Raw genomic sequence first — 54,528 nt, forward strand, 5'->3', positions numbered from 1 at the left:
TCCCCCTTTATCGCGACATGATTCTCACCGTTTTGCGCATGGCTCAAGACGACCGTAACCGCTGGAACGCCAAAATCACCCTGCAGGCGATCCGTGAGCTGGATAACGCCTTCCGTGTACTGGAACAATTCAAGGACCGGCGCAAGGTGACCGTGTTCGGCTCGGCCCGCACCCCCGTCGAAAGCCCGCTATATGCCTTGGCGCGGGAAGTCGGCGCGATGCTGGCACAGTCAGACTTGATGGTGATCACCGGCGGCGGCGGCGGCATCATGGCGGCAGCGCACGAAGGCGCAGGCCTGGAACACAGCCTCGGTTTCAATATCACCCTGCCGTTTGAACAGCACGCCAACCCCACCATCGATGGCACCGATAACCTGTTGTCATTCCACTTCTTCTTCACCCGCAAGCTGTTCTTCGTCAAGGAAGCGAACGCGTTGGTGCTCTGTCCGGGAGGCTTCGGCACCTTGGACGAAGCGCTGGAAGTATTGACGCTGATCCAGACCGGCAAGAGCCCACTGGTACCGGTGGTGCTGCTGGATGCACCGGGGGGCGGGTTCTGGCAAGGCGCCTTGGACTTTATCCGCAGCCAGCTGGAAGCCAATCGCTACATCCTGCCCACCGACCTTAAATTGGTGCGCCTGGTGTACAGCGCCGAAGAAGCAGTAGAAGAGATCAACCGGTTCTATGCCAACTTCCACTCCACGCGCTGGCTGAAACGCGAGTTTGTGGTGCGCATGAATCATCCGCTGAGTGATCGTGCACTGGCCCACTTGCAGAGCGAATTTGCCAGCCTGCGCCTGAGTGGTGAGTTCCAGCAGCTTGCCTACACGGGCGAAGACCACGACGAGCCGAGGTTCAGCCATTTGACACGGCTGGTGTTCAACTTCAATGGACGGGATCAAGGCCGGCTGCGGGAGTTGGTGGACTACATCAACTTGCCGGAGAACTGGGCACCGGCCCAGGGTAAGACCCAACAGCGGGTGGAGCCGGAGACGGCTTGATTTTTGAGCAAAAAAAAAGGCCCACTATTTTCATAGTGGGCCTTTTTGGTGTTCTTGGTATAGCAACTGCTGTGCAGCCCTGCCGCCTTTAACCGATGAGATGAGAACGGGTCATCTGTAGTGAGCGGGCTTGCCCCGCGCTGGGTGGCGAAGCCGCCCCAAATCCAGGCACCTCGTTTTTCCTGAAATACCGTGGCGTCCTTGTTGGGGCTGCTGCGCAGCCCAGCGCGGGGCAAGCCCGCTCACTACAACAGCTCGTCCATATCTCGGCCGCTTAATAAGCGGCTGATCATTTCCATCGGAAACCCGCGATAACTCAGGAAACGCCCCTGCTTCGCACGCTCTTTGGCATCAACCGGCAGATGCCCGGAGAACTTACGCCGCCAGGTGTCTTCCAACTGCGCCTGCCAACTGATACCGCACTCACGCAGGGCGAGGTCAATATCAGCACGTTGCAAGCCACGCTGGCCCAACTCTTCGCGAATTCGCGCAGGGCCGTAACCAGAACGGGCTCGATAAGAAATAAAGCTTTCTAGGTAACGGGATTCGGAAAGCAGCCCCTCTTCCGTCAAACGGTCAAGGGTGGTTTCGATCATCTCAGGTTCTGCGCCGCGCTGACGCAGTTTACGCGTCAGCTCGACTCGACCATGCTCGCGGCGAGCGAGCAGGTCCATTGCAGTGCGCCGAACGGCGACGAGTGTATCCAGTACAACAGTCATCGTTTGCTTCAGATGTCAGTGTCGGCTTCTTCCATCTCGTCAACCGGTTCGCGGTTGGCGGCAGCTTTCACGTCAGGCGCTGCAGACAGCAGCTTGTCGCGGATCTGCTTCTCAAGCGTGGCTGCGATATCCGGGTTATCCGCCAGGAACTTGGCCGAGTTGGCCTTACCCTGACCGATCTTGCTGCCGTTGTAGGCATACCAGGCACCGGACTTCTCGACGAAGCCGTGCAGCACGCCCAGGTCGATCATCTCGCCGTTCAGGTAGATACCCTTGCCGTAGAGAATCTGGAACTCAGCCTGACGGAATGGCGGAGCCACCTTGTTCTTCACGACTTTAACGCGGGTTTCGCTACCGACAACCTCGTCACCTTCCTTCACCGCGCCAGTACGACGGATATCCAGACGGACCGAAGCGTAGAACTTCAGCGCGTTACCACCGGTGGTGGTTTCCGGGCTGCCGAACATCACGCCGATCTTCATACGGATCTGGTTGATGAAGATCACCAGGCAGTTCGCGTTCTTGATGTTACCGGTGATTTTACGCAGCGCCTGGGACATCAGACGGGCTTGCAGGCCCACGTGCATGTCGCCCATTTCGCCTTCGATTTCAGCCTTGGGTACCAGGGCCGCCACGGAGTCGACCACAATCACGTCGATGGCGTTGGAGCGCACCAGCATGTCGGTGATTTCCAGGGCCTGCTCACCGGTGTCCGGCTGGGAAACCAGCAGGTCGTCAACGTTGACGCCCAGTTTGCCGGCGTATTCAGGGTCCAGGGCGTGCTCGGCGTCGACGAACGCGCAGGTAGCGCCCATTTTTTGCGCCTGGGCAATCACCGACAGAGTCAGGGTGGTTTTACCGGAAGATTCAGGACCGTAGATTTCAACGATACGACCTTTTGGCAGACCGCCAATGCCGAGCGCGATGTCCAGACCCAGAGAGCCAGTGGAAATAGCCGGGATCGCCTGACGGTCGTGATCGCCCATACGCATTACGGCACCCTTGCCGAATTGACGTTCGATCTGACCCAGGGCCGCAGCCAAGGCTTTCTTCTTGTTGTCGTCCATTAAAGTCCTCACGTAATCAATAAGGCCTGGCGGCCAACACCTGTATAAGTAGACAGTATTGTTCCACAAAGATCCGAGATCGCCTACCCCTGATTTTCTATTTCTGCTGCAGCTCGTCGCATCAAGCCCTCCAGCGCGGCCTTTACCGTCTGTCGGCGGACCTCATCCCGGTTACCGGGGAAGTGCGCCAGCTCGCTCGTTACTTCATCGCCCACACCGAACGCCAGCCACACCGTGCCCACCGGCTTGTCCGGCGAGCCGCCATCCGGCCCCGCCACCCCGCTGACCGCCACCGCAAAGCGCGCCAGGCTTTTTTCCTGGGCACCCCGGACCATCGCCTCCACCACTTCCTGGCTGACGGCGCCAACCTTGCGGAACAGTGCTTCCGGCACATTCAACTGCCGGGTCTTCTGTCGATTGGAATAAGTGACATAACCCGCCTCGAACCAGGCCGAACTGCCCGGTATCCGCGTGATGGCTTCGGCGATGCCGCCACCGGTGCAGGACTCGGCGGTGGTGACGTGGGCATTGAGCAACTGCAAGCGGCGGCCCAGTTCAGCAGCCAGTTGAGTGATTTCCTTCACGGTCGTCTCCAGGGATGGGCGAGGGGTTCGCCTACCCTACAGGAGCCCATCGGCCATGCAAGTTACAGCGTGCATCAAGAAACTACCGGGCGACGGCCTGCACATACGCCTGACAGGCACGCAAGGCAATCAGGGCGTTATCACCGTCGTCGGTGATGCCAATAATTCTTTGAGCATGCGCTGGGTCAAGTCGGGCTCGCGGGGCTGCATGAACCACGCCGCCGGAGGTGGCGGTGGCCGGCATTGTGCAACCGTTGGCGGGGTCGCTGGCGTCGAGAAGGACTGACAACCGCACATCAGCAGTGGCCAGGCGGTCACGCAGAGCAGTCTGGTTGCGTTGGGCATCGCTTAACTCCCGGGTGTGTTGTTGGTCGCTGGCGTTGAGTTGTTGCTCCAGGGCCAGACGTTGCTCCTGCGCCATCATTAACTGGTGCGCAGCGGCCTGGCTTTGCTGGTTGAGCGCACTGGCATGCAGCTCCTCCTGATGCTCAAGCTGCTCACCGTAGCGCCAAGCCTGCACTTGCCATACGACCAGCATCAGCAGGCAGACGCCGGTCAGGCGCACGATAGTCAAGTAATGCATAACACCGCCTTCGCCCGCGCCCACAATTGCAGGCGGTCCTCCATGCCGTTGACCCCGCCATTGATGCGCCGGGTGATGGTGTCGAAGAGGTCTTTGTCGGCCAGCTCGTTCAAACCGTTGCTTTGCCAGAACCAGGCAGCGGATTCACACGCCCATTGGGGCTGCTCCAGCAGTTCAGGTTGTTGCAGCAGTCGATCATCGCCAAACAGTGCCTGGCTGCACGCCAGGTAATTGCGCCGGCCGGTAATCTGGATCAGGCCCCGCCCACGATACTTCTGGCCATCGCCATCCGCTTCGGGCGTGTTACCCAAACGGGCGGCCAGGGAGCCGGTGTCGTATTTGCTCAGGTATTGGTCGCTGCCCAGTTCGCGAACGTAGCGCAGTTGCGCGGACTCGTGGCCGATTTGCGCGAGAAACGCAGCGACGCGTTTGGGGCTGGCGATCTCAAATCTGGCGATGGCGGTGTTCAGCCCGGACAAAAAAAGGCCCGCTCTTGAGCGGGCTGCGGGCAACACTTGAATAAGCTGCGAAAGTGTTATCGACACTGACATGCGCTCGACTCTTCGGAAAATGTTTGAAATAGGTCGGCCCCGCAGCACTCCAGTTCAGAGCGAAGGGTGTGACGGAGCAGAAAAAGAAAAGGTCTCGATCAAATTCAAGGCATTGAAACGGTTGCAAGGCTTCCTCGCATTAAAAGGGTCGCCCACACAGGCACGACCCTTTTGTTACCCCCGTTGATGACACGGGGCGATCAGAACTCCCAACCGATATGACCATAGGTCGGGTACGGATCTGTGCCGTTATGCTCTGGGCTCGCGTTGTTGGGGTAGTAGATTTTCCGTCGACGGATTGTCGGCGTGTACCCAAAGCGAGCCCAAACAGGAACTTCCTGTACGACTGCCAAGCTGCCATTTGGCTGCAACCGCAGAGTTGCGCCCGGATTGCCGCCAGTGCCCGAATTCCAGAGCGGAACATTATTCGCCGCATACACCACAAAATTGCCATCCGCCTGGAACACCGCACGGACCGCGCCCTTGTTCTGGGTATAACTGGCCCATCGAACGCTCCAGTTCGGACCGTAGTTCACAACGTTCCCGTCACCCTGGAAGATCAATGCACCATCACCGGCGAAGTACGGGACGCCCATAACCAACTCCGTTGGACCACCAAAAAGGAATGCGGTACCACCCGGATCAAGCGGAATAGACGGAGTGCCGTTCCAGATGGCTCGAGAGTCGACAATCACGATGTTTCCATCGTCCTGAACTTGCAGAAAGTTTCGGTACGCGGCAGCACCAACGCTGTCAGGCGGGGTGCTGTTTACTGTACTCCAAATGCGAACATGCACATGGTCCGACAGAACCCCAGACTCGAACACGTAGAACGAGTTCGGTACCTTTGCGACCGGGTTCGATAAGGTGCTGGAGTATGGAGTGTTGGAATCGGCAACCCATACGGCAGTGCCGTTGTCATAGAGCACCAAGTTCATATCGGTCTGAAGGATCAGTTTGAAGCGCTTATTTGGCGACTCCAAATACTGGCCTGGGCTCATTGAGTTACGAGGAGGTAGCACCGGGCTGCCGTTGTTTGTGAATTGAACGCGAGGTGGTCCTTCTGGTCCTGCCATTTTTGTCACCTATTGAGTCGAATGATTAGTCGCGGAGAAATCCGCTGTCATGTCGCTCAATGGCGATCGCTCAAGGCTCGAGGCCTTCACATGATTCAACGTCCCACATCGGACACACTTGATCTGGAGCTCTGTAACCCCACCCACACGGGCGAGAAGTCTTTTGCAGTGACCGCACCTGAATTCTTTCAACATCTGCAAATTCCTTTTGCTGGCATCCCCCGTCCATGGGCGGCAAACCCGCGCGAAAGTACACGGGTGAAAGGCGTCAATGGCTCGGCCTACTCTGCGGCAGACAACCCACTCGCATTGATCGTGCATCGATAGCTGTCTTTGCGCTTGCCACTGGCGGTCACGGTATTGATCGACCAACGCCCCTGCATGAAGCCTGGCCACGATTCATCCAACAGCAACAGACCTTCAGCAGCGAACAACGGGTTTCCGGGGCAAATCACATCGATCTGCATCCCTTCGCGGCCCACCCGGCGCATTTCACCCTCGGCGGCAGCACGGGCTTCCGCTTCATTCTGGTAACGCTGCACGACCTGTTTGAAAGGCTCGATACCGACCCGCACGACGCGCTTTTGACCGGCCGATGCATCCCACCATGAGGCTTGTGCACCGGAGTATTTGGCGCGGCTGCCCTCAGTAAACTTGGCGCTGATAAACGCGCGCTCGCCCGGACGATTGTCGCGTGTGAGCGACAGTCGCACGTCCGGCAGGGCCTTGCCCGACAGCGAGGTGAGTTGCCCTTTTCGGCCCAGCACGTAGAGTTCGTCGACCGGTTTGGCGACTGCGTCGAAACGTTTGGCCAACCTCGTCAGGAAGGCCATGTCACTTTCGTTGGTCTGGTCAATGTGGGTGATCTGTTGGCCCTCAAGGTCTGTCGCCACCCGTGGTGAATAACCGTAGCGCACCGTCAATTGGCGGAACAATGCACCCAATGTAATCGGCCCGTGACTGGCGGTACGTCGTTGTTTAAACCCGTCTTGGTCAAACGGTGCCGCCGTGGCCTCCAGCACCAGGCGCATCGGAAACAGCGACGGCGTGCGCTTAGTGATCTTGAACTGCCCCTTGTCCACCAGGCCGGACTCCAGGTAGCCCACGCGCAAGCCGATTTTCCCTCCCAGGTCGGGTAACCCCTCAAGCCCCTCTATATCGAGGGTCAACTTGAGATGATCCGAGACGAAACCGGCCGCATCGGTATGCTCCCACTCCAATAGTCGTTCATTGAGCAGCGCGGCATTGGCCCCGTAGATCTCCACCACCGGCGTATATCCAAGTGTCATGGTCGCTCCTTAATCCCAGGCCGAGATTGGCTTCGTCGCGACGGGTTGCCTGCCCAGTTCAGGCACGATCACACTGATACCTGCCGGCAATACTGCACCCTGCTCAGCCAACGTCGGATTCAACAGCCACAGCATTTCCTCGGCGGCATCGTCACAGCGACCGAGCTCGCGATACAGCAGCAGGTTCACCGAATCACCGGCAATACTTCGAACCCTACGCATTGACGAACTCCTCCAGTACCAGCGACCAATGAATGACCATCGCAGTGCCATCGTCGATCACATTGGATTGTTTTTCGGTCACCGACTTGATGGTCCACAGCCCCCAACTGAGACCCACGCCATCAACCAAAGGCAACGGCGCACGAAGGGCTTGCAGTACGCGTAGCTCATCCAGCCGAGTCATACCCGTTGCACGTGCGGCCTTGCCGCCGAAGGTCAGCGTTTCGAGCCCCTGGCCAACCTGGCTGGACTTGGGTTTACCGGCAACGATAGGCAGCCCTACCCAGCCGCCAGTGCTGGCGCGGTCCAGGGTGTCGTAGGCGAACCCACGGGACAGCCCGAAAATAAACGTGCCCAATGCCATCTGTTGTCGCATCACACCCCTCCAATATCGGTCAGTGCCGCATCACGTCGCGACCCCAGCAAGTCATTCATCGACAGCGGTGAAAATTGCGCTTCGATTTGTTGCACCACCAACTCTGCCAACTGTTGATGGCTGGCCGGTTCTGGCGCATTGATGGTGATTTGCGGGGCAAAGTTGATTTGACGGTTATCGGCTTGAGCGCTGTTCAGGTTTTTGCTGACGTCTGCGGGCGCAGGCAATCGATCACTTGGCCCAAACAATTTGTCCCCCAGCCAACTCCCCGCTTCACTGCCCAGCAAGCCTCCAATCGCACCGCCGACCGCCGTTCCGACACCGGGGAAAATCATCGTGCCAATGGCCGCACCGGCAGACGCTCCCGCCCAGGCGCCACCGGCAGTGCTGAGCCCGGCGCCGACGGCTTTAGCGTCACCGTTGCGCACGCCCTGGACCACGTCGATGGCAGTGTCGACATACTTCAGTGGGCCAAGGCGGCGGGCGGCGGCCGACTCGAGACGCGCCAGGGTGCCGATGGCGGAACCGGCAGACGCGCCCATCAATGCGCCACCGGCAGTACCGAGGCCGGCGCCGATGGCTTTAGCGCCACCGTTGCGTATGCCCTGCGCCCCATCGATGGCGGTATCGACAACCTTCAGCGGGCCGAGGCGACCGGCTGTGGCCGATTCCGGTTTGGCTAATGCGTCCAACAGCCTGGTCACCTGGCCATTGGCTGCGCGATGGGCTGTGGGGCGTGCCGTCGAGGGTGCTGCGTAGGAGGCAAACGTGTTGCCCGGCAGACGGGTCGAGCCCTGGCTCGCCAGTTTGCTGTCGAGCGCACGCAACGGCTGGCCCATGACATTGAGCGGCTGCGAGACCGGCGCTGAGAGGCCAGTAAGTTGTGACTTGAGATCGGCCCGCTTTCTGACGACGCTGGTTTTGATCGACCGTGAGGTTGCCTGGCGGGTCTTGTAACGCTTGCCGCGTGGCCCCTTCGCATTAGCCTTGGCGCTTGGTTTGCCTTTGCCGCTGTCCTTGTCCCTGGCGGTTTCGCCGACACGTTCAGGCAACTGAGCGGTCGCTGAATCCAGCGGGCCACGGATCCCGGCAGGCAGAGCCCCCGTACAGCAGCACTCCTTGCCTGCGTTACTGCCCTTGCCCTTATCGTCCTTCTTGAGCCACTTGGCAGCGGTTGGAAACTTGTCAGCCACGGCATCAAGCGCCTTGTCCGAAACCCGTTCCTTGGCTTTATCCCACAAGCTGGTGAGCAGTTCTTTGCCGACAAACTTACCGGCATCCGTTGCGCCTTGCAGGCCTTTGTCCACCCAGGAGGTCGAAGCCGGAGCGGGTTCTTTCGGCTGACTTTTGGCCGGCTCGCCACTGACCTCAACCGTCTTGGTTGCCAGCGTATTACCGGTAATGAACAACGTGCGGGTGAGCGTTTCCAACGCCTCGCGCAGCTGCACTTGCTCCAACGTCAAAGCGTTGATATCCACGCTGACGGTCACCAGCGCCGAGGCGAGCACCGACTGCGGATCCTGTTGTGGCCGCGATGCCGCATCCAGGCTTGCTGGCGCTGCAAGGCTGGCGGAAAACGGTGCCAGCACACTGCCAAGGTCCGCGTCGTCAAGCAGCCAGCGTTTGTCTTCCTGGGCGAGCCTCATCCCAGATTGAGTCTCTTGCATCCCGCTTACTCCTGTTTAACGCCAAGGCGGGTGATCGCGATGTCGTAGCGGCGCAATGCTTTGCCGGCGTCCCAGTCGAGGATCTCCGCCTCATTGACCGAATAGATCAGCGGCACCACATCGAGGATCACTTCGATGTCGCGCTCCGAAAGAAGTCCGCCGGTTGATTTAAAAAATCGTCGATACGCTCCTGCAGTTCCGTCCAGTCGGGCACGGTCAGGTTGGCAAGATCCGGGATCATCAGGCCGGTGCAATGAGCGGTGATGAACTCGGCGCGCTCTTTGTTGGTGGCGAGTTTTTTCATCACTTTGGTGGCGCGTAGCGCCGGCATTTCCAGCGCCAGCTCAGTCAGGGAGCGCCCTGCGGCATCGAGTGGCAACAGCAGATGGACGGGCTGGTCGTGGCTGGCTTTTTCGGGCGTTTTCAAGAAGAACGACGCAGGCTGCGTCGACATTTCGTGTACGTACTGCGCAATGCTTACGTAGTCCGGACGCTTGAGTTGGTCCAGTTCTTTTTCCGACAGGCCGGTGGCGAGTTTCGCCAGTTCGAAGAACTGGTCGTCCTCATCATCACCGGCCCGGGCCAGCGCGTCTTTTTGCGCGGCGTAGAACAGTGGCTTGAGTTGAATCTGCTCGATCGTCGCGCCGGTGTCGGCAGTGATCGGCGAGAGCAGCAGGTGCAAGGGTGGCATCCAGGCCATGGGGCTATTCCTTGGTGAAGTAGGGGGCGAGCAGGCCCGCCCCTTTGGGTTTAAGGCATCAGCACGGCGCGGCGGGCGTCGCCGAGAATGTCGACGCCGTTGAGCACGAACTTCTGGGTGCGTACGTCGATGTCGATCACCGGGATGCCGTTTTCCAGGCGGTTGTAGGTGCGGCAGGACAGTTCCAGGGTGGTGGTGGGCTTCTCACCCATTTTCAGCGCAGTCTCGGCCAGGCTTTTCAGCTTGCCGCCGACGGTGTGATAGGTGAAGTAAGTCTTGCCATCCTGATCCTGGCCGGCTTCGCGCACGTTCAGCAGAATGTCGTCGCCCAGGCGCACACCCAGGGCCAGCATGACTTCCGGGCCTGCACCTTGCAGCTCCAACGTGGCGTTGAGCACTTTGGCGCTCTTGGCCATTTCCTCGGCGATGAATCGCCCGCCGGTCATAGGCTCCATATCGAAATCAATCTTCGGCGGCGTGAAGGAGTTGACCGTCGCGGACAACGGCAGGCCTTGAAGGGTGGCCGCAATGGCCTGTCTTACACGGTTGGTAAACATTAGAGAACGTCCTCCAGGAACTGCTCGATGATTTCATCGCGGGCGTTGAGTTGATAAATCATGTGTTCGTTCGGCGCGTAGCGGCCGTAGTCGATGACGATGAACCAGGTGCCGTTCTTGTACTTCTCGACACTGTTGAGTTCCGGGTGCAGGTAAACGCTGCCGCCAGGGATGGTTTCGTCGGCGACCAGGGTCTGCAGCCAGTCGTTGATGCGCTTGACCTCCTGGTCCATGAAGGACTTGGTGAGGTTCTTGGCCATGGCTTTCTGGCCGGCCTTGACCAGCTTGCGGCTGATGGCATCTTCCAGGCCGACGTAGCTGATGAACTTGCCGGTAATGGAACGGTTACCCAGCAGCGAGAAACCGCCGAGGATAGTGCGGGCGTAGTAGCTCACGCCGTAACGGTTGAGCAGGTCGCCTTCGGTGGAGGTATCGAGGATGTTGTACTCGACCACGCGGGAAACGTCTTCGGCGAAGGTCACCTGGTTACCCGGGCTTTCCCATTGCTTGACCTTGGCCAATGCGGCAATGGCCAGGGACGATGGCGACAGGAACACGTTTTTCTTCGCGGCCTTGGAGTACACCGACGGCATGTTGTGTACCAGCAGGCAACGGTCGAAGCCGAGGTCGGCACCGCCCAGTTCGCCGCTATAGGTCACTTGGTCGGCGACGGACGCATCCTTGCCATCCAGCACCACGCGGGCCTTGATGCGTTTGCCGAAGGCGGCGAACTCACCAGCCACGGCCTTGGTGCCGGTAAAGCCAGGCGCGCCGATGATGGTCAGGTCTTCCGGCACGCTGCTCAGGGCCGCCAGGCCCAGCTTGCGACCGGTGATGGGGTCGTTGCCGCCGATCACATTGTTGACGGTGTCGGCCGGGGTTGCGCCCTCCTCCACGATCACCACATAGACCGGCACCTTCACCACCTTGAGGATCTGGTACACCGCGTGAAACAACGTGCCCGACTCAGTACCGGTAGGGTCCAGCAGCGCCTGAGTGGTAAAGCTGTTGATACGGAACGGGGCGTTTTTCGGGATCGACGCATGGGCGTTCGGCGCGGTGCCGACCAGACCGATAACGTTATCGCCCAGGCCACCCATGGCCTCGGGGGATTCGGTGGCATTCACGGTGATGCCGTTATGCTCGAAGTTCAAAACCTCAGCCATGATTAGTCAGCCTTCTTGGGGGTGGAGTTAAGGACGCTGGTCAATTCCAGTCGGCCGGCGGTGCGCAGGGCGGATGCTTCGACGTCGAGCAGTTCCAACTCCTCGCCGACGGTGGACCAATGGCCACCTCCGGTGGGGAACGGGATGAGGACGGTGTAGGTTTGGCGGTTGTGCATAAGTGGAATTCTCCGGGTGAGAAACGCCAAAGCCCCTACGGAGAGGGGCTTTGGGCGGGCGTAAAAAAACCGCTTTCGCGGTGGGTTATTTCAGGAAGGTTGGCGACTCTGGCCATACAACTTTATAAGGGTCCCCTGAGCCTTGCGGAACATCACGCAATGCCTGCCGATAGAGCGATACCTCACTACGCTGGGTATCCGTGAGCGAGTTGTCTAAAGACAGCATTGCCTCGGTAGACGCCAACAGTTGTTGGCGCAAGGTGCGAATGGATGCCCACTCGGCAAGGGCAATAGACTCAGGATTGGGTTTATATTGAAAGCCCACGTCAATTATTTCGTCCAATTAGAATTCCACCTTATCAGTAAGCGACAGTTTCGATTTAAGACTTCCTACGGCAAACAGACCACCGATGCCTACTTGCATGGTGTCAACACGAATGGTGGTCACATAGATACTTGGAAACTTCAAACGCATGATCACGTTGCCATTTGTATCGGTGTAAATCCCTGGAGACATGTTCCCGAAAACAGCTTTATTCAAGACAGCACGCTGAGGTGAATAGCAATAACCTACAATAGTTTCGTCCACGATACTAGCGCTGCCGTAGCTATAGCCACGAATGTTGAACCAGAACATTTGATCGTGAGTATTGATATTCACAGGTAGTTTAAAGTGCATATAAACGTTTTCTGACGTTCCGAGATCAACGTCAGAGAAACCGCCGGATGCGCCGGTATTTTGTGGACCACCAGTGCCCCAGACGCCACCTTGAAAGACGTTGAGCTGAACTGAACCGGAAGCGCCAACAACACCCACCATGTCTTTTTTACTGCGAAACTCATCAAACTCTGCACGGGCCGCATCCATGCGGCTGTCGATTTGGGAGATTTTCCCATTGACCGCAGTCGTCAAACTATCTGTTGCAGTGACCAAATCACCAATTTTCTGCTCAATACCCATACTGAACCTCTGAACTATCAAAATGCCAAGAATTACTCATGCAAAACAACTCTTTTGAATTATCGCTGCGCCTTACGCTCCAGCGCCATCACACGAAATAACACGCCTAAATGCCTAACCATGTTATTAACGTTAGCGGTGGCAACAGTCGCCAGCTCTTCAGCCATTAACAAATTAAGACTGTTACCGCCCACCACAATCGTCACGCTATCCGCCGGCAACGGCGAAATATCCAGCGTGAACTTTTGCAGCACCCGCGCCGCCGCCGCTTTATACGTCAGCAACTTCCCCGCCACCGAATACACCGCCAGCAAGGTCCCGCTGGCGAGGTAGAAACCGAACTCGCCAATTTCATACTCGGCCTCGCCATCGAACAGCGCGGCCATCCTGAGTTGGCGGTCGCCGAGGTCTTCGTAATCGACGATGGCAACCCGCTGACGCTCGTCCCGCAAGGCCACTTCCGTGCCGTCCGGGTTGTAGCGGCCGGTGCCGGCGCCGATGTGGGTGATTTCGCCTTTCAGGCCCTGGTTCTTTGCCTGCAGCACTTCATCCAAACCTTTGGAGGTGAAGCGCACCAGGCGCGTAATGTCATCTGTCATGGCTGCGCCCTGAGGTCGTAGTCGTTAATGGTGTAGTGCTGGGCAATCCCAGTACTGTTAAGCCGGGCGGCTAGCCCGAGTTCCGGCAGTACGCCTTCAAGCTGCAACTCACCATCACTCAAGGGTATGTGGGCTGCGCTGTTGAAGGAGACGGCACCGTGTAGCTTCACTTCGGGCAGCGCACCGGGCTGGCTGTCCTCGCCGATACTCAAGCCAGGATCTGCGGCAGCGGCGAGGCGCAAACCTGCTGCGGTTTCATGCACGATGGTGATCGTCGCCCGATCCCGCTCACTCTGCGCCGCATTGATGCGGCGGATCAGCCGGTTATGGTCACCGCTGGACCAACTGCGCCCGATGATCGCCTGGACGTCGAAGGTGTAAGGCACACCCAGCGGGCGCTGTTGATACCAGGCGCTGATGTTGGGGGTGAAACCCAGCGACTCCACCGCGTAGCTCAACGCCTTGGGCGTGCCCGCCTGGCGTTGGATCTGCCAGGACAGGGCCACGGTGAGGCGCTTTTCGGTTTCGCTGGCGTCGGCATCCCACTCACTGACGCCACGGTCGGCCGCCAGGTAGGGCAAGAATTGGGTGGGGGTTTGCAGCGGGTTCATCAACGCCGGAAACGGCGGCATGACCCGGTCGAGCAACTGTCCAAACCCCAGGTCCAAGGCTTTTTCCAGCGGTGAACTGTTGACCGGCAACAGGCTTGCTTTGGGTTCATCACTCATAGCGTGCGCACCTCCACCTCAACCCCCGTGCAATACGGGGCCTGGAACGCGGTGCTGATAATCGGCTGCAAGGGTTCGAGGATTTGCAGTTGCGCCGCGCCCGCACTGTGGATCGCGTAGTCGATCCAGCTCGGGTCCACCCGCCCTTCCAGGCGATGGCAGGAGTCTGCATAGGTTTGCAGCAGTTTCTGGGCGGCGACTTGGGTGAGCCCGGAGTCAGGGCCTGCATTGATCTTGGCCACCACACGAATTTTGTAGGGTTGAATCTGTGCGCCCTGCACGCTGACCAGGTCTGTCTCCGGTCGTACATCGGGCCGTGCGAAATGGCGTCGCACACCGTCAAGCAGATCGGCGGATGGCGTGCCGTCACCTTCCCGCGCAAGCACCGTGACCATCACTTCGCCCGGCGCGGTGCGGCGGGCGTTGCCGTCCTTGACCTGGGCGGCATAGCCGTCCGGGTCGAAGGTGTAGCTGACGGTCACCACGCCCGGCGTCGCACTTTGCACCTTCACCGCAGGACGTTCGCCCAGGGTGAAGACCTCGCGGCGATACTGCATCCGCGACCCCGCCGCAGGCGCGTGGGGTGCCAGGTAGTAGCGCAGGCGGGCGTCGTCGTCGCTTTCCAGGGTCGGCGGCACCGGCGGGAAAGCCGCCGGATCGCCTGGGTCGAGCACTTGGCGTTCCAGGCCCATGTCGGCCAGGCGGGCATCCAGGTTGCTGCCGGTGGCCCACCACGCCAACATCTGCTTGATGCGGGCGTTGTATTTGCGCTCGTGGGTCTGCAGGCGCACGCAAAAAGCTTCCAGGGCCAGGGTCAGCAGCTCGCTTTCGTTGTCGAGGCTGACCTTGAGCTTGGCCGCGCTTTGCGGCGCTCGGGTGGCGACATAGTCGACGACAAACGCCTTGAATTCGGCCAGCAGCGGCTCGAACTCATCCACCGCAATAATGGCCGGCTCCGCCAGTTGGTTCTGGCCTGGGATCAGCATGCTCATGTCACGACCTCGAAGGTTTGTTGGCGGTTTTTCCAGGTGCCGGCGAACCGCAGCAGCAGGCCGGCGCCCTGGCGGGTGGCGACGATGACCTGGGGTTGAAAGTCGCCAATGCCGTTCTGGGTGTTGTAGAACGCCTGGGCAGCATGGCTTTGCGCGAGGATCAGCAAGTCATCGCCGAGGTTCTGGCCCAGCAGTTGCGGGATCATCGAGCCGTACAGCGGGCGCTTCTGACGAGTGCCCAGGGGAGTGGTCAGCGCTCGGGTGGCGCGCTGCACGAATTGCAGCCAGTCATCGACGGCTGCCCCGGTGTTGCGATCGATGCCGATCATGGGATGTCCTTATCACGGGCTGATGACCCGACCTTGGTGGTCCACCAGCGGGCCGCTGAAGTGCGCGCCGCCGGCATCCAGCACCAGGCGGGTACCACCGATTTGCAGGATGATGCCTTGGGCGTTGAGGGTCAGGCCGGCAGCGCCGACCTTGACGTCGACTTGCTCGCGCGAACCGCTGAACATGGTGGGGCCGTTGACCCAGTTGAAGGTGTGGCTGGCGTCGTCGTAATCGCTTTGGGTGCCGTCTTGATGGCGCCGCCGGGTCAATGTCGCCAGGCTCGACACCGGCGGGAAGCGATCACTGTTCAAACCGAACAAGGCCACGGACTGCCCGCCACCTTCGCCGCCGCCATAGTTGAACAACAGGCATTGTTCGCCCACGGACGGGATGCGGGTCTCGGTCTGCGCGCCGGCACTGGGGTTGAAAAAGCGGATCGCCGGAGTGAGCAACTCACCGTGGCTGACCTTGCAGGTATGACTGGCAGCGTCGACCTCCTGGCACACGCCGATGCGACAGAAGCTTTCGGCGCGACGATAAAGGTCTTCGAGCTGGCCTTCCATTTCCGCCAGGCGCTCGACAATCGGCCCCAGTTGCATGCGTAACAGTGCGTCGAACATGGGCTACTCCGACAGGGGTTTGTATTGAGCGGGGTCGTCGATGTTCGTGACGTCCCAGGTGCAGGCAAACAGCGGCTGGCCCGTGGGATCGTTGAGCAACGCAGGCCCGATATAGAGGGTTTGGGTGAAGGAAACCGTCCAGGCGTCGTAGTCCGTCCCGGCGCTAGCCCGCGGCGTGGGAGCGGCGACGATAGTCGTCGGCAGATCACACTGTGGCTGGGGCAGGCCCCAGCGGTTATCCAGCACCAAATCCATGAGTTGGCTGGCCAGGTCGCAAGCGTCAAACGGCAAGGCGCCTGGCGCGACCATGGCCTTGAGCGAAATCGCCAAGGCGTGCGCCTTGCGCCCTTCGCGGGAGCGGATGCCCGGGCCGTTGCCCTCGACCGTGATCATCACACCGGTTTCGCCCTCCGAGCCCTGGAAGTCCTGATGACTGCCGACTTTCATGTTTGGGAACGCCGCGTGCAGCGCCGCGCCGATGGCCAGGGGCAGTTGAGATGGCTTTTCAATAAGCGTCATTTAAGTAGCGTCCTTGCAGCGGTTACTGCGGGTCCTGGCGGGAACTTTCATTGATCCCGATGCGCTTGGCTGCCCACCGTTCATAAAGGCCGATGGCAACATCGGCACCGGCCATGGCGGTCAAGCACCCAATGGCGCCGGCGGTCCAGATCGACATGCCGGCGGCGTAGCACAGCATCAGCGCCGAAACCCCGCACACCATGCAGGCTCCAGAGCGCAAGGCGAGCCGGCGGATCAGCGACCATCCGCGAGCCCCCTCCTTGTCTGCCCGCCACATTTCGCCGGATACCCCGCCGATCACTGCCAATACGATGACCAGCCAGATAGGCATTTCCGCTAACGCTTGTTGTTCATTTGTCATGTCACGCCTCCTGGCTGAGCACTCAATAGTCCGTTTTTCATTTACACATGCTTCGATAGGTAGGCATTCCAAAAAGCCCGGTCGCCCGGGCTTTTCAGTAATGATGTCCTCGAACTTTCGGCGCTACTGGCGCGGTACGGTTCTTTCCTCAATGTTTTTCCGACCACGATCCCTGTCTGCCGGATAACTGCTTCTGGTGCTTTACGCTGCACACCCGGGTCAGTTGCCAACCCTCTGAACCGTTATTAGGCCGGTTCATCGCTGCCTGTTTTGTGCTTCCTGTCAAGAAAGCCGGTTGAAACTAAAGAGCGTCGGCATCCTTGCCGGTGTTGCCTGGCATCCCTGCCATCGCTTCGATGGCGTCCTTGCCGATGTTGCGTGCCTTCCTTGTCTTCCCTGGCAGCATCCTTGCCGCCTCCACCAAGCCTTGTTGGCTGGCTTGAGATAAAGAATATGCATGTATGCATATACAGTCAATGCGTAAATGCATTTATTTTTACACTGAAATGCGCACATGCATTTTCGGCCTTATGGACAAAGGGTTTGGCGATTTTCTACGGGCGAAAAAAAAGCCCGCACAATGGCGGGCTTTGTCTTACGTATGAGGGTTAACGGGCGTACATGCCCCACCAGAACACATGACCGAGGATGCTGATCTGCTCATCCTGGATATCCTGGAAGCTGTAGTCCTCGTCCGGGTGCTCATCACGGTTGAAACTGCGCAGGCGAATCCCGGAAGGCAGGCGGTAGAGCTGCTTCACACGCAACTGGCCATTGTGATTGATGGCATACAGGTCGCCATCGACGATATCGCCAATGCCACTCTTGCCCGCATTCACCCCCACCGTGGCGCCGTCGCGCAGCACCGGCAACATGCTGTTGCCACGTACCGTCACACACTTGGCCTGGTCGAACTGCACACCGTTATGTCGCAGGCTGCGCTTGCCGAAACGCAGGCTGGCCTTCTCGCTTTCCTCGATGACGAATCTTCCTGATCCAGCAGCCAATTCAACCTCGCGCAGAAAGGGGATCGACACCTCGTCATCATTAACGGGCGTGTCGTCATCCCACAGGCTTATGTCCTTGAGTTCCGAATGCATCGGGTCGCGCCCTTCATCCCGCTGCGCACCCACTGCCGCGCGCCCGCGCAGGTAATCGGTGCCCACGCGAAAGTACTCGGCGATGCGGGAAATGTGCTTGTCCGACGGGTCAACGATCTTGCCGCTGAGGATCCGGGACAACGTGGATTGAGGCACGCCGGTACGCCGGTGAAGCTCCGTAGGGGAGATCCGGTCACGGTCCAGCAGCTCTCTTAAGACGATAGAAACGTTGCGTTTTTGCATAGCGCGGATATTGACGGGAGTTTTGAGGGTTGGCAAATGCTAATTTGCATATTTTATGCATTTTCCCTGCCTTCTCCCTGCCCACTTATGACCTGCGAAGCGCCAACCTCGCGTGTTAACCTTGCGGCCATTGCAAAATCAGCCGGGCCAGTGCCCCATCTTTGCCCCACCACTTTCAACGAACTTGCCAACTATCTGATGAGTAAAAACACTTCCGATCTGTCCTCCCACACCCCGATGATGCAGCAGTATGGGCTGAAGGAGTGGATAGGTCATGTTTTGCACGGCTTACAGCGATTCACTGTCTAAAACTTTACGTCCAGACGTCTAGTGTTTGAACCAGTAAAACGGTGATATGTGGAGTAAGTTTTAGACAGATTCTTGAGTGTTGTGCGCCACGTTATGTGGCTCAAGAAAACGTGGCGCACACATCTCCAGTCCGCCTCATGCCAGCATCTTCAGCGCGTGTTCGTACAGCACCTAGCGGTCTGCGACCCCATTCATACCGACGCTCTGAGCCTGAATTCGCTTACCATTTTTGTAAGTGAGATTAGCCAAGAACTTATTTTTCGACGCGTCTCCCCCGATGGGGACATCTGCGAGACGCAACGTCTGTGCTCTAATTTGACGCCAAGAGCAAACTTCCAAGCTCGACTCACACCCTAGAAGAAACATCAATTCGCTATGACGTATGCATGATTCTAATAAAAATACGCCAGCTCAGCCTGCTATCCTTAATAAATTGTGATGCGATCAAACTAATGGCTGATTAAGAGTTCTTGTAATCACGTTTATCAATGTAGGCATATCAAATGGCTTCACCAAGACCTCGGTCTGGTCAGGTAAGCGTTGTTTTAAATCGATGCCGGCGTAACCAGAAATAAGTAAAACTGGCAGACTGGGGTACCATATTTTGCACTGATGCGCCAATTCACAGCCGTCCATATGACTACTCAAGCCGATATCGCTGATCATTAACTGGAATTGCTCCCTACTGCTCTGTAGATATTTCAAGGCTGAAGCGCCATCGCTGGCAACGATAACCTCATAACCTAACTGCATCAGCCACATTGCAATGGTTTCACTCACCTCTGGTTCATCGTCAACTAGTAGTATTCGTAACCTGTGTTGCTCATCTTTGGATAGGTGATGAATGCTGTAAGTAGGGGTCTCATGCACTGGGTCCGGCTCTGAATCAGAATGGTCGAGAGGTAACCACAATAGTGCCCGCGTACCGATTCCGGGAACGCTTTCCAAAGAGATACTGCCACCTGACTGATGGGCAAACCCATAAACCTGTGACAGACCAAGCCCTGTCCCCGCCCCAACAGGTTTTGTAGTAAAAAAGGGCTCAAATACGTGCGTGAGCTGTTCTGACGAAATACCAATGCCTTGATCAAGTACTTCAATAAGCGCATAGCCTGGGTGCAACTCATCAATATCAAGGTCGATGGGCACCTTCAGCGCTTTAGACGCTTTCACCTCGATCAATCCCCCTCTAGGGCTAGCATCCCGTGCATTGACCAGCAAATTAAGGAGCGCGGCCTCAAATTGCGCGATATCTACATGGATATGAGGAAGATCGGGAGATACCTGCAATTTTACGTTGATATGGTGCCCAGCCGTAGGGCGTAAGAGACTGACGATGCCTGGTAGTCGGCTCGCAAGATTAAATGCGCATGGAGCAAGTGGTGATCGACGCGAAAAAGCTAGCAGTCGGTGAGTAATCTTGGCTGCTCGCTGAACCAGCTCATTAGCGCGTCTTGCACGCTCAGGCACTGCCGAGCAACGTTTCGTCTCGGCGAGATTTGAAATAAGTTCGAGAGATACACCGATCCCCTGGAGGACATTGTTGAAGTCATGCGCTATACCAGCACTGAGTTCGCCAATTGCAGCCATCTTGCTCTTGTGCAGCGATTCAGCCTCCAAGCATTTCCGAGCGGTGATGTCAGCAACCACACCGCACACGCGCAAAGGTGTGCCGTCCTCGGAAAATTCTGTGCGCCCAAGCGGTGAAACCCAATGAATAGAGCCATCTGGCCAGCGCACGCGAAATTCGCACCTCATTTCGCCTATGGTTCGTGCTTGCTCGAAGGCATCGGTGAGGATATGGCGATCCTCTTCAATCACGTGCTTCAGGGCAATTTCAAGCCCCCAACGTGGCTGGAGTTCGCTGTAACCAAAAATTTGATCGTGACGAAGAGACCTTAGCACTTCTTGGTCGCGTTCGAGGTCGAGCATCCAAACGCCCAAATCTGCACTCGTTAGAGCAAGCTGGAGTAATTGGGGCGGAAGGTTTTCCATGATGATGTCTCATCTTATAAGAGCAAGCCATAACCCAAGATTGGGGCCAACGAAGCAACACATACAGACCAGATAAAAGCCGAATCGTTTTTGCGTTTCGAACCATCAGGGATAAATTGACCAAAATCCGAGCGTAAAGGCTCATCAAGTGGGGCCAGGCGTGAAACAGGGGGAGGGAGTGCATGGATTAAAGATCCGCGCGCCCCTTAGGAGAAGCCGCCCAGCTACATCAGATGAAAAGCAAAGGCCAACATCCTTTGGCGCGCATAGGCGTACCTACCCGGCTTTCGAGCCTAATGACAGCGACAGATTCATCATTGTCACAGCAGCAAGTGAGCAGAGTGTGTTCGTCATCCAGGACTGACGCACCGTGAGACTGACACCTGACCTAGCCCTGGAATGTTTCGACCTGGCGAACCTCAAAGCGCGCCGAGTACATAAAGCAGCACCAAGGCGAAACGTTGGAGAAATTCGAATGGTTCAAGGTCGATACAGCCGTGGGCAAAGTACGGAGCAATGGGCCTTAGCTCATTAAACCGATCGCTTAGGGCTATGAAAAAAACCACATCACGAATGTCACAGCGGCAATCCAGCCGAACGTGAGCAGAAAAGAGAGGCCAACAAGCAGCTTATCCATGTTGCCCTTTCTAAAGATCGATGAACGCCTGCGAATACGCCTAAACAGAGTAGTTCAGTCGCATCATGGTGCAATTTCTTCTACATACACCTGGCACGTGCGCAACGCAATCACAGCATTATCCTGGTAGTCAGTGATGGATAAAACTCTTTGAACATGCCCAGGACCAAACTCGGGTCGACGAGCTGTACGAACGCCGACGTTGCCGCGTAGAGGCCCGCCAAGGCAAAACAAAGCACTACCTAGCCCATAGGGGATTCCCCTATGCGACGGGGCATTGATTTAATACACTTTTTCAAGACATATTCACGAATTATTAATCCTACGGTATGAGCAAAGATGCCACTTACCACATCCAACCAAAAGCTCTTCGTAGCCCTCGATGGGCATGCCGCAACTCTCGAATCGACCACCCTGGAAATAATCGAAGTCGCCAAACGGATCAACGATGCAGGCTTTTCCGGTGACGCCATGTCGCTTATGGAAGCCAGCAGAACCTTGAGAGGGCAATACGAGAGCATCATCGAAATCGCAGATGAGGTTCAAGATGGCCTAATTTTCCGGAGGGATCTATGATTTTCACAGAGCTCAGCTACCGGATGCGCCGCAACCTGATGCCGTAGTACTGAAAAACCTGGGTCGTAGGAGGTCAGCGATGGGCCACTCTGCCGAGTATCAAACTGAGCTGTACATCAAACAGCTGGAGCAGGTGGCCCAGACCCTTTTCGACCAAGGCATGGGCTTCAAAAACGGCGGTCACGACGAGTTAGCCAGATCGGCTTTCGAGCAATCAGCTCAATTGAACCGCGTAATAGTCGACCTTCGGAAGATCATGGAGAAGCGGGCATGGCTTTAAAAAAAACCAACCAGCAGCTTCGCCGCGACCTGAAAGAGGCGGCAGCCCTGCTCAAGTGGTCAGGCGTCGATCTATTTGGGGTCGCAAAGCGGCTACTCGCCGCCGGCGATCAAATCACTGCAGACGAGCTAATGATGATTGCGCTGAGCTATCAGGAGATAGAGGACAAGCTGGCGGGGTATGCGGAAGAGGTGAAGGCGGGAAGCATAAGCAGAACGTAACCCGAGCTGTACGGCTAAGAAAGTTACGTATTTAAATTTAGCTCAGGGATAGTGCGGCTATGTCGGACCAAGTAACAGCTGTCGAAATTGTTCGCCAAAGCCATCAGGGAATATCAATAAAGCCTTTCATTATTCGTGCTAACGATGGTGGAACCTACTTCGTAAAAGGGCTTTCTAAATCTGGCGGTCCGGCGCTGATATCGGAGTTGCTCTGCGCAGAACTGGGAAAAACTCTCGGTTTGCCTATTCCTCCATGGAAAAAGATGGTCGTACCTCAAGACTTGATCGACTTCAGCGTGGTTCCCAACGTCTCCGATCTGGAGGGAGGATTAGCCTTCGCATCGCAAGCGGTCGAAAGCGCTGTAGATTTCAACATTGCCCATTTGAAATCCACCCCTCGGGACCTGATGAGGAAGGTTCTACTTTTTGATTGGTGGGTACAAAATGGAGGCAGGATTCTCGGCCCAATGGGTGGGAACGTGAACTTAATATTGGACAGTCGTGGCGAGCTAGCCGTCATCGATCACAACCTGGCATTTCATAAGTCCTTCAATCCCGAAGAATTTCTTGAAGAGCACGTGTTCTGCGAGTGCCGTAAAGATTTTAGGGATTACCTCGTTCGTCAGGAATACACTGATTTCCTGAGCAAGGCGTTGTCGAACTGGGATACGATCATCAGCTTTTTGACCGAAGATTGGCTATATAGGGATGCAGACCTCATCGACCTGACCGAGCCAACGCTAGCAAGCCGGCTGGAAATTCTGCAGATGTTCAAGGAAGAGCGATTCTGGGGGGCCCTATGAGAATCATATGTAATTACTCAATTTTAAGGTTTCTCCCTTACCCAGAGACGGGTGAGTTTGTAAACATCGGGGTAGTGCTGCTTGCCAATAATGGTGATTTTCGTTTCGTCGTAGAGACCAAGCGCCAGCGCGTAACAACATTTTTCCCAAGCCTTGATGCCAAGATTTTTATCAGGGCACGAAAAGAAGTAAATGCTGAGCTTGCTAGACTCAGCGGCTTTTTCACGAGCCATAGATCTGATCGCCAAGCGCTCTCTTCGACATTCAGCCACCTGGTGCATCCGAGGGAAACAATGATGCGCTTCAGTGAGCCAGGCTCAATAGTTGCGGCAAATTCAGACCAGGCACTAAAGGCTCTATTTGACCACTATGTGAAGCACAGCTTTGCGACAAAGGAATATCAAGAAGCAGCACTAGAGAAACAGCTAGGTAGGCTGTTGGCTGACGTCAATCTGAAGCAGCATTACGTGGATCGAAAGCTGGGCTCATCGGACTACCCAGTGAAATTTCCATTCGTACTGATCCAGGGTGGCAAGCCTGTGCAGGCAATCAAGCCTTTGCACCTTGGTCACGAAGAATCCGGAAAAATCTATGAACACGGGGACGCGTGGATATCACGAGTGCGACGCCTAAGCGCAAAGGGCCAGCTACCACCTGATACTCTGTTTGTCGCAGGCCCTCCTATCGCTGGAAAGCCGAAGCTTTTTAAGGCTTATAAAGAGGTTTCGACAGAGTTGAGCGCTTTTCCAGAGGTTCGCGTGATCAGCTCAGAAGAAGATCGAGCAAGTATGGTGAGTCTAATTAAGGAAGGTATTCCAGCTTCTGCTGAAATAGCTTAGGTTAAGCCCGGCCCAGCGCCGGGCTTCTTGTTTCTGCTAAGCGCCCTGCTCTGCTATGGTGGCGTCCTCTGATCGCAATGGAAGCTTCAAATGATGCACGCATGGAAGACGCTGGCAATCGCTGCGATGATGCTGATCGGCCACCAGGTAACGGCGAATGAAAAGGCCACTCCGTTCGATAAAGTGATGACCTATACATCTATCCTACCAACCGCTTTAACGACGTTGCCCAGCTATACAACGGACGATTCGCAGAAACCACTCAAATCAGCAAAGACCGATGCGCTTGCATTCATTGGTTCAGACGGCCAGATTCGCGGCGCTGAGTTTGAGCAGGCTTCCAGATACTACAGAGCGACCTACAGCTCGCCTCTGATGAGCGACATGCAACTGGCTCAGGCGATCGCATCGTCTTTCTGAATTCATCGGGTTTCTTCACTCAAGCAATATCTCGGCACGCCGATGCCCTGATACTGCATTCCGCAGTGCATGGAGGCTTTATGAAAAAAATCGCTGTGATTGGCCTGGTAGCCCTGCTTTCGATTGCTTCCTTTTCCGCCTCAGCGTGTCCAAAAGGCACTCACCCAACAGGTGGAACAGGGTCGCACCACAAGGGCGGGACCTGCTCCTGATAAAAAGCCCGGCTCAGCGCCGGGCTTCTTGTATATGCCCTCTCCGATCTGGTCTATCCTCAGTACGGGCGCCTATCCAACTGAACTGGCGCCCAGCCCGCCATTAACCCTCCCCAATCGGCGGGCTTTTTGTTTCTGGTCTCGCGAGTTACGATCGGAGCTCATGCCCACACGGAGAGCGCTGCATGAAGACCACTGCAAACAAGCTCATCAAGATGGCTTTGCTCGTCAGCACATGCGCTTGCCTAGGCTTTGTGGCTCTCATAGTGAGCCAGGAAGTTGCCTACGTTCATGCAAAGGTGAACAGATCGACGGCCGCTGAGGCCCCTCCACAGCAACTTCGATGGCCTGACCCGGTGGCCCTGCCTCAGCTACGCGTTTCTCATCAGGTGACGAGTGACCGGCTCGGTGCTGATGAATAAATTTTCTGCGCTGCCTGACGGTGAGCATTTCACATTCCTTTCACAGCTGAGCGCCTATGGTTACCCCAGCTCCGTGTGATTATCCCTTTAAGCCCGCTACCCCCCATCGCGGGCTTTTCTTTGTCTGCGAATTGCTTGGCAATGTCTTGCTCGGCTGGGTTACGCTCGTAGCACCACTGAATTGAGATGCGCCAATGCCCTCCTGCGAATACCCCCTCCACGATATGCTGGAGCGCATCTACGAGAACCAACTCGCCCTTGAGGCTGCCATTATGGAACTGTCCTTGTGGATCGCGAACCATGGCGGATCTCACGTAGATGAGAACATACGTGGTGCCCTGGAGACGATTGGCGAGAACGTCGGGCATATCAAACAGAGTCTGGCTAGGCTGAAATCTACGGGTCTGGGCTGACTGCCTGGCACTCGATGGCGGCTGTAAGCGACGAATGGTTGAACTCCTCTCAAGTTTCGCTCTGGTGTGCCGATGACACAGTTGCTAGGTAACGCGATTTCGACCTCCGGCCGGGCTCGCAGACAGGGAAGTTCTGACGTCTTCACGACCACTTAGGCGTACCACGCTCCTGTCATGAGTATCATCCGATGCTGAAAAAATCCCTAAGAGCCCAAATCCTCTCTTTGCTCGGCGGCAGCCTGTTGGCAATACTGCTGATTGCCTTGACCTGCTTTCATTTTCTGTCCAGCGGCGTGCACGGCTACGCCGACCTGATCGAAGGCCCTCTGCACACGTCGCAATTGATTGATGAGGCCAACCTGCAATTCAAAGTGCAGGTTCAGGAATGGAAAAACGTCCTGCTGCGCGGCAAGCAGCCCGCCGAACTGGACAAATACTGGAAGCAATTCGAAAGCCGTGAGCATGACGTGCAGAACCTACTCGCCGATCTGGTGAGCCAGAAGGGCCTAGATGATCAGCTCAAGAAACGCATCGAACGCTTGCGTGACGAACATCGTCAGTTGGGCGCCTCTTACCAGAAAGGTCGTGATGCCTACGTGGCAGCAGGTGCCGACCCAACGGCTGGCGACAACGCGGTCAAAGGCATAGACCGCGCTACCAGCGATCAGATGAACGAACTGGTCGGCGAACTGCGCAAACAGGCCACCGAGCAATCGGCATTGATCAATGCCGCAGCCGAACGAACTGTGATGCTGGGGATTATCGTGATGCTCGCCTCAGGTCTGTTGATCGGCCTGTTGAGCCTGTGGCTGATCAACCGCAATCTGGTTGATCCGATCCGCAAACTGATCGACTATGTGGCGCAACTGAGCCAAGGCAAGTTCGCTGACCGCGTGGCCACCAGCCGTGAAGATGAACTGGGCAAACTGGCTATGGCTGCCAACAAACTGCGCGACTTCCTCGCCGAAACTTTCAACCGCTTGCAGCGCAGTGCGAAGGACCTAGACAGCGCTAGCGGCGAGTTGAACGCTATTGCCAGCCTCATGGCCACCGGCACCAACGAGCAGTTCAACCGTACAGATCAGGTAGCGACGGCAATGAACGAAATGTCGGCCACAGCCCAAGAAGTTGCGCGTCATGCTGCAGAAGCCGCGCGTGCAGCCGACGACGCCGACCGCTCCGCTCAACAAGGCGAAAAAGTCATGCAGGCCACCATTCATACCATCACTCGGATGCGTGGCGAAATTGCCAATACGGCAACGGTGATTCGGCGTCTGGAAACCGATAGCGAACGCATAGGCAAAGTGCTGGAAGTGATTCGCGGCATTGCCGAGCAGACCAACTTGTTGGCGTTGAATGCGGCTATCGAAGCGGCCAGAGCCGGTGACGCCGGACGGGGTTTCGCAGTAGTGGCAGACGAAGTTCGGAGCTTGGCTCAGCGCACGGCGGCATCAATAATCGAGATCAACCAGATTATACAGTCTGTGCAAACCGGTGCGGAGGACGCCGCCGAGGCGATTGAAAGTGGGCAGTCGCACAGCGAAGAAAGTGTCGCGCAAGTTACCGAGGCCGGAGCCATGCTCGAGCGTATCACCTATGCCGTGGAAGCGATCCGCGACATGAACCGCCAAATAGCCACTGCTGCCGAAGAACAAACCTCGGTGGCCGAAGACATCTCGCGAAATCTTACCGAAATCACGATCATAGCCAGCACCAATTTGGACAATATGCAGCGCACCGAAGCGGCCAGCCACAATCTGCACGGGTTATCGGGGCAGTTGAATGAAGTGACAGCTAGACTGAGCGCATAGCCTAGCGTGGACCGGGCCGTTCGGTTTGAGATTGTCATCAGGCTGAGCCGTAACAATGGGAGATATCGAGCCCCGCATTATTCATGAACTTGCCCCGCCTACTAGTTCTTAATGTTGTGAATGCAAAAAGTTAGCCTGATCTGCGGACAAACCTCATCGATATTTTTTAGTTGATGACAGCGGTGTTTTTTCCATGCCGTCGGCCTTCCTCAGCGACATGAAATATTTACCCTACCACCCTGTGCCTGATCTTGATTATTACAACTAAGCGCCTGATATTTTTATTAAACCTATTGCACTCCTTTATACATAGTAAAAATTGACGCAATTGTACTGATAGGCGTCGTCATTGAATAACCTGCCGTTGTCATCTCTGAAGCATAATCTGAAAACGAACTATATTCAAAAAACCCCTTCGCTTAAATCAAACGAGAAACCAGGCTAAATCTGAAACACGAAACTACTGCTCATACTGTCTATCTATCAAGGTTACACTCCTTTGACAGCTTAGACAGGAATCTACGAAAGCCATGCAGCACTGGAGTGCACCCTGACTGTACCGGAATAGAGACGGGTTAATCCGCGTTGAGCCCAGCAGCTTTCAGAAAAGTTCGAGTATCTTACTAGACAAAAAGCAAAAAAAATGGTGGCATACTGAAATCACTACAACAATCATCTGAGGTTGGTAATGGATAGAAAGAAACATGGGGAAAATTTCGCGAAGAGAGTCTACTATCCGCGAATCTTAGGCACACTTTTGTGCAGCCCCATTATTCTTCAATCACTCCTCGCAAATGACAGCAATACCTATTTGTATTACGCATTATTTTTAAACGTTCTGATATGGCCTCATGTCGCTTATAAAATTTCTAAAGCAGCAAATCAACCTTTTATAGCTGAAAAAAGAAATCTAAATTTCGATTCATTATTTTGTGGAATTTGGATTTGCGCAATCGGATTTAATCCGTTGGCCTCAGTAAGCATGTCAGCCATGGTTCTGATGAATGCTATATCTACAGGCGGCTTAAAGTTCTTACTACGAAGTGTGGCCTTGCAACTCGCCGGAGCCTACATATATAAATATTCTTTTGGCTACACCTTCTTACAAAGCTCAATGATCACAGCCTGGGCAGTTTTACCTTTGCTCACCATATACCCGCTAACGGTAGGATTCGCATCATACAAGCTTGCCCTAGAACTCTACAGAGTTAGACAAGCATTGAACAACCTTAGCGTAACAGATGATCTTACACGGCTTTTTAACAGGAGATTTTTGGATAAAGCGCTGAATAGAATTGCGAGTGAATCGTCAATACGCTGCAACACAACTTTAGTCGTCCTAGACATCGACAACTTTAAAAAAATTAATGATGAGCATGGTCATATTATAGGAGACTCAGTACTACAATTATTAAGCACGACGTTACGAACCTCATTGAGGCCTTTAGACTCTATTGCTAGGTTTGGCGGTGATGAATTTTGTATAATTATGGAGCGTACACCCGGCTCACAAGCTGTAAACATCATCGAACGCCTGAGGCAAAACTTCAAACAAAACAGCGAAAAAATACTAGGAAAACCACTCAGTTTAAGCATCGGGATAGCGCCATGGCGTGAAGAATTCAATAACTCGACACAATGGCTCGCCCACGCTGACGCACTTCTATACAAAGCCAAAAGGAACGGACGTGATCGCTTGGAAACTTAATTTTTAAAAACTTTCTTAATACCAATTAACCTCCACAAGCAAAAACACCAAACCGAAATAATAATGACAAACACAATTCAGGTGTGGTTGCTTCCCTCTGAAGGTACGACCTCATGCACCTTGCCAAACCTGATCAAGAATTGCGGAATGATCTTAGGGGCGCAGCGTCGGCGCTCGAGAGCGCCGCACAAGACCTATTTAGCGCAGCGAAGTCGTGCGCTGAGCCTGAGTTCTATATTTACATGGAAAAAATTGGAAAACTATATGTGCATATAGACAAGCTAATGTTGCTCGCTGACCAAGTTGGGGAAGGGTTGATAATCACGACGAGTTTGGAATAAAGCAGCGGGAAAGCGGCCCGATCCGGAGAACGCTCGGCCAAGGCCGTAAGCACTTTGGCCAACGGTCGCGCTACCGCGCACGGCCAAAGTGGTTATGAACATATCGAAGAACCAGACGTCTCTTCAGATTGATTGGATTCAGATTTTTCCAAGGCCAAGCGTTGCATTTCAGCTTGGTGCTGAATCTGGCGCCAGCGCGAGATTTGCCTGTCAACGGCCTGGTCGTAGTCCAGGGCTGACATCTTGTGTTGAGGGAAGTCCTGCACGGCGTCCCAAGCGGCCTGATCAAGGCGCAGCACATCGCGATGCATGGTGTAGCGAAGCTGGTCGTGCAGAATGGACTGAACCACCCCCGGGAACACATCAGGCGCCGTGTCGGCCGGCAGGCCAATCAACTTCAGTGAGGCGTCAAATGCTACCGTCTTTGCGGTGAGCGGGGTCTGAACTTCCTGAAGTGTTCGGCAATTCTGAACCGACTGATCCACCATCGTGCGCAGCGATATACAGTCAATCTGAGCGCTCTTGAGTCGCTCACCGGTCTCGCTCAGCAGCTTGGCCATGGTTTCGTAAACATGTGTAACCGCCTTGCTGGGCGCTTTAGCCGCGGTTGAGCCGCACGTTGGGCACGCGCCGTCCTGGCGTTGTCCCGCGGGGCCGAACCACCCACAACTGCACGAGCAAAGAGCCTGCCCCGCCAACGGCAGCGGATTAAGCGCACGGATTGGCTCTCGCTCGCCTGGTTGCAAGCGGTCTGGGTCGGTGAAACGTGCTGAGTCTGGAGTTTGTCCAGGCATCTGGAATACCTACTGGATGGGGCCTCACGGCCGGATTAAGTGGAGGCGCGGCCCCTGTACAAGCGGGCCGCTTTCGATCAGCTGGCGAGCTGTTCCCGTTCCTGGTTCAACTTGGCCAGTTCCTGCTGTTTGCGTTCATCGCTCATGCCGCTTAAGCGCACCGCTGCCATCTTGGCATTGACGGCTTTCACGGTTGGTTTAGAAGCGCCAGCCGCTAGAGGCTTTGCTGTGTCACCTGTCTTGAGCCATGCCTTGAACTCCGGCATTTTCATCTCGGTTACATCGCCCACGCTCCAGTCTTTGTCGAAGTTGGATTTGTAGGCTTTGACCGCCGCCGCTTGGCTGGTATAGCCCAGCATAACCTTGTGCTCATCGAACTTACCGGTGCCCTGGTCTTTCTGGTCTACGACAAACACACGCTGGCTAAACGGCTCTGGACCGACATAAACGTCAACCTGATCACCGTCAGCACCGGTGGTGCGTTTGATGTAGCCGTAATGGTCGGACATGGAATGCGACCACTCCTTGCCGTCCCCATCCACACCCTTGCGCTCCGAACCCCGCGGGTTCTCGATGGCGATATCCAATCCCTGGAGCTTTATATGCCCCTTGCGATAGTTGCCCGCCTCTTTCTGGGCACTGGTCGGTTCGGGCAGATCGTTGTCTGGAGAGGTGGCAGCGCTGTGAGCAGCCAGGTCCAGGGCTTGAGCAGGCGGCAAGGCGGCCTGATCGTCACCAGGCTCCGGCAGAACGTCACCGGCCTTGGAGCCAGCCTTGTCGCCATATTGCTCCGCCTGGTCCTCGTGCAGCTTTTCAGCGTATGCACTCGCGCTCTCGGGATCTTTGAACATACCGAGGTGCTTGCCGGTGCGCTGATAAGTCTGGATCGCCTCGTCGTCTGACATGATCCTGCCGTCATCGCTGACTGTCGGAATGAGCACTTCCTTGCCATCTACGCCGATCGACATTGACCGGACTGTGCTGATTGTCCCATCAGCGTTCTTGACCGTGGGCCTGGCGTTCAGATCGATGTTGCCGGGGGTAATTTGTCCTGCGACAGGAACGGAGGCTGCGCGACCAGCCCCCGGCCCGGCGGCTGCGACTGGAGCAAGCGCAACCTTGGGGGGAGCTGGTTGTTGTTCCGACTCGTCGCCGCCCAAGGCCGACACCACCGCACCTGGTACTGCAAGTTGCGAGGGTGCCTCGATAGCCGGCATCGGCTGAACATCTTGCGCCTTCGCTGCAACTTCTGGCTTTAGCAGGCGATCAGCCACAGCGTCATCTGATCGAGCGTGCAGTCGATCTCGCGTGCCTTTGTAGCCGGCCGCGATAGTTTTGCCAGTAAGCGCAAGGAAACGCCCACCCATGAGGTCTGCGAGCGCCCCGCCTGCCCTTTCCACTGCTCCACTCTCATCATCGACTTCAGCCATTCGCCGGGCAGTTGCGCTATTCCCTGTGGCCCGTTGACGTAGCGCAGTCGACGCGACCTCCTGATCGAGCAAGGTATTCCAGCTGTCCCGTGCAGCCTTATTCGGCAGCATTGCGCCGATTTTCTCGCGCATATTGCGTGAATTGAGATCCCTCACAACGTCAGAATAGGTGCTGGTTTTGCTGCCCATTTTGCCGATCACAGACGAAACAGCACCAGTTGCAAAGCCTTCTCGGTCAGCCGGCGACATTCTCCGGAAAGTGTCAGCGAACTCCTCGGGGCTCATTTTCTGGTTAAAGATCAGATCCCGCCCTTTCTCCGTAGCACCCATATAACTGGAGTCGTCAGACCAAACTTTTCGAGCCTTGGAATAGGTCGGACTGTATTCATCCATGATGCCGAGCAGCTTGTTTTTGATGTTGATGATATCGCCCGCCCGGCCCTTCTCTCCGGAACGCATGAACGCGCCAATTTGGTCATCCAGGTTTTTCTTCATGATGTCCAAGTCGCCGGTGCTGGGCACGTCCTTGACGGTAAACGTTCCATCATCGGCCAAGTCCACGAACTTTCCGTAGAATGGGCGGCCCTGGTTACCGGCGCGCGTCTTCGCATCACGGAAAGCCGTCTGCATAGCCGGGCGGGCCATTAACTCCTCAAGCTCCTTAGTCCAAGGCACGGGCTCTTTGTAAGCCTGCTCGTAAAGAGGTGCGGCCGCTTTTGCGCGCTCTTTCATCGTATCCTCAAGCGCACGGTAGGCGCTCCGGCGCTGCTCAGGTGTGCCACCGGCGGCCATATCATCAGCCACCTTCGACATAGCATCGCCTTCGCGAGAGCCTGGCGCAGGCGGCTCCCAGATCGTTAATTCTTTAGAGTCGGACATGGCTACCGGCTTTTCACGGCCGCGACCAGCCCCGGTCAGCCGGTACAACTGTTCCGCCACGCGGTCAGGCTGAGCCGCTTGGCGCTCGTTCAGCGCGGGAATGATCTTGGTGCGCCCAGCCCCTGGCGTGTTCGCCACGCGCTCAAGCAGGCCTGCTACGTTCTCGCCACCGGCATCGACGGGTAGTGCGGCCGGGTTCTCCTCGCGCATGGCCTGAACCCGCCGCTGCCATTCCTCAAGGCTGATTCCGTCTCGCTCCAGCGCACGCTGCAGTTGGCGGTTTGCCGAATTCTCTGAGGAGGTCAAGGCGCGTTTGACGGCGCCGCCAGCCACTGCTGCCACAGGCAAAGCCCCGCCTACCACGCCGCCCAGTGCTGCCCCTTCCACTGCGCTAGGGATGCGGTCAGAGATATCGCCCTGACCTGAACCCAGGCCGTATAGGCCGCCGTAAGCGGAACCTGTGGCTGCCGAACGACCGATAACTTGCGCAGTTGTGGGTGCGGCCGCTGCTGAAGCACGAGCAGCCAAGCCTGGCAAGGCGGTAGTACCGCCGCTGGCAAGCATTGGGACAACGCCGCCGACTAACCCGCCGCCGATATTTGCGACGGGATGCTGGTCTCGAGAAGCCGCATCGAGGTTACGCTCACCGGCGACGTTTTGATCATACCGCTCTCGCCAGGTTTTGCCCGGGTTGCCCGTACCTATCAACGGCTCCAAGGTCGCAGCAAGGCCTCCTGAGATTTCATCTGCAAACCCAAAGGTTAGGCCGTCATTCAGGCCTCGCAAACCCGCCCGAAAAGCGCCAACCTCTGGTGCCGCGGGCTTTTTCGGAGGCTCGGCGGCGGGCGAACTCATCTTGGCCATCTGCGAGAAGACTTCTTGAGCCTGTTCTGGGGTGGCCCCGTCCGGCATTTCGAAACGAGCAATACGGCCGTCCGGCATCTCAAACTTTGCGATTGGCATGGCTTGCTCCTTATTCAAAGCCGAGGAATTTGGCACCGTGCGGCAGTTCAGTAGATGGCGCTCTCGTGGGTGCTGCGGACTGACGCGGTTGCGCTCCGGTCGACGGCATGCTGAGCCCGCGCTGCTGGTCAAGCTGCGGGATCACGGTGCCGATATCCAGCGGCTCTGCACGAGCGTTATGCCGGCGCTGCTGGATCATGTTGGTTTTCAGCTCCATCGCCTTTTCATTGAGCGCCCGAATTTCAGCCAGACGCTGCTGAACAAGCGCGGGATCGTTGATGTTGGTAATAAGCTCATTCCAGGCGCGCTGGGCGTCACCATCCGTCTGCACGCCAGCATTGAGCCGCAGACTTGCGTTACGGAGCTGCTCAAGCGTCGAGTTCAGCGAACCATAATTTCTTGACTCTTCGGTGCTCATTCCCATCGCGTTGCGTGCGGCGGCAAGGGTATTTTTGACCGGGCCGAGGTCAAGTTTTCCGGAAGTGATTTGCTCGCCGATGCGCGCTAACTGATCGTTCATGGTCGACGCGGCCGCAATCGCCTCTAGGTCTTTGTCCTCGGCCTTTTGAACCGGGGCAGCGAGAGGCTTGCTCATCTGGTCTTTCGGAGCCAGCCCTATTTGCTGACCATAACGCAGCGCGGCCTGCCTGATTTCGGGAGTATTGAAGACGCCACTCAGAAGCTTGTAACCGGATACACGATCAACCAACTTCTCGATGGGCATTTCTAGAACCTCGTCGTCGGCGTCGTTGGCAGTGCCGCGGTTCTTGGTCATAGGGGCAGTATATTTTTTTCCATCATCACCAGTTACCTCGAGCTCAAATGCAACGGTACCCTCCGTCCGTCCAGGCATCACTTGCACAATGCGCTTCTTACCGCCTCCGCCTTGCTGGATGTTCGGCGCAAACATGCGATTAACCGCATCTAAAGCTTCAGGCGAGTTTGAGTTAATTTCACCGGTGAATACCTTGCCAGCAGTCGCTACATCGCCCTGCATGGTAGGGGAGAGAACGTGACGGGGGTCCAACCAAGGGTTGCGCTTGAACACCTCAAGGTCGTTGTCGTCTAGATCAGCGCCCACGGCAATCTTGGCGTAGGCGGATTGCGCGGTGAGCGCATCCTGCTTCTGCATATCGGCTTTTTCTTGCCGGCCAATCTGGCGCGTCAGTTGCTGTTGCTGAAGGTCGAGGCGTTGATCCTCGCGCTGCATACGCGCTGCTGCCTGCCTCTGCCCGGCCAGCTGCAGGCCGTACGTTGCCTGGAACTGCCGATCTTGGCGCGCAGCGTTGTCAGCATCACGCTGGTGGAGATATTCACGCTGTGCCTGGGTGTCGGCGTAGTTTCGCTGATCAGTTTCCCGGCGATACGCCAAGTCGTCTCTGCGCAGGCCCATTTCCTGTTGCTGGATCTCGCGACCATATTGGCGATCCTCAGTCTGCTGAGCGAGCTGAGCCTTCTGAAGTTCTCGCTGGTCCTTCTGCGCGAGGAGATTGCTTACCAGGCCAAAGCCCTGGGTGAAGCCGTCCATCCCGCCACGGGTATCTAATCCGCCTGCCATTGTTGTCTCCCGACAATAGTAATTCCCGGACATCATTCGGCTGATTTACAGCCGCAGTCCAATAGAAAAGGTTGTTTGTGATCACCCCTCCAGTTGATGCGAGCGGTTCGTAGCGAGCGAATCGACGCTTCCGCGCACATCCTCTACCCGCTCAGCAACCTGATCTAATCGCTCAACATTCAGGTCTGACGCGACCCTGATCAGCTTAGGTAGGTCTTTCCTCAGTAGCTGCACCGCCTGGCGGAGCAGTAGGTATATGAGCAAAAGCAAGACGGCGATAATCCAAAGCGCAAGTTCCATGAGCGGTTCTCGAAGAAACAAAGCTTCGAGTGTAGCGCAGCTCTCTACATGAACGATCCTGCAATAAATCCAATACCCGCCCCGATAGCCGTACCGACTGGCCCAAAGGCTGAGCCGGCCATTGCACCCGTAGTGGCCATGCCTACCTGGCTGGACTTCGTGTTGGCCTTGGCCTGCTGATTCATCTGGTCCTCGGCCAGCTTGGCCTGCTGTTGCTGTTGGGACAGCTGGGAGAGGCCTTGCATGGCCTCTCCTTGCATTTCCTGTTTCAGTCCGATCAGTCCATATCCCATGATTTAGCTCCCCGGTTTCAAGCCGCTGAGGCCCATGCCACCAGCCATGATTTGCTCTTGCAGGTCGCGCGCTGAGACGCGGGCGTTGTTGCTCGCGTCCACGGTCGCGGATGCTCGACCCAGTTGCATTTTTCTGTCCTGAGCAGCCTGCTGGGCGGGTGTAAGCATCAGTCCCATACCTTGCTGCTGCATCTGCAGGCCCTGGGCCGCGCTATCGAAGGTTTTGTTGACAGCCTGCGATGCGGTCGCAGCCTGCTCACCAGCGAAAGAATCGCTGGTCGCGATGTTGGCCAGCTTGTCCACGTACGGTTGAAACCGGGCTTTCCAATCGTCCCACTGTGATCGGCTCAACTGGCCCAGAACAGTGGAAGCACCCTGTTTTCCGGCGAACGCAGCATTCGGATCGACGTAATAGGGCATTCTTATTCACCTCCGAAGTTGGCTTTGTACTTAAACCCCTGCAGGCTGTCCGTGGACATCCCGTAACCGCTGTTGAAGCCTGAAAGCCCGGAGTTAGCGGCGCCTGCCGTGGTTGCAGCAGCTTTCTTCGCCTCAGCCATGTTGTTCAGTCCATAAGCAGCACCGCCTGCCACCGCGCCCATGGCCGCGCCAGCGAGCTGCAAGTTGGCCGATTTACGGTTGAAGCTTGTGAACGCAGCCGCCTGGGCATCTTGAGCGGCCTGGTTGGCTACCGTGTTGAGGCCTGCCTGGGCCTGGGACGACTGTCCTTGGCCGATGGCTGCCACACTGTTGAGCCCTGCAATCTTCTGCCCTTTCTGCTCAAACTGCGCCCGGGCCATGGTATCGCCGCCCGCCGCCCCCACGCTTGCGGCCAGGTCAGCCTGGGCGCCGACGGAGCGGCCGCTGTTTGGATTCAGGCCGTACTGCTGGGTCATGCCTTGGTCGACCTGCTTCAGGCCCGACGCCAGGGCTTGTTGAGTGCCTGCGTTCGCTTTGCCCCGCACGTAGGCCATGCTACCGGCCGAATCCATGTCATCCACGCGCTTCATATAAGCGTTTTCGACGGGCGCCAGCCGCTCCTGGGCGTAGTTCCACTTCTCAGCCGCCACTTGAGCGGCATACTTCTGTTCTGGCGTGTCCTGTATCGAGTTATCGGTTTTGCCTCCGCCGCCGCTCATCGTGCAACTCCCTTGATCAATTCCTGGTTGTAGGCTGAAAAGGTCTCATCATGGAAAAACCTCCGTATGTCAGCGGAAACCTCGGCCATCCAAGCGCTCCCGCCGATGAGGTACGCGCATTGCACCACCAGGCCGGTAAGCTGGTCGCGAAGGACAAATGCCAGGCTTCGACCATGGTGGTCACCGCCGCGCTCGAGCGTGACGCTATCGCGCCAGTCTTGGAGCGCCATGGCCATGAGCGGGCGCACGAAGTGCTCGAAGTGCCGGTAGAACGGGTTGATGGGCAGTTCGATCAGCGCCAGCCAGAAAGCCTGATAAACGTCGTTGGTGGTGAGCGGCTTATCACCGTCCACGATGTCATCCAGGGTTTGTGAAATAGCGAAAAGCGTCTCGCAGAACCCGATTGCATCGGTATTACCCTGGAGCACCCTGGCAAGCAATTGCTCTTGTGTCTCACTCATTGATAAGCCCTCACGCGAAAAGTCGTGTCAGATCCAGCTGACGTAATTTGATCGTTGCGTCCTGGCCGGTGCCGGATTTGAAAATGATGGAGAGCTGCACTTTCAGGCTGGTGGGGGCCTGGGCCAGCGTCAGGGTTTGGGTGACCAGTGTCCCGCTGATACTACCGATGGGCAGAGCGTGATTCAGTTCCTGGTTCTGCCCGATCTGAGCAATAGTGGTACCGCTCGCACTCACTGCAACGATTTGCAGGGCGACCTGCAGAACGCTGGTGTTCACGCTGATGAACTCCCAGCCCGCCACTGCGCGCAAGCGATGGCCCACAGCGACCTTTGACACGTCCACCGTCTGCTCCAGGGTCAGGGTCGGCGTGTTACCGCTCGGCATGCCCGTGATACGCAGCACCTGTTTGAAGCCCACATCTGCCGCCTCCTTGGAGGCTGCCACGGCCAAACCGTTGAGATTGGAACCCTGCAACGTGCAAGACGCGGCCACCTGCCCCGTGGCATTGCTTCCGGCACCAAGCGTGCCATTGGTGCCGGTCAGCAGCGAGTTAGGGATAAAGCTGCCACCGGGCACAAGCGCCGAGTCGTAGGCGACGCTGGAGGTGGGTAGAACTGCCGGGAAGGTGAACAGCCTTTTCAAAGCTTCGCCCACCTTGCGACCGATAATCCGGGCTCCCATGGGGGTCGGGTGCAATCCGTCACCGGTCATTCCCTCTTTGGGCCAGAAGTTCGAGCCCGATGCAGGGTCGACCATCTCATCCCATGGATTCACCACGATCACACCCATGCCGGGCGCAACGTTGAGATACCAGTTGTGCACCGCAAAATGATTGGCAGTCTGCTGCGGGGGCAGCCCGACATTCGCACCTATTACCGGGGTTTCGGCAATGGCGATCACGACCTTGCCCCGCTTGAGGAGCGCGGCATATAGGTATTCAAGATTACGGATCGTTTGGTCCAGGCTCATCCCCTGCAGGCGGTCGTTCCCGGTACCGAAATGCACCATCACATCGAAAGCACCGCTGTTAGCAATCACATCGGCTTGTAGGCGGGCCAGCATTTGCGATGTGGTGTTTCCGTCGATACCTTTGTTCAAAGTCAGCGGAAACGCGGCGAGGCCACCGGTCTCGGATACCGCCCAATCGGTAAAACCTACGTTGCCCTTGGTGCACTGAAAGGCACGACTGTCGCCAAGCACGAGTACATCGGTCAGCAGAGGCTTATAGAGGCGGGCCAGTGCTTTCTGCACCGCGCCGTCCGCCAGGTTGCCCTGCTCTACAGTGGCCGCGCCAATGTCGCCCGGCGTAACCGTGAGCTTGCCGCTTTCATCAGGAACGACGTCATTGAGTTTCTTAACCGTTCCAGCGCCCACGCCCCCGCCGCCACCTGACCCCGCGATAACAGCAAGCCTGGCGGGACAATCGGCCATGGTCACCGTGCCATAGCGGTCCGTGAGCGGATATTTACCGTCTTTGTTTGGGCCGCCGGCTGCCGCTCCGGTAGCCCAGTCAGCAAATTCTGCCAGGCTGACCTGCCTGTCCTTCAAAAACTCCTCAACTTTCTCAAGCAGGTCTCTGACGTTTTGTGAAGTGGCAAATCGCAGGAGCACGTACGGCACACCGTTTACAGCTGCCGCCGGGGCCGCATCGAGCGTAACGCGGCTATCGGTCTCGACGGTCACAAGCTCAAAGCATTGTCCGCTCGGGATGACCAACACGTCGCCCCTGGCCGCATTTGAAAGCCAGGCCGTGCCGGCTCCAGAAGCAATTAATGCGCCCGCAGCAATGCTGACCGTGCCAGCGCGGTAGATATGAGTCGTAGCCATGATTTTTCCTGAAGAATTTACGCGGGGCCGGGGCCGGTCGGCAGGATGACACCTTCATCTACCGGCCTTCGAGTTTCGATGAACAGAAATGGCATGTGAATCAGCGTGCCCGAGCGGCCGGTGAGGATCTGCCTAAGAATGGGGTCGCCGATCAATCCAGGGATGATTAATCGACTACCGGCCACTTCGCCGTTGTACCGCATGAAGTAACCGGTGCCGATGGAACTGACGAGCATCCACTCGTTACGGGTGCTGAAAGCGTCAGAGCCAATCCAGGCTTCCAGATATTGATCGCTGAGTACTTGGTCCCGATGGTCGTAGTTCCACACCCCATTGGATCGCTTGTAGCTGACGGCGTTGTTTCCAGAGTCGAACACGACGGTCGAAGAACCTGGCGCCCAAACCCGAACCCCATGGGTTTCGCCGCTGATGTAGCCACCGGAGAAGACGACCAAAAACTCGCACATATAAGCCCGTAAGAGCGGATACAGCTGAGCGTGGTTCTGCGGGTTACCTGGAAGATTCGTAATAGTGAGCGCCACCACGACGCCGGTCCACGCACCAGGCGCGCCCTTTGCCGCGATATAGCCGATAACCGTATTCACGTTTGCGGCGACATTCCGAGGCCTCGCAAAGACAAGTGGCGGTGTCGGGCTGGTGGACACTCCATAAAACGTGTATTCGAAAAAGATGGCTACGGGTGGGATACCGTCTTTGTCTTTGAAAAGTCGAACGTCTGTCCAGCCACCGTTATCGATATGGCCGGCGGATTCACCGGCCGCAATGAAAATTGGATTATTTTCATCAACGGCCAGGTTGCCCCAATCGTTTTTGACCCTGAAGCCGATGCTCATGAGGAGATCCCCAATATCAGAAAGCACGACACGGGTGCAGCCGACCAGGTCAACGTGTTGCCGTTGATCACCACCAGAGGAACCGGTGAAAGTCCGACGTTCTCAGCTGGCATCAGACTTATATCGAGCTTGAGACCGTCATAGGGGGTCAGGTCAAGGCTTCCCCCTACGTTGCTTTGCGTTCTGATCGACTCCATCTTGCGAATAGTCCGGACCGTGCTGTCGAACGTGACCTGTTTATTTGCATCCCGGCAGCGAATAATCGACGTCATGTCATCATCTCCCCGATCTCAATACGAAGGTCTCCTGCAGCGTCGTACCAGTGTTGGTATTGGTCCGTCATGACCATGCGCGTCCCGCCGATCAGGCCATTCATGAAAATCCCAGCTTGGGGATCGATCACGAATCGTGGCAGGCCGCCGGCGCCAATCTGAGAGCTTTTGAGCTGCCCATACACTTGGCCGAATCCGATGGTGATGTTCGCCACGTCGATGGCGTCAGCACGCAGTTGACCGCCCACGGTCGTGACTGGGGTGAAACCGTCATTGGCCGTGAGCTTCCCGATGCTGATAGGCCCAATCTGCGCCTGCTGGATAGAAGCCTCTTTCACCAGCAGCGTGTTGATGTAGACCTTCTCACCGTCAATGGTGAAAGGGTTCACATAGTTCGGCCCTTGAGCCCCCGGAGTGGCGACCCAGAAGCGGTTGGCCAGGATAGCGAAGTCCGCCACGGTGCCGTTGTTGTAGGCCCCAAAGCCACTGATGAGCCCATTAACATCCAGCCTAAGCGTGTACTGAGCGGACAACCCCTCAAGGGCTGAGGAATGAGTACTCAACGTCTGCTCAATGGCCGCTGATTGCTCGTTCAGGTTGGTTTGCAGCGATGTAATGGCACGCGCAGTCGCTTCAAACTCATTGGCAATGGTTTGTTGATCGCTCAAGTACTGCGCTGCCGTGGTGTCCATTCGCGACACCAGGCCTTCCATGTTGCGAGCTTGCGTTTCCAGCGCCGTAGAGAAAGTTTCGCTGTATTGCGTCAGCACCGACTCTGCGGTCTCAAGACGGGACGACATGCTGGTCAGCGCCTGAGTTGCCGCCTCTTGCAAGTTGATCCGTGCGGTTCGCTCAGAAACGATGTCAACGGAGTTCTGACCGATACTGGCTTCCATCAGGTCGATTTGATGGGCGATTGACTGCTGATCGGAGGTAATGACTTCCTGCAACTGCGTGATAGCAGCTTTCACGTCTTCGCCGGTCTGCACCCGGATATCGGTGATTTGCCGGCGGATCTGGACGTTGTCGTCATCGCGCAGGAATCGCTCAGCGGACGTCAGAAGCCTCGCCGACTGCGCTGCCGCATCCAGCATTGCTATCGTCTGATTCAGCCCTTCCAGGTCGATGGCTTTCGCCAGCGCCTTCGCAAGCTCGCTCTGACTGGTCTGGCTGGTGATCAGCTTGAGCAGGTACTCGATATCGAGTTGCGCCTCGATGGCGGTGCCGGCGGGGCTGTTAGGAGGCCCCTCAATCCCCGAGGTGGAAACCCAGGTTATCCAGTAGAAATACACTTTCCCTTTCTTGGGATCGCTGGGGTCTACCGCATCGCCTCGAATTGGGTCGCTGTACATCATGCCCGTGGCACGACTGATCTGCGTAGCCTGACCGAAGTTATCGGTTTCACTGCGGTAAATGTTGGTCAGCGAGTGGTTCCGGTAGAGCTTGTAGGGGTTATCCCAGGTCAGGGTGTTCATGCCGAACACACCAGCACCTTGGAACCCCACAGGGGCAGGCGGTATTGCCCGGTCTGGCACGCCAGGGCTTGGAACCAATCCGCCGTTACCACCTGGCTTCCAGCCTGGCCGGAGCGTGAACGCACCGCTTTCCAGTAAATCCCGGTAGGTCAGCTTCTTGTCGAGGCCGTTCCCGCGATTCCCCTCGCCCGTCTCAATGATCTCAGTCAGAGCACTGAAAAACGGGCGCAACTCCGCCGAAACCTTGCTGCTGGGTGCAGGAAGGCTTGAGCGTTTTGTCGTCATTAGGTCAACTCAGAGGGTGTGTTCGCAATTTGGATAGAGAAAACTTCGGTCGATCCGGACGCTTCCACCTGCCATTCGCGCGCGTCCGCGAATCCCGGCGGCAGCCTGAACATCTTGTTACTGCCAATTTCGGCGTCGAGCGCGGTGGTGCCATCGGCGATCACGCGGAACCGGACCGGAAACGCCGCCGCCACCACCTTTCCGCAGCTGAAATTGGCTGAGCCTGGTGGAAACTCGAATACCTTCGAGCGCCATCGGTAGGTCATCGGCGGCCCGCCTCGCCACTTGGCAATCGTGTTGCCCTGGATCAGATACAGCGTGGAGGCCGCAATGTCGTAGTAGGAGTTGACCGCCTGGGCGTCAATGAACTCGATCCCCTCGCCTGGGGCCAGTGCAAAGCACCCGCCGTCGTAAAACGCGAGATACCGACCTTCGTATCGACACGCATGAATCGATGCAGGATTCAGCGCTTGCCACTGCTCCGGCGTCAGCACCCCGTCGGTGATCAGTTGAGGCTCACCGCCAGACACCGCCACCAGCCCCTCGGTCGACGCATAGACGACGTACTCGCCCATATCGACCACCGACCCCCTGGACACGCACACACGGTCTGCATCCGGGTCAGCAGCGCTCATCGCCGCAGGCGTTGTGCCGGTGACCAGTCGCGGACGTCCGGTGGTGGCAACCACCAGCCCGGCAGTGGTGACGCCGATCCCGACTATTTTGTCAGGAAAGGAAATTTGGTAATCAACCGGCCAGGCGTGCGGGTGATACGGCTCGCAAAAGCACAGCGTGTTGTCGAAGAACCCGGCAAATATGCCGTTTGGCATCTCGACCAGGCCGACCATCGCCGGATCTGGCATATCCCAGGTTAGCGACGGGCAGGCAATACCCAGCTCATCGCTATTCACGTCGTCCACCCAACTGCCCTGGGCCACAGGGAAGTCAGCCAAATACAGGAATTCACCGCCGCTTTCCGACCGGTAGAGCCGCTTGGTGACGATGTTGTACGGTCCATCGGGTGCCGGTGGCAGCTGAACATTTACCTTGCCTGGCAACTGGTCGCCAGCGCCGTCCCACCTGGTGATGATGTTCGACGCAGGGCTGGGCGGCCCCTCTTCACCATAGGCAGAAACATAGGTCACCACATAGGTTGCATTGACGGTGGTGCTGGGCGGTGCTTCTCCGCCCGCCGGCTCTGTCACCAACGGTGCACCAGCCGGAGCAGGAATACCCAGTCGGTAAAAGCCAGATGGGTATGGGCCGGCGCCCTGGGTGGCGACACCTATTGGCGCCATTTTTGGGAATGAGTCGCCAGTCCAGTAAACGCGCGTCCAGGCGTCTTTCGCCAACGGGCTTTTTGCTGCATTGACCTGCTGACCATCGCCCCAGGCAAACCAGAACCCTGCACCGTTGTTACCGAATGGGTACCGGTAGATAGACGACGGATTGATCACGCCGCCAATCCCAAGCACGGGTAGCGGCGCGTTTTCAGCCCGAAGCGACCCCTTGCGCAGGTTTACGTTGCGGGCCGCCTGGGCGTTGGTCGGCTGTAAAAGACGCGGAGTCAGTGCTGGCAGCTCGCCCTTGAAAGACGTGATCGCAATCGATGTCATGGAAACCTCGGTGTTTTCATCCTTATGCTGCCGGACTGGTGGCCGGCGAGCGCCTCAGATCGGGCATTCGTGCAGAGGGCATAGAACGCCGCCTGATCCATCAGGGCGCGCTGCATGTCGGACCAGGGTTTCTCGGGCATCTTGCGCAGCCAGTACTGGGTGCCCAGGGTCAGCGCCTCACAGTAACGGTCCAGCAGCCAGCCCGGGGGGACCGCTACAGAGGAGCCAAACGTGGGCCGCACGACCACATCAGCGGTCAGCCCCGAAGGGCCACCGGTAACAATGACCGTGTCCGGCGAAGGCTGAAACACCTGGCAATACGCAGGCCGGCCATCCTGATACAGCGCCTGGATGCGGATAGGCTCCAGGCCGGGCCCGGCGGTGATCTGCTGCTCACCATCGGACAGCTGGATTCTGACCTTCCAGGCCGGCACCTCTGTGCACAGCTCGCGCAGCGCCCAGGCCACACCGTCACGGATAGAGGCGATTACCACCCCCGGCACGTTTGGCAGGATCTGGTCGACCAGCTGGCTCACGTTCATTGCTGCGGTACCTGTTGCTGGGATGTGGCGGCGACTGGCAGAGGGCCAAGCATGCGATCCGTCTGAACCTTCATGCCCAGGGCAGCCTGGAACATCTGGAAGTGCATAGTTGCGCGGTTGAGGTTGGCAGCGTGTTCGGCGTCTTTCGCGTAGGCCCTGGAGAGGATGTAATCCACCAGCACCGGTGCAAACGAGTCATCCAGCCGGATCTTCTCAGCTGCGCTATCGGTAGCCATCGCCTGGTCGTGCGGTGCTGGTACCGACGAGTAGATGATCTCCAGCTTGCTGGTGGCCATCGCCGGCGGGTAGACATAAAACTGGCGCGGCGCCGCCTCATCGAAGATGTACTGCTCGATCTCCTCGGCCTGCTGCTCGGCGTGCCACCGGCGCCTGGTGGAGTCGATAGCGCCTCGGGTCGTGAGGATCACACTCAACCCACCGCCGGCCGGGGTGATGTTTCGCACCACCTCTAGGAGGCGCAGGCCGCCCTCAGGGATGGATTGCCTGGTGCCCGGGGCACAAGCAATTTCGGCCGTGACGGAACTGGCATTGGGCTTGATATTGCAAATTGCCGCATACCCTTCATTCAGCCAATCCAGCAGCTCGGTATTTGCCCACCGGGTGCCGTTGGAAGTGACTTCCTGCAGGATCTTTTTGGCGCGGGTCAGGATGTTGCCTACAGTCGTCACGGCCACGGTTTACACCTCTTCCATGTAGGAAAGTTTCGCCAGCTCGGTGGTCCATACGAACTCACAGCCGGTACGGGTGTTGCGCAGCAATCGATTGCGAGTGACCGTCACCGACTGCTCATGATCATCCTCGACCTCATCCAGATCCGGAGCCTGGGCCTCGGTTAGGTCCGACTCAGCGGGAGGGTCGCCCGCTACCAACTTCATGTTGATGCCTGGGATGGTGGCATCGCGCACCATCGCCTCGGGCAGATACACCTGGCCGTCCTCGCCGTTCACGGTGAAAGGCCCAATGTGGCGTCCAGGGCCAGGGTCGGCAGCGACCTGCACAGTTTCAACAGCAGTTTGGGCAGCGGCGTCGTCGCCAGCTGGTTGGTCGCCCTGCGCCAATTGATCAGCACCATTACCCGGTGCCGCGTGCGCAGCGGAGTCGGTGGCAACGGCAGGATCGCCAGTGGTCTTGGGATCAGCGAGGCCAGCAGTGCCAGCATTGCCAGGCTCCAGATCAGGGTTCGGCGCGTTTTCGTCGTCGGCTTCCTCAGCCAGGGCTTTCTCGAGCCCTGCGAGCAATTCGGAGCGCAGTGTGTCCTCGCTTTTGCGTTGGTCAGCCTTCAAGCCCAGATCTTTGAGCATTTCGAGCAAACCGTCTTTGTCGGCTGTTTTGGCCTTATCAATCAATTCGCGAATCATGATTTTCTCCGAGAAAAGCAAAAAGCGGCCAGGCGGCCGCTTATGGTGTGGAGATGAGGGTGATCAGCGGCTGCAGTACAGGTTGCCGATCGCTTTCGGGTCGATGACGCCAGAACCGAACACGTTCAAACCACGAACGAGTTTGCCGAAGTCGTTCGGGTTCGGCAGGGTTTCCATCTTGGTCATCTGGCTGGCAAAGGTGAGGCCCTTCTTGTGACCGAACATCACGTTGCTGGCCTTCTTGGTGGCTGCGACGTCATCCACTGCGGTGGTGTTGTTGCTGATGTACACAGTGAACCGGTCGAGCATGCCGACCTTGCCGTTGCGGAAAACCGAAGTGGCATCGCCCATGATGCTGGCGTCACGCAAGTCGGACTTTTTCAGCATGCCGTTCATCCAGGCCGGCAGAACCACCCAGCGACCTTGCTCGGGAACGTTCTGCTCGTCGAGGACGGTCCCGCAATCCACCAACACATCCAGGATGTTTTCCTTGGTGATTTGCAAAGGCGCGCCTGCTTTGCCCAGGTTGATGCCGCCAGACTTGGCGCCGGCATTTTCGCCCCGGTTTGCCGCATCGGCGTCGGCGTAGTGACGGTTGAGCAGCTGAGTGTCGATAGCGACCTTCATCTGCTCACCGCCGTCGGTGCTGAACTCGTCCATGAGCTTGATATCGGCCTGGTAAGCATCGACGTCGTTCACCTCGAACGCGAAGTACTTGCCCTGGTCAATCTGCAGCGTGACTTTGTCGCTGACCGGCTTTTCGTACTGCACACCGCCGCCGATCTTATAGTCGCGGATGACAATCGAAGGCACGGTGCGGATGTTGATGGTGTCGCCCTGGTTTTTGATTTCGCCTTCGTAGTCGGTGTTGGCGATTTCACCGAAAACGGTTGCGGCGTAAAGCTTTTGCACCAGCTTGCCCGACCAGAGCGCCGGGATGAAACCCGATGCGCTGGTGGAGCTGTAGTCTGGATGCCCTGCGGCGCGTGCTGGACCTGCCATGGTGTTGCTCCTATTTCCTGACGCCTCGCGGCGTTACAGAGCGCGTGCTATCGCGAGATGCGACCGTTTGCTACCGCGTCTGAAATGTCCTGTTCAATCGCAGCCGCTTCGGCTTTGGTGTACCGCTTACCCAGCGCGACGTCCTTGTAAAACTGGTTGATTTCCTCGTTGCTCCACCACTTCCCTTCGGCCGGTGGCGCGGGGTTGCTGCGAGTGGAGCGCGGTTGGATATCTTCTTCCGGGATTGTATTCGCTGGTTTTTCCGGTACAGGTGCCGGGGCGCTAGCCCCGTCAGCCGTTGCTGGTTGCGCGTCTTTGAAGGCCTGGAACAGGGCAGCGACGCGGTATGCGTCGTTGGCTGTCTGGGCCTCGATCAAAAGTTGCTGCCGCTCTTTGCCGCTGAACGTGTCCATGTGGCTGAGCCACTCGTGGAACGCGGGCAAAGCGTTGATCGCAATGGCATCAGGAATGCGCTGGATCAGTTGCCGGAAAAACTCTTCCTGCGCCTGGGCCGCCTTTTCCTGTTCGCTCTGCTGGGTTTTTTGCTTCAACCCCTCAAGTTCAGTTTTGATCGTCTCCAGCTCTGCGGGATTGGCGGCAGCTACCTGCCCACCAGCCACTCGCTGGATGAGTGCTACGAGGTCTGGCCCGTAGTTCTCGATCTCCTCGGGGGTCAGATCCGACACAGCTCGCTGCACGGCATTGCCTGCGGGCTGTTGCGCTTTCGCCAGTTCTGAAGTCAGCCGGGTCACTTCCTGTTGCAGCGCGGGCACTTCCGCGTTGTATTTCCCCTGCATAACTTTGAAACGTTGTTCCCAATAATCCGCGCCATCATTGCGGGCGGCCGGGGCCGGGTCCGTTTTGGCGGGCGGTTGCTGGTCTGCGACCGCTGGCGCTTCTGGGTCTGCCACCGGAGCCGCTGCGGGAGCGGGATTCTCGGCCGGCTTATTCAGTGCTTCCTGAATTGCCGTGGCTTCGTCGATTTGCGCCTGTACGTTGCGGGGTAGCGTGCTCATTTGATCGTTTTCTCCTTGGATAGAGCCGGCAGGTCCGGGCTTCTGGATGTGCTACTGGTTCCGGGCATTTGGCCGTATGACCGGAGAGTGGCCGCAAAAAAGCCGCCTCAACTTGGGCGGCTTTTTCTGTAGCTACTGGCGATGCCGCGATTCGTTGATTCGGTCAAGCGAATCGCGGGATTTATCGAACGTATCAAGCAACTCCCTGATTTGGGTCGCCCTGCCCTGGGCCCGAAACAGGTCCTCCAGGTTGCTGCCCTTCTCCAGGTTCTGCTGGGCCTCCAGCAGGCAGCTGCTCATCAACTCCCGCAGGTGCTTCCAATCCGGGCTGTTGCTCAGGTTGACCAGCGCTTGCCACTGGTGGTCGCTGGGTTTCATTTGCTCCTCCCGAAGCGTGTTGAAGTTGCGCAACCGTCGCGCCGTTTTCCATACCGAGGCGCTGTGCTTCGATGCGGATTTTGTCTGCTCGAGCGCTCAGCTCTTCGGTTTGGGCTGCCGTTTTTCCTGTTTCCGCAGCAACCTGCTGGCCGGCCAACTTCGCCTGCTCCTGCTGCTGCTGCGCGGCCTGCTGCTGTTGCTGATCTTCCCGAGCCTTCATCTCGTCCTTCGTTGGGACCAGGCCGGGCATATCGAGGCTTTCGGCCACCTTGCGCAGAATCGCCGCACGGCCTTCAAGGCCGAGGATCTGCATATCAGTAGGGTTGTTGGTGAACCCCAGGAACTGGGTGCGGGCTTGCAACGTTTGCTCACGCTGAAGCATCGCGTTAGCACCGCGCGCCACCACCTTGCAGTCCCCCTTGATGGCGTTGTCCTCGGAATAGCGCATGTTGAACAGCCATAGCGCTTCAATGACACGACGCACCACCCCACGGTCGATGTGCCGGATTGCGTCCTTGATACCCTTGTTGGCAGACTCCATGAGCATCGACAGGCCGCTGGCCGTGTTGCCTGCACCACCGACCTTTTCGGCACCATAGATGTAACGCGGGATGTTCGTTGCGTCGTCGGCCCGCTTCTCCCACGAGTCGTACACAGCCATCAGTTCGCCTGCCAGGCTTACCGGCTGATAGAAGCGCAGAACCGGAGCTGTTGCGCCGCCAGCGAGCCCAGCCGTCTGGCCGCTTTTCACGCGCCAGCGCTTCATGGGGAACATCTCGTTCGGGTTCTCTCCAGGTTGGAGGCGATCCTCGTCGACTTCGACCTGCGGGCCACTGGCGAACGCCATGTTATTGGACTGCGCACGCGCCGTAGCACCACACATGTCCTGCACATCACTCATCAACTCCGGAATGGACATACCCCAGAACGAGCCTGGCACAATCTGGAAAGAAGCCTTGTGATACGGCCGCCCACCCAGGGGGTTGCGGTTGATAACGCAGCGAATGACATGGGTGCCGATGAGGATGGCATCGACTTCATACTCACCCAGCACATCGGGAACTTGCGCTGGATCAACACCCCATTGCAGAAGCATCAAGCCCTGGGCACCGCCCCAATAGTGCACACCTTCAATGGTGTCGCCATTGTTGACCATCCAGTCGCCGGCCTTATCTTCCAGCCTCGCCCGCTGCGAATCAGTTGTGAGCCAGTCGCGCAGGCCGCCCTGCCCATGATCGGTGAGAACCTGCCGAACGGCGTTGTCGTTATACCCCGGTACGCCAAGCAGCGCGTTCAGGCGCGACCGTGTGTAGCGCTCACGCTCGATCATGAACGCCCCGTCATCAGTGTTCGTCGAGTCAGGTGACGGGTAAATGTCGAATGGCGAAACGCGGAAGAAGAGCGGCTGTATTTCCTCTGTTTCCATCATCTGCCAATTTTGACCCCACGAGATCTGGGGAACCCGCTGTAGCATCGGCCCTTTGATGAACGCGGCCGGGTAAATGGTGAAATCGTCGATGAACTCTTCCAGAGCCGTTTCCCAGCCACCCTCTGCGAGTTGATCAGCAATCAGGAACTCGTGTGCCTCGGTCGCCTCCTTGGCTTTCTCCTGGATCAGCTCGCGTAATTTGGTTTCGATCTGAGCAGGATCGGGCATCTCTTGAACCTGGGCCTGCTCACCCTGTTCGCCGGACTGCTGCGCCTGAACCTGCATCTGCTGGGCGAGCTTCTGCTGAAATGCCGCGAGGAACTCAGGGGGAATATCTGCCACGGGCGTGGGGTCGAGTCCCCACGGATGGCCGACGGCAGGCATGAGAATATCCCTGATCCAGGCAGCGCCCGCGCGGCATTTGGTAGTGGTGAGTTTAGGATATGCCTCGCTGCCGCCGTTCTCCCGAATGGCCTGCAGCTTCGTCTCATCGTGAACACCCTTCTGCCGGCGTGCACAGTCGAGCAACCGCTGGTCAATATCGCGCTTGGCGCTTTTGGCTGAATCAAAGCAGCGCCGGATATGGGCCGCCAGGGACGATTCGACAAGCTGGGCACGTCGGCTTTGCTGGGCGTCAGCTTCGGCAGCCAGGTCATCAGCATGCAGGTCGGCCGCGCTCCTGACTTGCAGCAAACCGAATTCAGCCATGGGTTATTGCCTCGTAAACGACATTGATTTCAGCCTGGCGTCCCGCCCGGCGCAATTTGGCGCTGTGTTCCAAGCTGCGAAGGTGATGCAGCAGGTCTTTCATGTACCGAATCGGGTCAGCAGCGAACTCTGCCAGCTTCACATTTAGCTGAACGCCCAGCGCATCCGCCATTTCGAACTGCAGCTGGACTGCCGGATGAACACCATCGGGCTCCTTGATTTCCACTGCATCCACCTGAACCAAGCCGATATCACGGCGCAACTGCAAGCTCTGCACGGTCATGGGCGCGACCAAACGGGCGATCACGTCCGCCACATGCTTCCAGCCGATGTTGATATTTTTCATGTATGCGCGCTCCAGTTTCGACGGCCTCGGTCAGTGTTTGCTGTGGTTTGGGTACCAGGTATCGCGCCAGCGTTGAATTCAAAAACTCCGCACCGTGCAAGAGTTTCAAAGGCTTTGGCGCCGTGGCTCGCCCAGTCATGCCGTGGCTGATCCTTGTACACACCCAACCTCAAATCCCATTCCTTGCGGTAGTTATCGATGCAGTCAATAAGTCGCGACACGCCGGCGGTTCGTGGCTTGCCGGTATCCACATCGCCGGTCGACTCCCGGGTGTCCTGCTCATCCTCAGCGAACCAGCACAGCGGCAGGAAGTTACGCACCGCCTGGACGCCCTCGCTGTTGCGGGAGACGCGTGGGACGATCTGAAACGTGATTCCGTACTGCTTTGCCACGTCGATACGGGATTTCCCTGTACCTATCTCGCGCACCACGATGTCGTGCGGCGCGTAGTGGGCACCGTAGGAATAACCCAGCTTTTTGAGCAGGTCGCCGTAGTACTCCATGCCTTCGCCGGAATGCTCGATGTAATCGATGATGTGCACCTGGCGGCCCACCACCTGGAACAGCACGATGGACATAGCGTCCCCCATGCCCAAGTCCCAGGCGGTGAATACCGGCAATGTAGGGTTGCGAGTCACCGCCTTGGTGATTCGGCCCTGCTGTCGCAGATAACGCATCTGCGTCAGGTAATAGGCACCCTTGATACCCTGGTCAAACGCTTCGTCAGGCGTGGCCGGGTACTCACGTTTCATGTCGTCATGCAGAGCTTCGGCCTTTTTGGCATACCAGGCTTGCTGTGCACGGTCCAAGCGGATGCCGTGCTTGGCTGCCAGCTCGGCGAAGTACTCCTGAAGCCACTGCGGCACCACCACCTGGTCGAATGCTTCCAAGCGATACGTGGGGTCTTTGAACCAGGGGAAGAAATGGAACTGCCAATCCATCACCGTCGGCGTGCGGCCGGCGTCCTTGATTGCCTTGGCCAACTCGCAATAGGTGAAGAAGTAACCCTCACGGCCCTCGGCGGTGCTTTCAATGGTGACCCGGTTGCCCAGGCCCACAGCCTCAAACGCACCGGTGACGATTTCTTGGGCCTTGTCCGGGCTCAGTTTGCAGATCTTGCCGAACTCCGACACATGCAGGCGCTGAAGCGTGCCGCCCCGGAACGAGGTCGATACCTGGATGCTGGAGCCGTTGTCGAAGATGTAGCCTTGGTCCTTGTCGCTGCGCGGTACCGGCAGGCGCATTCCTATCAGCTTGAAGATTGCGGACCACGCTGGGTCGCCTGAAAGCTTTTCGTAGGCAAACCTGATTTTGTTGCGGTAGATCTCCTTGGCGTCCGGCAGCGTGTGGCAAATGCAGCCCGCGCTGTAGTTCTTGATAAAGAGGCAATCGTCGAGCGCGTCGATCATCTCGAACGTGGTGAATCCTAGCTGACGCGCTTTGAGGATAATGTCCCGGTTATGCTCGTCGAGAAACCGCTCGCGCTGCTGCTGATTCGGCTTGAATCGGCGAACTTTCCCGTTTTTGTCCTTGATCTTGTAAAGGGCGTTGAGCCTGTACCACTTGTTGCCCAGGGCTTTCAGCAAAAGCGCCCTGCCTTTCAGCTGCTTGGCGACGTGGAGGCCAATAAGCTCATCGCCCTCGCGCACCAGGCGCTGACGGTCCGTTTCATTCGCCATCACCAGCTGCCTCAGCCAGCAGATCCTCAAGGGACTTGCCTACGCTTTCTCGGTCTTTGTCGGTGTCCAGGCCGTGGGCTTGGCGTTCCAATTTGATCAGGCGCTCAATCGACTGCGTGGCATGACCGAGGCTTTTACCGACGTAGTCCAGTGGGATATCGATCTCGATAACCTTATTCCCCTGGATCATCACCTTGATTTTGCCGTTCGCGACCTGCTCAGATATCCGCTCGACGAACTGCTGGGCAATGCCTCGCGTGCGGGCAATCAGCACCTGATGGCCTCGCACTAGCTGGGCGCCTGCCTCGGCCGCCTGTTCCACAATCTCGGCGTCGTTGGTTGCCGCAGTAACAGCAGCAGCAGCGGCACGACCAGTTTTCTCCCGCACGCGCTGGCGGATCATCTCCGACAGGTCTTTCTGCCACTCTTCCTTTGCCGCGCGGTTCCGAATAGAGCCCTCGGATACGTTATGCCGGCGGCCCAGCTCACGGTTGGTGTAGCAGCCCGTCCGGTAGTCTCTCTCGACGGCTGCCCAATCACATTTAGCAGCCATAGGAGCGCTTCCTTTGCATGTAGGTTGGGTTCTGTTCGGTATTAAGGTGTGACGCCAAGACACTTGGCGCTGACCCACTCTTGCAGAGCTGTCAGGGCGATGATTGCTTCATCACCGTCGTTTGCGGTGGCGAGAATTCGTTGAGCAGCCGCTGGGTCAAGTTCGGCTCTCTCTTCTGCATTATCCAAGCCGGTGGGGACTGATCCGGCTCGCACGACGGGGCAACGGGCTGGGACTGACAAGCGCTGAGCGCCAGTGCCGACCCGAGCAAGCAAAGCCTTGTTTTGGGCTTGAGCATCGATGAGTACCTTCGTTTTTTCGGTGTCGATCTGAGTCAGCAGCTGCTGGGTTTTGCGCCGCGACTCGACGGCCTTGTTCAATGTGCTTATCTGGTCTGTCGCGGCAGCCAGACCCCTGGCTTGGGATTCGATTCGCTGCCAGCCGCCGTAGATGAGGATCAGACAGGCGATCAGTGCGGCGATCAGATAGCGGATCATGACTGCACCGCCATGCACTGCTCGTAGCGCTTCAACTGGCGGCTCCAAACGCCCCAGCACCGCTTGTTGCCAGGAGTGGAACAGTCGAACCGGGCGGCATAGCGATACTTGAGCAGCGACTTACAGGCCTGGATGTAGTTGCCCGCAAGCAGCTCACGGCGGATTGAGGACTGGCGCCATGTGCCAATGCCGTACTGGCCCACGAAGTCCATGTACAGATCAAACTCCGCCTGGTGCAGCTTCACGCCCGGCAACGACGCGGCGAATCGCTGCTCGTCCTGAGTCATCAGGTTGCGAGCCAGCAACTCGGCACGTTGAGGCGTGATCTGATCTCCCATCTTTACCGCTCTTCCGTCTTCGTAACGCGTGGAGCCGTGGCCAATGGTGGGCACGTCACCTTCGGTGGGGATGACTGCATGGTCGGTGTAGCCTTCACTCACCTTCCAGGCAGAGAAGCCCGCCGCACTTACAGCCAGCAGGCTGACCGCGATACGTTGGCGCAGTTGAGCGTTCATAACTTGCACTGATCGCGCAGAGCCTGGAGCCGGGCCTGGCTCTCGGCGTGTTCACGGCGGTCGCGGCGGATCTGAAAGTAAGTGCTGATCACGAGCCCCAACACGGCAACCACGACACCGGTGATGCCGATCCAGTTGACCTGGGATAGCCAACCAATGAAGCCAGCACCGGCGCCGGCGATCATGCCCTTGTTGGCGATAGAAACACCAACCATCTCTACAACACCTTCCGGAGCGGGGTTTGCCATCGATGAACTCCTGTCCGGGGCTTTCATGCTGGCCTCCAGAAATGCAAAAGCCCGCACTTGGCGGGCTTACATGAATAGGTGCCAGGGCGAACCCTGGCGGTTTGTGCTTGTGTGTCGTCATCTCGACGATACGGCACGTCGCTGCAACGCCTCACGGCGTGGCGGTGCCAATTACCCCTGCTCGGAGTTCTGAGGATGAGTGACTGCTGCCGCAGTGGTGACGGTCACTGAGCCCTGATACATCGTTTTTAACTCCGCGACGTACACGGGCTGCTTGGGCGCCTGCTGGACCATCTGTTGAGCACGGGCACCTGCCTCCTCCTCGGTTGCGAACTGCGTCTGCAGCGGCGAGTTGGGAAAAGGCTGAGGGATCACTACAAAAGGCATGGTTTCACCTAACTGGTTGGCGGCCGATAATCATCCGGCCCTTGATGTTGCACTTTCAGCGTGCCGTGCGAACAGCGGTAAAGTGGCCCTCAGGAGCCCGATGCAGTCCGCGCGTTAATGGCATGACAGTATGCCTATCTCAAAGATGTGCTGACTCGTCTGCCGACACAGCGGGCAAGTGAAATCGATCAGTTGATGCCGCATAGATGGCAACCTGTCGAGTTGAGCAATGCGTAATAGCAGTGCATAGCAATGAACGCGCTGTCCGTAGCTATCATCTGATCAAGACGTGCGTCGGCTTTCTAGAGCAGAAAACAAGTACATGCCGGCCAGTATGGCTAAAAAGAATATGAGGACTTGCCAGCGCCAGGTAAGCATAATAGCAACCGCCGGCCCAGGGCAGATTCCCGCAATCCCCCACCCCACACCGAACACCAGGCTGCCACCGATCAAGCGGGCGTCCAACTCGCTTTTCACTGGTAACTGCATACGGACATCCAGCAAAGATCGCCTGTTCCTACGCGCCCA

The 54,528-nt window shown here is 57.4% G+C and carries 63 protein-coding genes and 2 pseudogenes (2 of these 65 cut by a window edge); 13 read left to right on the forward strand and 52 right to left on the reverse strand.

The features are described 5' to 3' along the window. Nucleotides 1-1,001: the 3' portion of an LOG family protein gene (locus tag JBE38_RS13455; RefSeq protein ID WP_205344443.1), read on the forward strand. Its footprint begins 112 nt before the window's first position; only the last 1,001 of its 1,113 coding nucleotides appear in the window; its start codon lies off the left edge, out of view; the stop codon is at nt 999-1,001. A gap of 245 nt (nt 1,002-1,246) precedes the next feature. Here the strand turns inward: JBE38_RS13455 and recX are convergent, their stop codons facing one another. The 27 genes from recX to JBE38_RS13585 form a co-directional block, all read right to left on the reverse strand. Further along, complete coding sequence (recX, locus tag JBE38_RS13460) at nt 1,247-1,720, reverse strand: recombination regulator RecX (RefSeq protein WP_060753980.1); 474 nt, start codon at nt 1,718-1,720, stop codon at nt 1,247-1,249. An 8-nt stretch (nt 1,721-1,728) separates the two neighbouring features. Then, nucleotides 1,729-2,787, reverse strand: a complete 1,059-nt coding sequence (gene recA / locus JBE38_RS13465; protein ID WP_060753979.1) for a recombinase RecA — start codon at nt 2,785-2,787, stop codon at nt 1,729-1,731. Nucleotides 2,788-2,870: 83 nt separating this feature from the next. Further along, on the reverse strand, nt 2,871-3,371 hold the full coding sequence (locus JBE38_RS13470; RefSeq protein WP_060753978.1) for a CinA family protein: 501 nt from the start codon (nt 3,369-3,371) through the stop codon (nt 2,871-2,873). A gap of 82 nt (nt 3,372-3,453) precedes the next feature. Continuing rightward, nucleotides 3,454-3,954: a lysis system i-spanin subunit Rz gene (locus tag JBE38_RS13475; protein ID WP_126870736.1), complete on the reverse strand. Its 501-nt coding sequence runs from the start codon at nt 3,952-3,954 to the stop codon at nt 3,454-3,456. After that, a complete protein-coding gene (locus tag JBE38_RS13480; protein ID WP_205344590.1) occupies nt 3,942-4,499 on the reverse strand; it encodes a glycoside hydrolase family 19 protein in 558 nt (185 codons plus the stop codon). The genes JBE38_RS13475 and JBE38_RS13480 overlap by 13 nt, the downstream gene beginning before the upstream one ends. A 206-nt stretch (nt 4,500-4,705) precedes the next feature. Then, entirely contained in the window at nt 4,706-5,581 is an 876-nt protein-coding gene (locus tag JBE38_RS13485; RefSeq protein ID WP_090366460.1) for a putidacin L1 family lectin-like bacteriocin, read from the reverse strand. A gap of 9 nt (nt 5,582-5,590) precedes the next feature. Then, nucleotides 5,591-5,782, reverse strand: coding sequence for a Com family DNA-binding transcriptional regulator (locus tag JBE38_RS13490; protein WP_205344444.1), 192 nt, complete (start codon nt 5,780-5,782; stop codon nt 5,591-5,593). A gap of 80 nt (nt 5,783-5,862) precedes the next feature. Then, nucleotides 5,863-6,870, reverse strand: a complete 1,008-nt coding sequence (locus JBE38_RS13495; protein WP_205344445.1) for a contractile injection system protein, VgrG/Pvc8 family — start codon at nt 6,868-6,870, stop codon at nt 5,863-5,865. A 9-nt stretch (nt 6,871-6,879) separates the two neighbouring features. Beyond that, nucleotides 6,880-7,092: a tail protein X gene (locus JBE38_RS13500; protein ID WP_060753974.1), complete on the reverse strand. Its 213-nt coding sequence runs from the start codon at nt 7,090-7,092 to the stop codon at nt 6,880-6,882. Beyond that, nucleotides 7,085-7,468, reverse strand: a complete 384-nt coding sequence (locus JBE38_RS13505) for a phage tail protein (RefSeq protein ID WP_060753973.1) — start codon at nt 7,466-7,468, stop codon at nt 7,085-7,087. The genes JBE38_RS13500 and JBE38_RS13505 overlap by 8 nt, the downstream gene beginning before the upstream one ends. Then, a complete protein-coding gene (locus JBE38_RS27670) occupies nt 7,468-9,135 on the reverse strand; it encodes a tail tape measure protein (protein ID WP_240202504.1) in 1,668 nt (555 codons plus the stop codon). The genes JBE38_RS13505 and JBE38_RS27670 overlap by 1 nt, the downstream gene beginning before the upstream one ends. Before the next feature lie 5 nt (nt 9,136-9,140). Next, the gene (locus JBE38_RS27810) at nt 9,141-9,266 is read right to left on the reverse strand and encodes a hypothetical protein (protein ID WP_017844653.1); all 126 of its coding nucleotides are present in this window, start codon (nt 9,264-9,266) and stop codon (nt 9,141-9,143) included. Further along, a complete protein-coding gene (locus JBE38_RS13515; protein WP_205344446.1) occupies nt 9,263-9,835 on the reverse strand; it encodes a phage tail assembly protein in 573 nt (190 codons plus the stop codon). The genes JBE38_RS27810 and JBE38_RS13515 overlap by 4 nt, the downstream gene beginning before the upstream one ends. 50 nt (nt 9,836-9,885) lie before the next feature. Next, a complete protein-coding gene (locus tag JBE38_RS13520) occupies nt 9,886-10,392 on the reverse strand; it encodes a phage major tail tube protein (protein ID WP_060753970.1) in 507 nt (168 codons plus the stop codon). Next, on the reverse strand, nt 10,392-11,558 hold the full coding sequence (locus tag JBE38_RS13525; RefSeq protein WP_060753969.1) for a hypothetical protein: 1,167 nt from the start codon (nt 11,556-11,558) through the stop codon (nt 10,392-10,394). Before JBE38_RS13525 ends, JBE38_RS13520 begins: the two co-directional genes overlap by 1 nt. Before the next feature lie 2 nt (nt 11,559-11,560). Then, nucleotides 11,561-11,734, reverse strand: coding sequence for a hypothetical protein (locus JBE38_RS13530; protein ID WP_162843515.1), 174 nt, complete (start codon nt 11,732-11,734; stop codon nt 11,561-11,563). Between the two features lie 85 nt (nt 11,735-11,819). Next, entirely contained in the window at nt 11,820-12,077 is a 258-nt protein-coding gene (locus JBE38_RS13535; RefSeq protein ID WP_090366466.1) for a phage tail assembly chaperone, read from the reverse strand. After that, nucleotides 12,078-12,695 (reverse strand): hypothetical protein, encoded by a 618-nt coding sequence (locus JBE38_RS13540; RefSeq protein WP_090366468.1) that lies wholly within the window; start codon nt 12,693-12,695, stop codon nt 12,078-12,080. Nucleotides 12,696-12,754: 59 nt separating this feature from the next. Beyond that, the gene (locus JBE38_RS13545; protein ID WP_205344447.1) at nt 12,755-13,294 is read right to left on the reverse strand and encodes a hypothetical protein; all 540 of its coding nucleotides are present in this window, start codon (nt 13,292-13,294) and stop codon (nt 12,755-12,757) included. After that, nucleotides 13,291-14,022 carry a phage tail protein I gene (locus tag JBE38_RS13550; RefSeq protein ID WP_205344448.1) on the reverse strand — a complete coding sequence of 244 codons (732 nt, stop codon included), beginning with the start codon at nt 14,020-14,022 and terminating at the stop codon, nt 13,291-13,293. The genes JBE38_RS13545 and JBE38_RS13550 overlap by 4 nt, the downstream gene beginning before the upstream one ends. Beyond that, nucleotides 14,019-15,014, reverse strand: a complete 996-nt coding sequence (locus JBE38_RS13555) for a baseplate J/gp47 family protein (RefSeq protein WP_205344449.1) — start codon at nt 15,012-15,014, stop codon at nt 14,019-14,021. Before JBE38_RS13555 ends, JBE38_RS13550 begins: the two co-directional genes overlap by 4 nt. Then, complete coding sequence (locus JBE38_RS13560) at nt 15,011-15,343, reverse strand: hypothetical protein (protein WP_060753964.1); 333 nt, start codon at nt 15,341-15,343, stop codon at nt 15,011-15,013. Before JBE38_RS13560 ends, JBE38_RS13555 begins: the two co-directional genes overlap by 4 nt. Before the next feature lie 12 nt (nt 15,344-15,355). Further along, complete coding sequence (locus tag JBE38_RS13565; RefSeq protein ID WP_205344450.1) at nt 15,356-15,964, reverse strand: phage baseplate assembly protein V; 609 nt, start codon at nt 15,962-15,964, stop codon at nt 15,356-15,358. A 3-nt stretch (nt 15,965-15,967) separates the two neighbouring features. Further along, nucleotides 15,968-16,483, reverse strand: a complete 516-nt coding sequence (locus JBE38_RS13570; protein ID WP_205344451.1) for a hypothetical protein — start codon at nt 16,481-16,483, stop codon at nt 15,968-15,970. A 22-nt stretch (nt 16,484-16,505) separates the two neighbouring features. Continuing rightward, nucleotides 16,506-16,844, reverse strand: coding sequence for a phage holin family protein (locus tag JBE38_RS13575; RefSeq protein ID WP_060753961.1), 339 nt, complete (start codon nt 16,842-16,844; stop codon nt 16,506-16,508). Between the two features lie 608 nt (nt 16,845-17,452). After that, nucleotides 17,453-18,196, reverse strand: coding sequence for a LexA family transcriptional regulator (locus tag JBE38_RS13580; protein ID WP_174554046.1), 744 nt, complete (start codon nt 18,194-18,196; stop codon nt 17,453-17,455). Nucleotides 18,197-18,940: 744 nt separating this feature from the next. Then, entirely contained in the window at nt 18,941-20,491 is a 1,551-nt protein-coding gene (locus JBE38_RS13585; protein ID WP_205344452.1) for a PAS domain-containing hybrid sensor histidine kinase/response regulator, read from the reverse strand. A 976-nt stretch (nt 20,492-21,467) separates the two neighbouring features. Between JBE38_RS13585 and JBE38_RS13590 the strand changes: the two genes are divergently transcribed. The 10 genes and pseudogenes from JBE38_RS13590 (at nt 21,468) to JBE38_RS13625 (ending at nt 28,833) form a co-directional block, all read left to right on the forward strand. Continuing rightward, a complete protein-coding gene (locus tag JBE38_RS13590; protein WP_126870769.1) occupies nt 21,468-21,704 on the forward strand; it encodes a hypothetical protein in 237 nt (78 codons plus the stop codon). Between the two features lie 79 nt (nt 21,705-21,783). Further along, entirely contained in the window at nt 21,784-21,984 is a 201-nt protein-coding gene (locus tag JBE38_RS13595) for a hypothetical protein (RefSeq protein ID WP_205344453.1), read from the forward strand. Next, the gene (locus tag JBE38_RS13600) at nt 21,975-22,205 is read left to right on the forward strand and encodes a hypothetical protein (RefSeq protein WP_205344454.1); all 231 of its coding nucleotides are present in this window, start codon (nt 21,975-21,977) and stop codon (nt 22,203-22,205) included. Before JBE38_RS13595 ends, JBE38_RS13600 begins: the two co-directional genes overlap by 10 nt. Nucleotides 22,206-22,264: 59 nt before the next feature. Next, the gene (locus tag JBE38_RS13605; protein WP_205344455.1) at nt 22,265-23,008 is read left to right on the forward strand and encodes a HipA family kinase; all 744 of its coding nucleotides are present in this window, start codon (nt 22,265-22,267) and stop codon (nt 23,006-23,008) included. After that, nucleotides 23,005-23,847 carry a DUF3037 domain-containing protein gene (locus JBE38_RS13610; RefSeq protein WP_205344456.1) on the forward strand — a complete coding sequence of 281 codons (843 nt, stop codon included), beginning with the start codon at nt 23,005-23,007 and terminating at the stop codon, nt 23,845-23,847. Before JBE38_RS13605 ends, JBE38_RS13610 begins: the two co-directional genes overlap by 4 nt. Nucleotides 23,848-23,940: 93 nt before the next feature. Further along, nucleotides 23,941-24,267: a DUF2388 domain-containing protein gene (locus JBE38_RS13615; RefSeq protein ID WP_205344591.1), complete on the forward strand. Its 327-nt coding sequence runs from the start codon at nt 23,941-23,943 to the stop codon at nt 24,265-24,267. A gap of 828 nt (nt 24,268-25,095) precedes the next feature. Next, entirely contained in the window at nt 25,096-25,314 is a 219-nt protein-coding gene (locus tag JBE38_RS27675; protein WP_240202505.1) for a hypothetical protein, read from the forward strand. A gap of 767 nt (nt 25,315-26,081) precedes the next feature. Continuing rightward, nucleotides 26,082-26,192: pseudogene (locus JBE38_RS28015) on the forward strand (hypothetical protein); the annotation flags it as partial. 228 nt (nt 26,193-26,420) lie between these two features. Continuing rightward, nucleotides 26,421-27,125 (forward strand): methyl-accepting chemotaxis protein, encoded by a 705-nt coding sequence (locus JBE38_RS28020; protein WP_446731248.1) that lies wholly within the window; start codon nt 26,421-26,423, stop codon nt 27,123-27,125. 688 nt (nt 27,126-27,813) lie between these two features. After that, on the forward strand, nt 27,814-28,833 hold the full coding sequence (locus tag JBE38_RS13625) for a diguanylate cyclase (RefSeq protein ID WP_205344458.1): 1,020 nt from the start codon (nt 27,814-27,816) through the stop codon (nt 28,831-28,833). 433 nt (nt 28,834-29,266) lie between these two features. On the opposite strand, the gene JBE38_RS13630 is transcribed toward JBE38_RS13625, so the two are convergent. The 3 genes from JBE38_RS13630 to JBE38_RS13640 form a co-directional block, all read right to left on the reverse strand. After that, nucleotides 29,267-29,734, reverse strand: coding sequence for a hypothetical protein (locus JBE38_RS13630; protein ID WP_205344459.1), 468 nt, complete (start codon nt 29,732-29,734; stop codon nt 29,267-29,269). 311 nt (nt 29,735-30,045) lie between these two features. Further along, entirely contained in the window at nt 30,046-33,240 is a 3,195-nt protein-coding gene (locus tag JBE38_RS27680) for a hypothetical protein (RefSeq protein WP_240202506.1), read from the reverse strand. Between the two features lie 10 nt (nt 33,241-33,250). After that, nucleotides 33,251-34,450 (reverse strand): hypothetical protein, encoded by a 1,200-nt coding sequence (locus JBE38_RS13640; RefSeq protein WP_205344460.1) that lies wholly within the window; start codon nt 34,448-34,450, stop codon nt 33,251-33,253. Here JBE38_RS13640 and JBE38_RS13645 point away from each other — a divergent pair. Beyond that, nucleotides 34,409-34,786 (forward strand): hypothetical protein, encoded by a 378-nt coding sequence (locus JBE38_RS13645; RefSeq protein WP_205344461.1) that lies wholly within the window; start codon nt 34,409-34,411, stop codon nt 34,784-34,786. The two genes, JBE38_RS13640 and JBE38_RS13645, sit on opposite strands and share 42 nt — an antisense overlap. A 356-nt stretch (nt 34,787-35,142) precedes the next feature. Here the strand turns inward: JBE38_RS13645 and JBE38_RS13650 are convergent, their stop codons facing one another. The 21 genes from JBE38_RS13650 to JBE38_RS13750 all read right to left on the reverse strand — a co-directional run bounded on the left by JBE38_RS13650 (nt 35,143) and on the right by JBE38_RS13750 (nt 53,640). After that, on the reverse strand, nt 35,143-35,343 hold the full coding sequence (locus JBE38_RS13650) for a hypothetical protein (protein WP_205344462.1): 201 nt from the start codon (nt 35,341-35,343) through the stop codon (nt 35,143-35,145). Nucleotides 35,344-35,394: 51 nt separating this feature from the next. Next, a complete protein-coding gene (locus JBE38_RS13655; RefSeq protein WP_205344463.1) occupies nt 35,395-35,811 on the reverse strand; it encodes a hypothetical protein in 417 nt (138 codons plus the stop codon). A 2-nt stretch (nt 35,812-35,813) separates the two neighbouring features. Then, nucleotides 35,814-36,530: a hypothetical protein gene (locus JBE38_RS13660; protein WP_205344464.1), complete on the reverse strand. Its 717-nt coding sequence runs from the start codon at nt 36,528-36,530 to the stop codon at nt 35,814-35,816. Further along, nucleotides 36,527-36,991 (reverse strand): hypothetical protein, encoded by a 465-nt coding sequence (locus JBE38_RS13665; RefSeq protein WP_205344465.1) that lies wholly within the window; start codon nt 36,989-36,991, stop codon nt 36,527-36,529. Before JBE38_RS13665 ends, JBE38_RS13660 begins: the two co-directional genes overlap by 4 nt. 10 nt (nt 36,992-37,001) lie before the next feature. Continuing rightward, the gene (locus JBE38_RS13670) at nt 37,002-38,819 is read right to left on the reverse strand and encodes an SGNH/GDSL hydrolase family protein (RefSeq protein ID WP_205344466.1); all 1,818 of its coding nucleotides are present in this window, start codon (nt 38,817-38,819) and stop codon (nt 37,002-37,004) included. 17 nt (nt 38,820-38,836) lie between these two features. Then, nucleotides 38,837-39,673, reverse strand: coding sequence for a hypothetical protein (locus tag JBE38_RS13675; RefSeq protein WP_205344467.1), 837 nt, complete (start codon nt 39,671-39,673; stop codon nt 38,837-38,839). Continuing rightward, a complete protein-coding gene (locus JBE38_RS13680) occupies nt 39,670-39,945 on the reverse strand; it encodes a hypothetical protein (protein ID WP_205344468.1) in 276 nt (91 codons plus the stop codon). The genes JBE38_RS13675 and JBE38_RS13680 overlap by 4 nt, the downstream gene beginning before the upstream one ends. Then, nucleotides 39,942-41,705: a phage tail tip fiber protein gene (locus JBE38_RS13685; RefSeq protein ID WP_205344469.1), complete on the reverse strand. Its 1,764-nt coding sequence runs from the start codon at nt 41,703-41,705 to the stop codon at nt 39,942-39,944. The genes JBE38_RS13680 and JBE38_RS13685 overlap by 4 nt, the downstream gene beginning before the upstream one ends. Beyond that, entirely contained in the window at nt 41,705-43,321 is a 1,617-nt protein-coding gene (locus tag JBE38_RS13690) for a hypothetical protein (protein WP_205344470.1), read from the reverse strand. Before JBE38_RS13690 ends, JBE38_RS13685 begins: the two co-directional genes overlap by 1 nt. Next, a complete protein-coding gene (locus JBE38_RS13695; RefSeq protein WP_205344471.1) occupies nt 43,318-43,863 on the reverse strand; it encodes a hypothetical protein in 546 nt (181 codons plus the stop codon). Before JBE38_RS13695 ends, JBE38_RS13690 begins: the two co-directional genes overlap by 4 nt. Then, complete coding sequence (locus JBE38_RS13700; RefSeq protein ID WP_205344472.1) at nt 43,860-44,558, reverse strand: phage adaptor protein; 699 nt, start codon at nt 44,556-44,558, stop codon at nt 43,860-43,862. The genes JBE38_RS13695 and JBE38_RS13700 overlap by 4 nt, the downstream gene beginning before the upstream one ends. A 3-nt stretch (nt 44,559-44,561) precedes the next feature. Beyond that, nucleotides 44,562-45,242, reverse strand: a complete 681-nt coding sequence (locus JBE38_RS13705; protein ID WP_205344473.1) for a hypothetical protein — start codon at nt 45,240-45,242, stop codon at nt 44,562-44,564. Nucleotides 45,243-45,305: 63 nt separating this feature from the next. Next, nucleotides 45,306-46,244, reverse strand: coding sequence for a phage major capsid protein (locus JBE38_RS13710; RefSeq protein WP_205344474.1), 939 nt, complete (start codon nt 46,242-46,244; stop codon nt 45,306-45,308). 47 nt (nt 46,245-46,291) lie between these two features. Then, nucleotides 46,292-47,260: a hypothetical protein gene (locus JBE38_RS13715; RefSeq protein ID WP_205344475.1), complete on the reverse strand. Its 969-nt coding sequence runs from the start codon at nt 47,258-47,260 to the stop codon at nt 46,292-46,294. A gap of 193 nt (nt 47,261-47,453) precedes the next feature. Further along, the gene (locus tag JBE38_RS13720; RefSeq protein ID WP_205344476.1) at nt 47,454-49,775 is read right to left on the reverse strand and encodes a portal protein; all 2,322 of its coding nucleotides are present in this window, start codon (nt 49,773-49,775) and stop codon (nt 47,454-47,456) included. Further along, nucleotides 49,768-50,121 (reverse strand): hypothetical protein, encoded by a 354-nt coding sequence (locus tag JBE38_RS13725; RefSeq protein ID WP_205344477.1) that lies wholly within the window; start codon nt 50,119-50,121, stop codon nt 49,768-49,770. Before JBE38_RS13725 ends, JBE38_RS13720 begins: the two co-directional genes overlap by 8 nt. After that, a complete protein-coding gene (locus JBE38_RS13730) occupies nt 50,118-51,800 on the reverse strand; it encodes a terminase (RefSeq protein WP_205344478.1) in 1,683 nt (560 codons plus the stop codon). The genes JBE38_RS13725 and JBE38_RS13730 overlap by 4 nt, the downstream gene beginning before the upstream one ends. Next, nucleotides 51,790-52,353 carry a hypothetical protein gene (locus tag JBE38_RS13735; protein ID WP_205344479.1) on the reverse strand — a complete coding sequence of 188 codons (564 nt, stop codon included), beginning with the start codon at nt 52,351-52,353 and terminating at the stop codon, nt 51,790-51,792. The genes JBE38_RS13730 and JBE38_RS13735 overlap by 11 nt, the downstream gene beginning before the upstream one ends. Before the next feature lie 41 nt (nt 52,354-52,394). Next, a complete protein-coding gene (locus tag JBE38_RS13740) occupies nt 52,395-52,850 on the reverse strand; it encodes a lysis system i-spanin subunit Rz (RefSeq protein ID WP_126925436.1) in 456 nt (151 codons plus the stop codon). Beyond that, nucleotides 52,847-53,365: a glycoside hydrolase family protein gene (locus JBE38_RS13745; RefSeq protein ID WP_205344593.1), complete on the reverse strand. Its 519-nt coding sequence runs from the start codon at nt 53,363-53,365 to the stop codon at nt 52,847-52,849. Before JBE38_RS13745 ends, JBE38_RS13740 begins: the two co-directional genes overlap by 4 nt. Beyond that, entirely contained in the window at nt 53,362-53,640 is a 279-nt protein-coding gene (locus tag JBE38_RS13750) for a holin (RefSeq protein ID WP_240202507.1), read from the reverse strand. The genes JBE38_RS13745 and JBE38_RS13750 overlap by 4 nt, the downstream gene beginning before the upstream one ends. A gap of 489 nt (nt 53,641-54,129) precedes the next feature. On the opposite strand from JBE38_RS13750, the pseudogene JBE38_RS13755 reads away from it, so the two are divergent. Continuing rightward, a pseudogene (locus tag JBE38_RS13755) lies at nt 54,130-54,237 on the forward strand (transposase domain-containing protein); the annotation flags it as partial. 45 nt (nt 54,238-54,282) lie between these two features. Here JBE38_RS13755 and JBE38_RS13760 read toward each other — a convergent pair. After that, nucleotides 54,283-54,528, reverse strand: the 3' portion of a protein-coding gene (locus JBE38_RS13760) for a DUF6691 family protein (RefSeq protein ID WP_205344480.1). The gene runs 174 nt beyond the window's last position; the window shows 246 of its 420 coding nt (coding positions 175-420); its start codon lies beyond the right edge, outside the window; it ends in the stop codon at nt 54,283-54,285.

This window comes from Pseudomonas sp. ICBG1301 (assembly GCF_016918385.1).
In the GTDB taxonomy this organism is placed as follows: Bacteria; Pseudomonadota; Gammaproteobacteria; order Pseudomonadales; family Pseudomonadaceae; genus Aquipseudomonas; species Aquipseudomonas palleroniana.

What these genes read in the sequence shown, in the direction of transcription:
- recX (WP_060753980.1), bottom strand. Translation starts at nt 1,720, where the DNA reads ATGACTGTTGTACTGGATACACTCGTCGCCGTTCGGCGCACTGCAATG.
- recA (WP_060753979.1), bottom strand. Translation starts at nt 2,787, where the DNA reads ATGGACGACAACAAGAAGAAAGCCTTGGCTGCGGCCCTGGGTCAGATC.
- JBE38_RS13475 (WP_126870736.1), bottom strand. Translation starts at nt 3,954, where the DNA reads ATGCATTACTTGACTATCGTGCGCCTGACCGGCGTCTGCCTGCTGATG.
- JBE38_RS13485 (WP_090366460.1), bottom strand. Translation starts at nt 5,581, where the DNA reads ATGGCAGGACCAGAAGGACCACCTCGCGTTCAATTCACAAACAACGGC.
- JBE38_RS13495 (WP_205344445.1), bottom strand. Translation starts at nt 6,870, where the DNA reads ATGACACTTGGATATACGCCGGTGGTGGAGATCTACGGGGCCAATGCC.
- JBE38_RS13500 (WP_060753974.1), bottom strand. Translation starts at nt 7,092, where the DNA reads ATGCGTAGGGTTCGAAGTATTGCCGGTGATTCGGTGAACCTGCTGCTG.
- JBE38_RS13505 (WP_060753973.1), bottom strand. Translation starts at nt 7,468, where the DNA reads ATGCGACAACAGATGGCATTGGGCACGTTTATTTTCGGGCTGTCCCGT.
- JBE38_RS27670 (WP_240202504.1), bottom strand. Translation starts at nt 9,135, where the DNA reads ATGCAAGAGACTCAATCTGGGATGAGGCTCGCCCAGGAAGACAAACGC.
- JBE38_RS13515 (WP_205344446.1), bottom strand. Translation starts at nt 9,835, where the DNA reads ATGGCCTGGATGCCACCCTTGCACCTGCTGCTCTCGCCGATCACTGCC.
- JBE38_RS13520 (WP_060753970.1), bottom strand. Translation starts at nt 10,392, where the DNA reads ATGTTTACCAACCGTGTAAGACAGGCCATTGCGGCCACCCTTCAAGGC.
- JBE38_RS13525 (WP_060753969.1), bottom strand. Translation starts at nt 11,558, where the DNA reads ATGGCTGAGGTTTTGAACTTCGAGCATAACGGCATCACCGTGAATGCC.
- JBE38_RS13530 (WP_162843515.1), bottom strand. Translation starts at nt 11,734, where the DNA reads ATGCACAACCGCCAAACCTACACCGTCCTCATCCCGTTCCCCACCGGA.
- JBE38_RS13540 (WP_090366468.1), bottom strand. Translation starts at nt 12,695, where the DNA reads ATGGGTATTGAGCAGAAAATTGGTGATTTGGTCACTGCAACAGATAGT.
- JBE38_RS13545 (WP_205344447.1), bottom strand. Translation starts at nt 13,294, where the DNA reads ATGACAGATGACATTACGCGCCTGGTGCGCTTCACCTCCAAAGGTTTG.
- JBE38_RS13550 (WP_205344448.1), bottom strand. Translation starts at nt 14,022, where the DNA reads ATGAGTGATGAACCCAAAGCAAGCCTGTTGCCGGTCAACAGTTCACCG.
- JBE38_RS13555 (WP_205344449.1), bottom strand. Translation starts at nt 15,014, where the DNA reads ATGAGCATGCTGATCCCAGGCCAGAACCAACTGGCGGAGCCGGCCATT.
- JBE38_RS13560 (WP_060753964.1), bottom strand. Translation starts at nt 15,343, where the DNA reads ATGATCGGCATCGATCGCAACACCGGGGCAGCCGTCGATGACTGGCTG.
- JBE38_RS13565 (WP_205344450.1), bottom strand. Translation starts at nt 15,964, where the DNA reads ATGTTCGACGCACTGTTACGCATGCAACTGGGGCCGATTGTCGAGCGC.
- JBE38_RS13570 (WP_205344451.1), bottom strand. Translation starts at nt 16,483, where the DNA reads ATGACGCTTATTGAAAAGCCATCTCAACTGCCCCTGGCCATCGGCGCG.
- JBE38_RS13575 (WP_060753961.1), bottom strand. Translation starts at nt 16,844, where the DNA reads ATGACAAATGAACAACAAGCGTTAGCGGAAATGCCTATCTGGCTGGTC.
- JBE38_RS13585 (WP_205344452.1), bottom strand. Translation starts at nt 20,491, where the DNA reads ATGGAAAACCTTCCGCCCCAATTACTCCAGCTTGCTCTAACGAGTGCA.
- JBE38_RS13590 (WP_126870769.1), top strand. Translation starts at nt 21,468, where the DNA reads ATGCCACTTACCACATCCAACCAAAAGCTCTTCGTAGCCCTCGATGGG.
- JBE38_RS13595 (WP_205344453.1), top strand. Translation starts at nt 21,784, where the DNA reads ATGGGCCACTCTGCCGAGTATCAAACTGAGCTGTACATCAAACAGCTG.
- JBE38_RS13600 (WP_205344454.1), top strand. Translation starts at nt 21,975, where the DNA reads ATGGCTTTAAAAAAAACCAACCAGCAGCTTCGCCGCGACCTGAAAGAG.
- JBE38_RS13605 (WP_205344455.1), top strand. Translation starts at nt 22,265, where the DNA reads ATGTCGGACCAAGTAACAGCTGTCGAAATTGTTCGCCAAAGCCATCAG.
- JBE38_RS13610 (WP_205344456.1), top strand. Translation starts at nt 23,005, where the DNA reads ATGAGAATCATATGTAATTACTCAATTTTAAGGTTTCTCCCTTACCCA.
- JBE38_RS13615 (WP_205344591.1), top strand. Translation starts at nt 23,941, where the DNA reads ATGCACGCATGGAAGACGCTGGCAATCGCTGCGATGATGCTGATCGGC.
- JBE38_RS27675 (WP_240202505.1), top strand. Translation starts at nt 25,096, where the DNA reads ATGCCCTCCTGCGAATACCCCCTCCACGATATGCTGGAGCGCATCTAC.
- JBE38_RS28020 (WP_446731248.1), top strand. Translation starts at nt 26,421, where the DNA reads ATGTCGGCCACAGCCCAAGAAGTTGCGCGTCATGCTGCAGAAGCCGCG.
- JBE38_RS13625 (WP_205344458.1), top strand. Translation starts at nt 27,814, where the DNA reads ATGGATAGAAAGAAACATGGGGAAAATTTCGCGAAGAGAGTCTACTAT.
- JBE38_RS13630 (WP_205344459.1), bottom strand. Translation starts at nt 29,734, where the DNA reads ATGGCCAAGCTGCTGAGCGAGACCGGTGAGCGACTCAAGAGCGCTCAG.
- JBE38_RS27680 (WP_240202506.1), bottom strand. Translation starts at nt 33,240, where the DNA reads ATGCCAATCGCAAAGTTTGAGATGCCGGACGGCCGTATTGCTCGTTTC.
- JBE38_RS13640 (WP_205344460.1), bottom strand. Translation starts at nt 34,450, where the DNA reads ATGCAGCGCGAGGATCAACGCCTCGACCTTCAGCAACAGCAACTGACG.
- JBE38_RS13650 (WP_205344462.1), bottom strand. Translation starts at nt 35,343, where the DNA reads ATGCAAGGCCTCTCCCAGCTGTCCCAACAGCAACAGCAGGCCAAGCTG.
- JBE38_RS13655 (WP_205344463.1), bottom strand. Translation starts at nt 35,811, where the DNA reads ATGCCCTATTACGTCGATCCGAATGCTGCGTTCGCCGGAAAACAGGGT.
- JBE38_RS13660 (WP_205344464.1), bottom strand. Translation starts at nt 36,530, where the DNA reads ATGAGCGGCGGCGGAGGCAAAACCGATAACTCGATACAGGACACGCCA.
- JBE38_RS13665 (WP_205344465.1), bottom strand. Translation starts at nt 36,991, where the DNA reads ATGAGTGAGACACAAGAGCAATTGCTTGCCAGGGTGCTCCAGGGTAAT.
- JBE38_RS13670 (WP_205344466.1), bottom strand. Translation starts at nt 38,819, where the DNA reads ATGGCTACGACTCATATCTACCGCGCTGGCACGGTCAGCATTGCTGCG.
- JBE38_RS13675 (WP_205344467.1), bottom strand. Translation starts at nt 39,673, where the DNA reads ATGAGCATCGGCTTCAGGGTCAAAAACGATTGGGGCAACCTGGCCGTT.
- JBE38_RS13680 (WP_205344468.1), bottom strand. Translation starts at nt 39,945, where the DNA reads ATGACGTCGATTATTCGCTGCCGGGATGCAAATAAACAGGTCACGTTC.
- JBE38_RS13685 (WP_205344469.1), bottom strand. Translation starts at nt 41,705, where the DNA reads ATGACGACAAAACGCTCAAGCCTTCCTGCACCCAGCAGCAAGGTTTCG.
- JBE38_RS13690 (WP_205344470.1), bottom strand. Translation starts at nt 43,321, where the DNA reads ATGACATCGATTGCGATCACGTCTTTCAAGGGCGAGCTGCCAGCACTG.
- JBE38_RS13695 (WP_205344471.1), bottom strand. Translation starts at nt 43,863, where the DNA reads ATGAACGTGAGCCAGCTGGTCGACCAGATCCTGCCAAACGTGCCGGGG.
- JBE38_RS13705 (WP_205344473.1), bottom strand. Translation starts at nt 45,242, where the DNA reads ATGATTCGCGAATTGATTGATAAGGCCAAAACAGCCGACAAAGACGGT.
- JBE38_RS13710 (WP_205344474.1), bottom strand. Translation starts at nt 46,244, where the DNA reads ATGGCAGGTCCAGCACGCGCCGCAGGGCATCCAGACTACAGCTCCACC.
- JBE38_RS13715 (WP_205344475.1), bottom strand. Translation starts at nt 47,260, where the DNA reads ATGAGCACGCTACCCCGCAACGTACAGGCGCAAATCGACGAAGCCACG.
- JBE38_RS13720 (WP_205344476.1), bottom strand. Translation starts at nt 49,775, where the DNA reads ATGGCTGAATTCGGTTTGCTGCAAGTCAGGAGCGCGGCCGACCTGCAT.
- JBE38_RS13725 (WP_205344477.1), bottom strand. Translation starts at nt 50,121, where the DNA reads ATGAAAAATATCAACATCGGCTGGAAGCATGTGGCGGACGTGATCGCC.
- JBE38_RS13730 (WP_205344478.1), bottom strand. Translation starts at nt 51,800, where the DNA reads ATGGCGAATGAAACGGACCGTCAGCGCCTGGTGCGCGAGGGCGATGAG.
- JBE38_RS13735 (WP_205344479.1), bottom strand. Translation starts at nt 52,353, where the DNA reads ATGGCTGCTAAATGTGATTGGGCAGCCGTCGAGAGAGACTACCGGACG.
- JBE38_RS13740 (WP_126925436.1), bottom strand. Translation starts at nt 52,850, where the DNA reads ATGATCCGCTATCTGATCGCCGCACTGATCGCCTGTCTGATCCTCATC.
- JBE38_RS13745 (WP_205344593.1), bottom strand. Translation starts at nt 53,365, where the DNA reads ATGAACGCTCAACTGCGCCAACGTATCGCGGTCAGCCTGCTGGCTGTA.
- JBE38_RS13750 (WP_240202507.1), bottom strand. Translation starts at nt 53,640, where the DNA reads ATGAAAGCCCCGGACAGGAGTTCATCGATGGCAAACCCCGCTCCGGAA.